Here is a 56,998-nt window from a genome sequence, read left to right on the forward strand (position 1 = left end):
TGCCCACGGAAGATCCTGACTGCGTCCAACGGTTACAGACTTGCCTCGAAGTGGCGGGGGTAACGCTCCAGTTTGGGATCATCCCAGACCTTTTTAACCAGGAAAATAAAGCCGTCATTTGGGCCAAAGAGCGCCGGGGTTTAACGACGCAACTGAATTTGCCCCCCGATTTTTGTCAGCCGCCCCAGATGTGGCTACGGGTTGATCCTGAGCTTAGAACTCACCGCAGCAATATTTATGGGGTCGGGCCAGTGCTTGGTGGTTATGCTTTGCCGGAATTGGCGATCGCCGAAGCGACAACCCTCGTGAACAATATGGCCCAGCGCCGGAAAATGCCCTGTGTCTACGGCGAAATCCCCTATCGTCTGTTTGAACCTCTACCCTTTGATCACATCGGTTTTCAAGGCGCCAATCTTCCCGCCGACACAAAAATCCTGAGTAAAACTCTGATGATCGATCGCGTTGATCAACTGCAATTTTCCCAAGACTTAACGCTCAAATTGTGGCTCGATGGCCAGGATCAACTGTTGGGGGCCACCATCCTCGGCGATCGCTCCGGCAAACTGATTTACCATTGCCGTGATTTGATTCAAAACCAAAAACCTTTCCAGACATGGGACAATCTCCTAGAAAATGCGGGCCTTTTGGCGGAGATGGTGTGGTGATGCAGCGTGAAACCCAAGCAAAATTTATCGTTTTTGAAGGGGTTGACGGTTCCGGTAGTTCAACCCAAGCCGAGCTTTTGTATCAACATTTTCAGCGACAAAAGATCCCCGCCGTCCTCAGTCCCGAACCCTCCAACGGCATTATCGGCAACCTCGTTCGCGAGACCCTACGGCAACGGCTGCGCTTTACCACTGATCCAGTCCAACTAAATCGGCAACTGGCCTATCTCTTCGCTGGCGATCGCCATGATCATCTTTACAACGAAATTGATGGCGTCTTCAAACAACTTGCCGCTGGGATCCAGGTGATTACGACCCGCTATTATTTTTCTTCCCTCGCCTACAACGCCAACAATGCCGCCGAATACGAATTTATTTACCGTCTCAACCAAGATTTTCCCAATCCCGATCTGGTGTTTTATTGCGATCTTCCCGTGGAGGTGGCCCTAGAGCGCGTCCAAAGGCGATCGCACCAAGAAATCTACGAAACCAAAACCAAACTTACCCAAGTGCGCCAAAACTATCAACAAATTTTTCAAACCTATCCAGGGAATTGGCAACAACTCGACGCCACCCAACCCCCTGAAACCATCCACCAGCAAATTCTTCAGACTATTGCTGATTATTTTGTAACTGCTCCTGAATCTGGGTCGGACTAGGCGGCGTCCCGAACTCCTCTAGGGGCTGCAACTCCAAATCAAACCCATTCCCATTGGGCGGTGGTAGCGGCGTGCCACTATCGAGGGGCTCAAGCTGAAAATCATTATTCGGATTGACTCCCGGCACCTGGGGAATTGTCGGCGCACCTGGATTCAAGCCCGGAGTTTGTTGGCCCTCAAAGAAAGAATCAAGGGCCTGTTCCCCCTGGGTGCCTGCGCCCGTTCCCAAGGCGACCCGTTCGCCACCAATGGATTTGAGCCAATCTAAAACCTGAATCACTTCCTGATAGGGCCGCTTTTCCGACGCATTGAGCACAACGACACCATTAGGATTGCGCCCTAAATAATCCTCAACAATTTGTGAAAATTGGGCCTGGGTCTCAATCAGTTGTTTTTCCACATAGATTTGCCCAAAGTCCGTCAAACTTACAATGACCATATCGGGCATTTGGGTCGTTGCGCTCTCCGCCACAGGTAAGTTTAAGTTAATTGCTTGCTGTCGCGATAAATTCACTGCCGCCAGGATAAAAAAGGTCAGCACACAAAAAATTACATCGATCAGCGGAATAATTTCGATGCGCAGATCCGGCGCAGAATTTTCTTGCCAGAGTTGGAACGGCCTTAAACCCAAAGTTTCTGGCTTAATTGGCTCACGCTTCATTTTGGTCTCCTTCAATGAGCATTGCATCTACATTGTCAACAGAAGCAGGTAATCCTTCGAGATAATTTTGGCGATAGAGCATTTCTAGTTCACTGCCCGCTTGACGGAAAAGGCGCACCTGATTGCTCGAAAGCGCTTGGAACAAACGGTAAAAAGCTAGGGCCACAATCGCGACGATCAAACCCATCGCCGTCGAAAAGAGCGACTCACTGATCCCCAAGGTTACCCCCGTGGTCGAATCTGTACCTAAATCACTCAATTGGATTGATCCTAAGGAGTTGATTAAGCCCAAAACAGTTCCCAGGAGACCTAACAAAGGCGAGAGGGCAATGACTGCTTCTAAGACCTTTTCACCGCGACGCATATTCGCCAATTCTTCATCTGCCGCCGCTTCGAGGGCCAAGTGAAAAATTTCTGGGTCGGTGGCCTGTTGCTTCAAAGGAGCATAGAGGAAGCGACCAAGGGGATGTTTTTGGCAGGTGCGGGCAATTTCGCTCACCGCTTGCCATTGGTAATGGGCAGCATCCAAAATTTTGTCCTGGACCCGCTGGCTTTGTTGGATCACTTTCCACCAAAACCACAGCCGCTCAATAATCGTACTCAGAGCCATAATCGACAAGAGTACTAGGGGCCACATCGCTGGCCCCCCACGGTTTAGGATATCTAGAACATTCACCGAGGCACCTCACTCCGGTCACACCAAAAAAAAGACTGCTCCAATTCTAAGGTTTTTAATGGTGTTTTATTCGTCTGTTGGAGGGCAGAAATTTTTAGGGAAATTTCTGGATTTTTTGATTATTGGATCGGATTGTGGATCGTTACCAGTTTTGTCCCGTCGGGAAAAGTCGCTTCTACCTGTACTTCATCCACCATTTCGGCGACCCCGGCCATGACATCATCACGGGTCAGCCAAGTCTGTCCTTCGCTCATCAGTTCGGCGACCAGTTTACCTTCCCGTGCTCCTTCCAGGATTAAGCCTGAAATGTAGGCCACCGCTTCAGGATAGTTGAGCTTAAGTCCTTTATTTTTCCGGCGTTCCGCCACTAGAAAGGCCGTAAAAATGAGCAGCTTGTCTTTTTCCTGGGGCGAGAGTTGCATGGTTTGGACTGATATGCGGATGAATGTGATTTTAGTCTACCTTGACTCCCCTAAATTCAAACCCACTACCCCAGTAATCAGGTCGAGAACTTTTTATTTTTTCTGAGCTAATCAGTAAAGTAATATGGATAAAAATATGTAAAGCTATATGTACTCATCGTTTGAGTGGCATCATCAACGGAATATTAGTAACAAAGCAAAACATGGTATTGATTTTGAAACGGCCCAATATGCTTTCTTCGATCCCCATCGTTTAATTGTCCATGATGCTCAGCATAGCGAGGTGGAAGAGCGATGGTTCTGCATTGGTAAAGTAGAAGAGCGTATTTTGACGGAGCGGTTTACCTATCGCCATCAGGTTATTCGTATTTTTGGTGCTGCTGAATGGCGTAATATGGAGAAAATTTTATGAGCAATATCACGCCGGATCCCGCTAAACCGATTGGTGAAGTTACTGTGGTGAGAGATTTTTTACCGGCACCGGAGGAATTGATTCCCAAGAAAAACCATGTGCGGGTGACGATGGAATTTACCCAGGAAAGCATTGAATTTTTTAAACAAGAAGCAAAACGCCACAACGCTTCCTACCAAGCGATGATTCGTAATCTTGTGGATGCCTATGCGAGACAACACCAGTAAGGTTTTGAAACTATTGCGCCACGACAAAGGGGGCCAGTAACCCGATCGCCATTCCACCCAAGACCAGCCAGAGAGAATTGATTTTGTATTTGATCAAGAGGAATAAAGCGGCGATCGCCACCCCAATGGTCAGAGGATCAACTAGAGACGATTGCGCCAGAAACACGGTGACAACGGTCATGAGACTCAGCGCACCAATATTCACCCCATCGAGAAAGGCCCGGAATGATTTGGCCTGGAGCAGTTTCGGCAAAATTGGATTGAGAATCGCCACAAACAAAAACGAAGGCAAAAACATCCCCAAGGTGGCAACCCCGGCCCCCGGTACTCCGCCGAGCAAATAGCCGATAAACGTCGCCGTCGAAGATAAAGGCCCTGGGGTGATTTGACCGATGGCGATCGCATCGAGGAGTTGTTGATCCGTCAGCCAACCGAGGCGCTCCACAAAATCTGCCCGCAAAAAAGCCACGAGGACGTAGCCACTGCCATAGAGTACCGCCCCCACCTTAAGAAACATTAAAAAAAGCCAGCCTAAACTGAAATTTGCAGGGGTGCCATTCAATAACAACAGAAACGGAGCGGGAACAATGCTACGGGTTTGTTTTGTTTTTAGCCATTGGCTCCCTAGTTTTTTCCCTAGGCCAATGAAGCCACTCAGAAACAACAACCACAGTTCATGGAGACCGACCAGGGATAGCACCACATTAAATACCGCTAAACCGATCCCAAATCTATCTTTAATTGCCTTTTTCCCGAGCTTCCATAGGGCCTGGGCAATAATGGCGATCGCCACTGGTTTGACCCCATAGAGCAGCCATGTCCCCTGGGGTGTTGTGCCAAACTGCTGATAGGTGATCGCACAGAGCAGCATTAAACCCACCGCCGGAGCCGTAAAACTAAGGCCCCCCATGAGCAAACCCCACCAACCGGCGCGCTTAAAACTGAGGTGGATTGCCATTTCCGTAGAATTGGGGCCAGGAATTAAATTTGTTGCGCCGAGAATGTCGAGAAATTCCTGTTCCGTGAGCCAGTGGCGTTTTTTTACCACCTCGTCGTGCATCATCGCAATGTGAGCCACAGGGCCGCCAAACGCCGTAAAACCTAATCGCAAAAATAATCGAGAAATCTCCCGCAGTTCAGACCATTGCGCCATGATGAATGTTATCGAAATGTTTAATCATTTCCCCCTCTGCCTAGGCCACAACCCCTAATAAATTCGTGCCACAATAAGTGAAAGATGACTATTGCATCACAGTGTAGGAGGGTTACCTATGGTTGCTACGCCAATTAAAACCGAAAAGCGGTTAACGATCCAGACAGAAAAGGTTAACGACAATACCACAACGATTCGTTCACTGGACTGGGACCGCGATCGCTTTGACATCGAGTTCGGTTTGCAAAATGGCACCACCTACAATTCCTACATCATCCGAGGCGAAAAAGTTGCCCTTGTGGATACCTCCCACGCGAAGTTTCGGCAGCGATACCTCGATGCGCTCACTGGCGAAATTGACCCGAAAACCATTGATTACCTGATCATTAGCCACACGGAACCAGATCACAGTGGCCTCGTTAAAGATGTTTTGAAAATTGCCCCCCAAGCAGTGGTGGTCGGCGCGAAAATTGCGATTAAGTTCCTTAAGGATTTAGTCCATGATCCCTTTGAATTTATCGAAGTGAAAAGTGGCGATCGCCTCGATTTAGGCAACGGTCACAACCTTGAATTTGTCAGTGCGCCGAACCTCCATTGGCCCGACACGATTTTTACCTACGATCCGGCAAGCGAAATTCTGTTTACCTGCGATGCCTTCGGGATGCACTATTGTTCTGATGCCACCTACGACGAGGATCTCCAGGCGATCACACCGGATTACCGTTTTTATTACGAATGTTTGATGGCTCCCAACGCCCGCTCGGTACTGAGTGCAATGAAGCGGGTGGACAAGCTCGACGGGGAAATCACCTTAGTTGCCAATGGCCATGGCCCGCTGCTGAAGCACAACACCAAGGAAATGATGGAGTGGTATCGCCAGTGGAGCGAGGCCCAAACCAAGGGCGATAAAATGGCGGCGGTATTTTACGTCTCTGATTATGGCTACAGTGACCGTATTTCCCAGGCGATCGCCAAAGGGATTACCAAAGCCGGGGTTGACGTAGAAATGGTCGATCTCAAAGTCGCAGATCCCCAGGATGTCCACGAAATTGTTGGTCGTGCCGCAGGGCTAGTGATTGGCATGCCCCCCATCGACAGCGCCTACAACGCCGAATTGAGCAAAGCCGTGGGCACCATTCTCGCCGCATCAAAGGACAAACAAGTTGTGGGACTATTCGAATCCTACGGCGGCAACGACGAACCCATTGATCCGTTGCTGATGCGCTTCCGGGATGCTGGCCTGACCAAAGCTTTTGATTCGATTCGTGTCAAGGATGAACCCAGCGAAGGTCTTTATCAGCTCTGCGAAGAATCTGGCACTGACCTCGGCCAATTGCTTACCCAAAAAGAAAAGCTCAAACAACGGAAAAATATCGATACTGAACTCGATAAAGCGATGGGACGCATTAGTGGCGGCCTATACATCATCACCGCCCAGAAAGGCGACATGAAAGGGGCGATGGTCGCCTCCTGGGTGACCCAAGCCAGTTTTGAACCCCCCGGTTTTACCGTCGCGGTGGCAAAAGACCGAGCGATTGAATCCCTGATGCAAGTGGGCGATCGCTTTGTGTTGAATATCCTCGAGGAAGGGAAATACCAACCTTTGATGAAACATTTCCTCAAGCGTTTTCCCCCCGGCGCAGACCGCTTTGAAGGGGTAAAAGTGCAAACCGCGAAAAATGGTTCCCCGATTTTAAATGATGCCCTGGCCTACCTCGAATGCGAAGTGGTCAGTCGGATGGAATGTAGCGATCACTGGATTGTGTATAGCAAAGTCGCTGCGGGTCGCGTCTCCAACCCCGATGGTTTAACTGCTGTTCACCACCGCAAAGTGGGGAATTACTACTAACTAAATAACTTGAATTTTTAGCTTTCACAGGGGAGTATTCATTATTGAGTACTTCTTTTTTTCTTGGATTAAAATAAAACAGTAAACATTGCAGGCGATCGCCATGGTTCATCCCGCTCTTAGTGCTATTCTTGAACGACTGCGAGACTCTCTCAAAAGAATCTATGGGCCAGAACTCAAAGACTTAATCCTATTCGGATCACAGGCGAAAAATACGGCAAAAGAAGACTCAGACATTGACATTGCCATTATTTTAAAACACAATTTTGATTTGGATCAAGAATTAGAAAAAACCAGCGCTATAATTGCTGATATCTGCTTGGAATATGATATTTTAATCAACCGCATTTTTATGGACAATGAATATTTTGAAAAACATCGGAGTGCTCTCATTCGGAATATTCAGCGAGAAGGTACTTATTTGTGAATTGCCAGCAGCAAAACTTAATGAGTAAGGCAACTGAAAGTTTAGAAGCAGCCAAATTATTACGAGACAATCAATACTTTGATTATTCGGTTTCGCGAGCTTACTACACAATGTTTTACTTAGCCGAAGCTTTTTTAGAAGGAGAAGCAAAAACTTTTTCGAGTCATGCTGCTGTAATTTCTGCTTTTGGTCGAGATTTTGCTAAATTAGGTAAAGTGCCGCGGGAATTCCATCGTTTCCTTATTGATGCCCAGTCTCTTCGACAGACAGGTGACTATGGAAAATTTCAGGCAATTTCTGAATATCAAGCGAATCAACAAATTGAAAATGCTACAAAATTTCTTACTTTTGCTAGGGATTATTTCAAAGAATTTTTCAAAGAATTTTAAGAATTATGTTGCCTAGAAAGCGATCGCCAAAGGGACTTTTACACTGCAACTATCGTCTTTTAACAAAAGTGAGTTCCGTTCGCTGTGAAACCCCATCATTTTCTTTCTTCATTCCTGCTTTGTAGCTGTTTTTCTGTCTCCCCAGCGGCCCTAGCTGAATCAGAATCCAAAAATCAATATACCCAAACCGTCACTCGCACTGTTCTAGCTGAAGGGTTGCCGGAAGCGGCCCCCAATCAAATTTTGGAGTTGGTGCGTTATGAAATTCCCCCCTTTGCGACCCTGCCACCCCACATCCATCCTGGTTTGCAAATCGCCCGGGTGGAATTTGGCTTGTTGACCTATGCAGTGATCGAAGGAACAGCGCTTATTACCCGCACGGATGGCACAAAAGAAACCTTAACTGCGGGACAAAAAACCCTCCTCAAACCTGGGGATGCGGTAACAGAATCCGAAGGAATGGTACATTTTGGCCAAAATGAAACCCCTGACCCAGTTATTGTGCTCGCCACTTCTCTGTTGACCGTCGGGGAACCGAAAGCAATCCTCATGGAAGAATAGTTAATTGAGAGGATAGTGGATTTCTAAATAAGCTAAAGCAGAGGGGCGATCGCCAATATTTTGGTCGAGGGTTTGTTTGAGAAGATCTGATAAAATATCGCGAAATTGTGGCCCCGGTTTATAGCCTAATTCTTTTAAATCAAAACCATCAAGGGGAGCCTGGATATGCTGCCAATGACGAAGATAATGCCATAAATCATGGCGTAGTTTTTTCGGACTGATGGCGGCTAGCAAGATAATTTCTGGCAAGGATAAATGCTTAAGGGCAAAGACTTTTTCACTCAGCTTTGTGGCCTGGAAAAGTTTGGGCAAAATTTGCGTTTCATGCTGGGAAATTGTCTCTAACCGTTGCAAACTATCCTTCGGTAATTGCAGGCGATCGCCCACTTTTAAGCGTTCTGCTGTGGTCAAATTTAACAACAAAGCTTCCAGGCGAAGACGCCAATGTTCCAATTCATAATCGGGGTCATGATAGCGTAACCAACGATCCACACAGCGAATTTGCCACCAAACCGCATCTGTTAAAGCCAGATTTTTATGGATACATTTCAACGCGCCCAGATCGTCCAACAATTGTAATGCGGGCTTCCAATATTTTGCCGTTAAAAGATATTTTAATTCTGCCCGTAATCGCGTCGTTAAAGCAGGGGCCTGGGGTTTTTCGTGGTGCAATTTGTCGTAAATGCCAGAGGCGATCGCATAGCGAATATATTCCTCCGTCTGCACTTCTAGCTGAAAATTTAACCGCACCGCAAACCGCACCGCCCGATAGATGCGCGTCGGGTCTTCGATGAAACTGTTGGCATGGAGCACCCGAATTTGCCGTTTTTTGAGATCCCAAAGCCCCCCAAAAAAGTCCAGCAATTCCCCCGACCGGGGTTCCGTCAGGCGCAAACAGAGGGCATTGATCGAAAAATCGCGCCGATACAAATCCTGTCGAATCGAACTCGCTTCCACCTCCGGATTCGCCGCTGGATAGGGATAAAATTCCGTTCGGGCCGTGGCAATGTCCAGCCACAGGGAACCCAACACCGGGTCTTTGTGCCACAAAATCGCCGCCGTTTGGAATTCCCCATGCACCGACAACCGCGCGTTCGGTTGGCGATCGCAAATGTAATTCGCCAAAGTCACCCCTGCTCCCACATCCGCCGCCGTATGGAAACCATCTACCACCAGATCAATATCCTGGAGTAGTAATTCTTCGTCGGAATCTGACAGCAACACATCCCGCACCGCCCCACCGACGAGATACAAATGCCAGCCCCGTTTTTCGGCTTCCGTTGCCACCCCCTGCAATAACTGCCACAGGGAAGGGGCCAGCCGTTCCGCAAAAATTTCCCGCAAAGGATAGCGATTTTTGTCATCCTTGGGAGTGGGTAACAGATCAAGAGGCTGCTCGTCCTGGTGATGTTGTCGCAAAACATCCGTCCGCGTCACAATGCCCAAAAGTTGATCGCCCTCGATCACCGGTAATCGCCCCACATCGTCCGTCACCATAATCGTTTCAATGTCGCGCATGGTCGTGTCCGGCTGGATCGTGCGCACTTCTCGACTCATATAACCCTTAACGGGGGCATGGTGAAAGCCATGGTGAATCGCCAAATCTAGATCCCGCCGCGAAATGACCCCAACCAGTTGTTGCTGATCATCCACCACTACTAATCCGGAATGGCCGTAGCGAAACAACACCCGCTGGGCTTCCTCGATGGAAGTTTGGGGCAAAATTGTGCGCACAGGGGCCGTCATTAAATCTCGGGCGGTTAGGGCAGGGGGCACCTGGGCAATGAATTCAGCATAGATTTTGTGTAACATTGCCTCTGGTTCGTTGAGACGCAAGCTCAAGGATGCGGCTTGATCGTGACCACCGCCACCATAGGGGGCAAACAGTCGATTGAGGCTTGTCCCCACAATCCGCGATCGCCCGATGATCACCATTTTCCCTTCCGCATCGGTCTGATGATAAAAATGCCCCAGTAACAGCGCATCGAGGTCGGTCATTTGCATCATCTGCTCGACGAGATTCGACAGTCCGGGCACAAAATTCGCTGTTTTTAACAAGACTCGCGCTACCCGATGGCCATCAACATTTTCCCGCTCCAGGTTGGCGATCGCCTCCGAAAATAAATGTTGCACCAAAGGCGAAAAACCGGGTTCAGCATACTCCGCAATAATTTTCACCATGGCACCCTGACCCATTAGCCACGTCAAAGCCTGGGCATCCCGTACCGTTGTTTGGTCAAAGGTGAGTGACCCGGTATCCACATGAATCCCCAAGGCCATCACCGTCGCCGTATAGGGATCGAGTTCTACCCCCCGCGCCTGCAATTTTTCGGCAATGATCGTCGTTGTCGCCCCCACGTCTTCAATTTCCACGTAGGTCGCCGGAATGTCTCGCTCCTGATCAAGGTGATGATCATAAACTTCGATCTGCTTCACCTGGGGTCGATCTAGCCATTCCTGGGCCTTACCCAGCCGTTGTCGCTGCTGATTGTCCACCACCATAATGGTTCGCAACTGCTCCGGATGGACTGAGCGCATCTCAATAAACGGAAACTCCCCCCGATAGAGAGCGAGAAACCGCTTTACCCCTGGATGTGCGCCGCCAGTCAGCACGACCCGCGCCCCAACCCGCAAATATGCCAAGCCGATCGCCGCCCCCAGGGCATCAAAATCAACGGTTTGGTGACAGAGAATTACATCCATAAAATTGCAGGGAAAGGAATATTTTAGGTAGGCTATACTGTGATTAAAATAACATTATGAGTCATGTTTCTTACTTAAGCTATGGCCAAAGAAACCCGATCTCAAAATCTTGATCATCCTCAATATTTGCCATTTTTAGAGGCGATTTGCTGGCAAACAGAAGATGTTTATCGATTCACGCCCCAACAAATGCTGTCACGGTATGAACGAGGTTGGCGTTATAAAGATATTTTTCAGCCTCCTCAAGGAGAAGAGTTGGAGTTTGTCCAACGTCTTGCAAAACAATATCATTCCTGGCTCCAGGCTCAGCTGTGAAGTTTAAAATCCCCCACCATAATTACATTTTAGAAATTCTCAAATCCCTTGATCCAAAATTATTACTCGATTGTCAGGCTTATTTTGGTGGTGGAACACTTCTCGCTTTAGATATGAAAGAATATCGCTGGAGTAAAGACATTGATCTTATCTGCTCTGTTACTTCCCAAGGTTACAAAAAACTGCGTACCCATTTATATCAGGCAGGGGATCAAGGTTTATTTTTAAATAAAAATTCTTCATTAACAATTAGACGAGCAACCACTGATCAGTATGGCGTGCGATTGTTGGTAGAAATCAATCAAGTGCCGATTAAATTAGAAATCATTGCTGAAGTCCGTTTTGAACTGGATGAGCCGCGCTTCCCTCTGTGGTCTCCTGTCCCTTGTCTGAGTTTGAACGACTGTTTAACCAGTAAATTATTAGCAAATGCTGATCGCTACACGGATAGAAGCGTTGAATCCCGCGATCTAATCGATTTGGCTGTTTTACGGTTACACACAGGGCTTTCCCGCGAGGCGATCGCCAAAGCAGAAAATGCCTATGAAGTGCTCCGTCCCCTGGGTGATGCGATTAAATCCTTTCAAACAAACCCTGATTATCGCCAGCAATGTTTTGAAAGTCTTCAAATAAAACGAGACTTTTGGCCCGATGTGATTGATGGCCTGGATTTGCTCAGTGCTGATCTAGAACTTGCCCCTACCACCAGAACATATTGGGAAGAGCGATCGCCTTTTTGATCGTCACTGCTCCCTCAAGAAACGTTGCATTTACTAGGGAGTGGGAACAGAGCCGCTATAATGTCTCACCATAAATCAAGGCTAATAAGCAAAAAACGAATCTATCGTGGCATCCCAGCGGATTTTAGCAGTTGTAAATGGTAAAGGGGGCGTTGGTAAAACAACAACCGCCGTTAACCTTGCGGCCATTTTTGCCGAAAAACAGCAGGTTCTCTTGGTGGATAGCGACCCCCAGGGATCGGCCTCTTGGTGGGTAGACCGTAACCCTGATGAATGGCAACTGGATGTCAGTAGAGAACATCAACCAGATTTACTTCAAAATCTCCGACAGATTAAAGGCTATGACTTGATCGTGGTTGATACCCCTCCGGCCTTGCGATCGCAGGCCCTCAAGACCGTCCTCCGGATTGCGGATTATGTGATCTTGCCGACACCACCAGCGCCGATGGACTTAAGCGCCTTAATTGAAACGGTGCAAACGGCCATTAATCCCGTTGAAATTAGTCACCGAGTGCTCCTGACAAAAGTCGATAGTCGCAGCCTCCGGGAGAGCATTGATGCCCAAAATACCTTGATTGAGTTAGGGATTCCGGTGTGCCATGCCTTTGTGCGCAGTTATAAAGCCCACGAGCAAGCTGTCCTCGCAGGCGTTCCCATGACCCAAATGCGTGGTAAAAAGGCTAAGGATGCGGAAACGGATTATCGTCGTGTCGCGGATGAACTGCAACGAGATTGGACTTAACGGTTATGGCTAGCAGCAAACAAAATTTATCGGACTTGTTACGGCAGGAGGCAAAGCAGGACAAAACCAAGGCTGCTGCCCCCGAAACAGTGGTTAATGATACACCGGAGAAACCTTCACCAACGGCCCTTTCCCGGATGACGAAGGCGCAATTACTGGCCCACATTGAAACCCTCTACGCCCAACAGGAAACGGTCGCGACAGATTCTGTTGATCAAACACTGCTCACGGAGAAGGAAACCTTGGCGAGGGAAGTAAAAGCCCTGGAAGAAAAAATTGCCGCCCAACAAAAGGCGATCGCCAATGCGGAGAAAACCATTAAGACCCTCGAAGCGGATTCTTCTGAAAAGACAAAGCTCGAACAAGCATTAGACGCACAACGGGGCCTCGTCGAAAAGTTATACGGTCAAATCCAAAGCCTCGAAGCCCAACAAACGGAAAAAGAAGCCGCCATAGAACGCACCGTTGAGGAAGACCGCGCCCTTGTACTGGCCCGCATTGCCAGTTACCAAGCAAATTTGCAATTTCCCGATCAGCCCCCCTCCAGCATCCCCGATGAGGAAATCGGTTGGTTTGATTAGGGGAAAAACCGCCAATGCTCGGAATTCTGGGGCTTGATAGAATAGATCTCAGGATTTTTACGCAGCACATTTAACAACTCAATCATGATTAAACGGTTTTTTTATGGGGCGATCGCCATTGTCTTGGCCTTTACCCTGATCTTTACCCCAGCGGATAATGCTTGGGCGGCCCGCAGTGGAGGACGCATTGGCGGTGGTTCCTTCCGCAGTGCCCCTAGTCGCAGTTTTTCCCCTGGCCCAGCACGACGGGCTCCCGTTGGGGGTGGCTATGGCTACGGATTTGGGGGTGGTTTTGGGTTCCCCTTCCTGTTGCCTTTCTTCGGATTCGGTGGTTTTAGCGGCATTTTCGGTCTTTTCATTATGTTGGCGATCGCCGGCTTCCTTGTCCGCACCTTCCAGAACGTGATGGGGGGTGGCATGAATGAGGGCGACAGTCTCGGTTACTCTGCCCCCAGTAGCAAAATTTCTGTGGCAAAGGTACAGGTGGGGCTGTTGGCCCAAGCACGGGATCTCCAGCAGGATCTAAATCGCCTGGCGAGCACCGCTGATACCGGAACCCCCGCCGGACGCGCCAAGGTTCTTCAAGAATCAACCCTTGCCCTGTTGCGCCACCCAGAATATTGGGTCTATGGCGCGAGCGAATCCCTTGAAGCTGGGGTTGATGCTGCCGAAGCTAAGTTTAATCAATTGGCTCTGAACGAACGGAGTAAATTTACTGCCGAGACCCTTAGTAACGTTGACAACGAACGGGATGTGGCTGGGAAGAGTGCAAGTGCTGATTTAGTCAAAAGTGACGGCACACCAAACGAATACATCATGGTAACGATTATCGCTGGGGCCATGGGAAAAGTGGATTTACCGAAAGTGACCGATTCCCAATCCCTCGAACAAGCGATTCGTCAAATTGGTGCCCTCGGTGGCGATCGCCTTTTGGCCCTCGAAGTTTTATGGACGCCCCAAGCGATTGGTGACACCCTCAGCACCGACGATATTTTGACCTATTACCCCGACATTAATCTCGTATAACTGGGCCAAAATTTAAAGCAATTCAACGCAAATCATGGCGATTTAAAGAATCCCCTCAATACAGGGGATTTTTTTTGATTTTTATAGAAATTTGCCCTAGCAATCTCCTCCTGAGTGAATTGGTTTTGTTAAGCTTTACAGGCTTCGATGACGCAAATTTCTTCGGTGGTTCTAACAATGCGCGTCAATTTTAAGTCTGCCGCCGCCAACAGGGTTTCAAACTCAGCGGCGGTGCGTTCTTTGCCACCGGGACACATCACCAGCATATTGATATCGAGCATTTTTGCACCACTAGGTTGGTTTCCCTCTGGAACCACCGCTTCACAGATCAAGATTTTGCCGTCATCCGGCAGCACAGCGCGACAATTTTGCAAAATGGCGATCGCCTGGTCATCACCCCAATCGTGAATAATGTGTTTGAGCAGATAGGCATCGCCCCCAGCAGGAATTTTGTTAAAGAAACTGCCGCCAATTCGTTGACAGCGATCGCCGACCCCATGGCGGTTTAACGTTGGTGCCGCATTATCCACTACATAATCTTCATCGAACAAAATACCTTGTAATTGGGGATATTTCGCCAAAATGCTGCCGAGCAATTCCCCGTAGCCCCCACCCACATCAACGATGGTTGAGAAAGCCGAAAAATCATAATGGGCCAAAATTTCCGGCTCTTCATTCCTGGAGAAACTGTTCATCGCCTCTTCAAAAATCGCCGCCGCTTCTGGATGATTCCCGAAATATTCAAATACCCCCTGGCCATAGCGATGGTCAAAGGCAGGTTCACCGGTTTTAACGCTGTGGAGAATATTACTCCAGGCTTCGTAATGCTCTGGTTCCCCCAACATCACCACAGAACCTCGCATGGATCGGGGATGATCACTGCGGAGAAAATCGGCAAGGGGCGTCAGGGCAAAGGTTTGGGGGGCCGTTTCTTGGAAAATGCCCACACTGGCCAAGGCCCGGAGAATGCGATACAAAGCTGTTTCGTCTGTTTCGGTGAGATGGGCTAACGCACGGCAAGGTTGTTCTCCGGCTTTGAGGTGATCGGCGATCGCCAATTTTGCCGCCACATAAATGCACTGGGAAAGCCAATAACCGGAGGCCATTTGGAGCAATTGGGTATGGAGAGGGAGGGTTGGCGGTTCCATAGCGTGAAAAATCCTGATTTAAGTAAGGAAATCACTGCAATTTTAGAAATTCTGCCCCTGTCCCTAGCCACCCTGTAGGATTTATTCACGAAACGGGATCTTGCCAAAAAATTCGCCCCCGGCACTACAGACCAGGGACGAAAATTTCAGTGTGAAGTTTAGAAAGTTACTCGTTCTAGGCGTTTTGGAACACCGCAGCAGCCGCTTTCACCCCAGCCCCAGATTCAAAATCACCGTGACCCAACCCTTGGAGAGTTGCTTCGAGGGCGGCGATCGCCGTAATCACATCTCGGTCATGGACAAAGCCTAGGTGACCAATGCGGAAGATTTTTCCTTTGTAATCATCCTGGCCACCCGCGAGGGCAATATCAAAGTTTGTGCGCATCGCCTTGCGGATATCTTCTGCGCCAATGGGGGCAGGATCAACGGCAGTCACCGCTGTACTGGCATTCCCATCGGGGGCAAAGGTCTTTAGGCCCAAAGCCTTGACTGCGGCCCGGGTGGCATCGGTTAAGCGTTGGTGGCGGGCAAAAATATTCTCTAAGCCTTCCCGTTGCATCATTCCCAGGGCTGCCTGGAGCGCAAAGATCAGATTCACCGGGGGTGTAAAGGGGGTGGTGTTTTTCGCTAAATTCTTTTTCGCAGCCTTGAGATCAAAGTAGAAACGGGGAATTTTTGCGTTTTCGTAGGCCGCCCAAGCTTTATCGCTGACGGAAACAAAGCCCAAGCCCGGCGGAATCATAAAGCCTTTCTGGGAACCGGAGGCGACCACATCAAGGCCCCATGCATCGGTGGGGACATTGCAGGCCCCTAGGCTAGTCACCGCATCGACAATCATCAAGGCCCCGTGGGCTTTGACGTAACGGCTGATGGTTTCGAGGTCGTTAAGGACGCCAGTAGAAGTTTCTGAGTGGGTGACGACAACGGCTTTGATTTCTTTGGCGGTGTCGGCTTCGAGTTTGGCACGGAAAACTTCAGGATCGAGGGCTTCACCCCAGGGGGCTTTGACCCGTTCTACGTCCATGCCGTAGGTTTCACAGACGATCGCCCAACGTTCACCAAATTTACCGTTATCGCCGACGAGGACTTTATCGCCCGCATTAATGAAGTTGATCAAACCCGCTTCCATCGCGCCGGTACCGCTAGCGGCGAGGCAGTACACATCGTTCTGAGTTTGGAAGAGCCATTTGAGTTGCGCAGTGACCTCGGCCATGATTTCGCTAAACTGGGCGCTCCGGTGACCGATGGGGTGTTTGGCCATTGCTAGCAAAACCTGCTCCGGCACAGGGGTCGGGCCGGGAATCATCAGCATATGTTTGTCTTCCATGGTGTGTTTGTCCTTCGCTTAGACCGTGATTGAAAATGCCGTTAATCCCCAAAAGTCTAGGGACGTTCCGCAAAAGCTAAATCCTATCCTATGCGATCGCCCAGATCAAGCCACTGAGATGCTGTCTATTTGTTCACGAAAAGCAAAGGTTTCGCAGAGCAGCAACGGAAAACGTTAAGGATGATTGAGAAGCGTCACAAAGTCCAAAAAAACGAGGCTCAAGTTATATCCTGAAAGCACCTTAATTCACCGATTAACCGAAAGCTTTCCCTCAGCTGAGGTGGATAGAAAGGCAATGTTTTGTACTGTTCCAAAGCCAATGAGTGACCAATTTGTTGAACAAAAAACAACGGGGTATTTTCAGCGCCTCGGCAATTCGCTTGTGGGGATTTTTCTCGGCGTCGTTCTCTTTTTAGCGTCCTTTGGGGTGCTCTACTGGAATGAAGGCCGGGTAGACCTCTCGAAAATTGCGGCCACAGCCACGGAAATTCCCGCCACCGGCACCGCCACGGTAAAAGCCAATAGTTTTGTATCAATTACGGGTAACCTAAGCAGCCCGGAAACCCTCGGCGATCGCCCCTATTTAGAACCGGGGGAATACATCGCCCTCCGGCGCAAAACAGAAATGTATGCCTGGGAAGAAAATAGCCGCACAACCACCCAGAAAAATGCCGGGGGTTCAGAAACGAAAACAACGACCTATACCTACGCCAAGGAGTGGGCCGAAAATCCCGATGATTCCTCTCGTTTTAAGAATCCAACGGGCCATAATAATCCAGCCAAAAGCATCGAAAGTCAAGAACTGCGGGTTTCCCAGGCCCAGGTGGGTGATTATCAACTGGATGTAAATCAATTGCAGTTTCCCATCAACCAACCCGTTAATTTAACGGCGGCCCAGATCCCGGCAGAATCAAAAAACAAACTCAACGGCAGTTATTTATTTTTTGGGACAGGTAGCCTCGGCAGTCCAGAAATTGGCGATCTGCGCCTCAGTTATCAAGCCCTAAACAAAAATATTCAAGCGACGGTCTTCGGTGATTTGGGCAGCAGTAACCAACTCACGCCCCACCAAGGCCGGAAAAATGTGACTTTTTATCGACTCTTTCCCGGTACCCGTGACCAGGCGATCGCCAACTTGGCAAACCAACACAAGCTGATCACTTGGGGCCTACGATTCGGGGGCTTTTTGCTGATGTGGATTGGTCTGAATCTGGTGGTAGAACCTCTTGGTGTTGTTCTAGATGTCATTCCGTTTTTAGGAGATTTAACCCGCACCGCTACAGGGTTTGCCACGTTTATTGTGGCGGCGATTTTGTCTGGGTTAACGATTATTATGTCGATTATTCTTCACAGCCCGGTTATGATTTTTCTGGCCCTCGGTCTCTGTGGCTTTATTGTCTACCGCTGGACAAAACGTAAAAAGACCAAGGATCAACTGGCTTAGGTTCTCCCTGGTCAAGCAAGAATTTAAAAAGATTTGGGGACGGTTTTCGTTCCTTTTTTTGTGCCAATTAACCTAAACGACGTTTGAGGAGCGGTTGAATGGTCGCCAAGGCGATCGCCCCAAAGCCCGTCAAAATTCCGAGCACAGCCCCAAAGTTTAAATTTCCCCAGGGGGCACTGAAGACCACACTCTGGAATGTCCAATCACTGTGCATATAGAGATAACGGATCGGCTCGATTGCATAGGTCAAAGGGTTTAAGCTCGCGACAAGCTGCAACCAGTTCGCCATAAAATCCAAGGGCGCTAAAGCGGTACTGGCAAATAGCAGGGGTAAATTCACCACAAAAATCACCGCAATCAGTTCAATGTGGCCCGGCAGCGCAAAGGCCAAGCCCAAACTGAGGGCTGTTACCGCCAAGACGATTAAAAACACCACTAAGGCGATCGCCCCCAGACCCAAGGCACTGGGTAAACCGGCCCCCAATAAAGCACTAGCCCCGACAATCACCGCCGTTTGAATCAAGGTCAGGCCCATGATGTAAATCGTCGAAGCCGCCACGATGGAATAGCGCGTCGCTAAAGGGGCCACCAAAAGCCGGTTTAAAAAGCCAAATTCCCGGTCAAACATCACGGGTAAACCTGCATTCAATGCCCCGGAAAAGGCCGTAAACACGATAATCCCTGGGGCGAGAAATTGGGCATAGTTGATGTCGTTGCCAAACAGTCCCTGGGGCGCTTTATAAAACAAGGCCCCAAACAAAATCAGCCACATAAACGGTTGAATAATGCCCGCAATCAGGGTGGTTGGTCGCCGCTGGAGCTGAATTACTAGGCGTTGGGTGAGGGCCACCGTTTCCTGAAAAAAATCCTGCCAGCCATTGCTCTCAGAGACGTTGACCTTAGCGGTGGGGGACAGAATCGAGTTGGGTGTAAAGATAGATTGACTCATAACGGTTGTTTCGCGTCACCAAATAGGCGCAGATTTTGGCTCTTTTCTCAGGACTAGATTAACGTATTTCACCCCAAATCATGGCTTTCATCGCCGTTAGGACGCGCCTTGTCGGGTGGGAAAATTCCCTCTAAAATCAGTGGGGCTTAACGAAAGCTAAACCTTTACTCCCTGTCGTTTTTAAACGCGATCGCCTTTATGACCAGCTTGACCGACATTTCAACGGCAGACCTTGCCGCCGCCTTGACCACTGACGTTGACTTTAACTTGGAGCTGCCCGATCCAGAGGATGATCAACTCCACGACGCGGAATTTGATACCCAGATCGAGCGGGTCTGGCAAATTTGCGATCGCTTTGATTTGCAAACAGACATTTGGCGGGGCCGGATTATGCGGGCCGTGCGAGATCGGGAGAAACGTGGCGGTGATGGGCGCGGGACAGGCTTTTTAAACTGGCTCAAACAGCGGGAAATTAGCAAGAGTCAAGCCTACGGCCTCATCGAACTGGCCAACAGTGCTGATACTCTCCTCGCCGAGGGGCAACTAGACCCCAACAGTATTAATAATTTCAGTAAAAATGCTTTCGTCGAAACGGCGAAATCGGCCCCCGAAATTCAAAAACTCGTCGCCGATGCCGCCCAAAAAGGCGATCGCATTACTCGACGGGAAGTAAAACAACTGGCCGACGAATGGACGAGCATGAGTTCGGAGCTGCTCCCCGATGAAGTAAAAGAACAGGCCGCCAGCGGTGCCCTCCCCAGTCGGTTTCTCTCGCCTTTGGTAAAAGAATTAGAAAAGCTGCCAGAAACCCACGTCACAGCGATCCAAGAAGAAATCCGCGAAGCCCCCAACACCGACACCGTCAAAGCGATGACCCGTGAAGCGAAGAGTTTAGCGAAATATATCGATGCCGCCGCCCAGGTGCAGACCCTCCGTAAGGCGAATATTGACCTGGAAATGGCCCTAGAAGAAGCCCTACGGTTGGATTGTCTGGGTACTGCCGCTGATCTGGTGAAACAGGCTACCCAGATGGAGCAATGTGTGGTGAAGCTCTTTACCACCTGGAAGCGCCTAGGAAAATTAGCCGATCGCCTTTATGTGGATACGGGGGCGAGCAATCCCTATTTACGGTCGATGTTGGGCACCCTAGAAGCCCTGAGTAGCGAGGTTTTGGAAGTCGATTTAGATGATTCCGGCGAGAGTAGTGTGCGGATTCGGATTTTGGGAGAAGAGTAAAATAGCGGGTAACAGTTTCAGTTAGGAGTAAAGGATCCGATGGGTAGATGGTTCGGGGCGATCGCCTTGGTACTGGCTTTAGTTTTCGGTTTGGGACAAGGGCCGAGTTTTGCTGAAGGTACAACAGATGAGCCTGTGGTGGAATGGCTGACCTTTGACGTGCCCCAGGCCGACCAAGCAAAATTTATCGAAACAGAACTAGAAATCTGGAATCCCATCGATCGGCGATCGCCTGCCTTTGTGCGCAAAGAAATCTGGCAAGATGCCGACCACCCGGATCAGCTCACCGTTGTTGTTTCCTGGTCAAGCCAAGCCCTACGGAAAGTCGTTTCCCCAGAAGAAGTTGAAGCAGCTGAGAAAGCCTTTGATGAAGCCATGGGCAAAAGTTACCCGATCCTCGAAAAGAAAGAATTCCACAATCTTTCTACGACTAATTGACATTGAAAGAAACAGAGGCGATCGCCTCACTAAATTTTTGTCACATTAATATTCATAAAAAACATGATTCTAAGCACCACCAACACCATCGAAGGAGCAACCATCACCAGTTATCAGGGGGTCGTCACCGCTGAAGTGGTCTATGGCACCAACGCCCTCCGGGATTTTTTTGCGGGCATCCGAGACATGATCGGCGGTCGCACCGCTAGTTACGAGCGAATCTTTGAAAAAGGCCACCAGGAAGCGCTGCGGGAACTAGAAAGCAATGCTAAAAAACGCGGCGCTGATGCCGTAATTGGCATTAGCATGGACACAGGCACAATCAATATCGACGATAAAGGCGTTCTGTTGCTGATCACTGCCACCGGAACCGCCGTAAAACTGGGATAAGAATTTGCTCATATTAGGCGATCGCCCCAATACCCAGACAGGACTACCTAAATCTCTATGAATTCGTGATTCAAAAGCCGTAGAGTTTGCGGATTATTTTAATTCAGTGAATTTAACTGGGGTGCCAGGATTCGAACCTGGGAATGTCGGAACCAAAATCCGATGCCTTACCGCTTGGCGACACCCCATTGCGTTTAAGCCTTTAGAAATATAACACCAATTTTTCGGAAGCGTCAACAGTCTCACCAAATCTTTTTTGGGTGGCCCTGGATAATTGTCAAAAACCCAAAAATCCAGTAAACCTTAACCGTTGCCCTTAAACCTCATTATTTTTTGATGTCAGATTTGATTAAACAACTCCAGTCCAGTTTTGGCGACAGTGAGTGGCATGACCTCGCGCCCCATGCGGCCCGTGATGCGCTGATTGTGGTACACCCTTCCCTGGATTTATTGCAGGTAGGAGAGGCGATCGCCACAGATAATGCGGCCCTAGTGGGCAAATGGATGAGCGGTGGCCTAGTGCGTAAGCCCACAAAAGAAGAACTAGAACGCTGGAACCAAGCAACCCAGACCCTCGTATTTGCGACATTAATTGTGCAGCCCTTTGTGTTGATCAGTGGCGACCGCCCAGAAATTTAAGGGGCGATCGCCCGGAATTTTTTCGCTGGGACGACGGGTCTTGTGGGGTAAACTGATTGAGAACAATCCATTGCCCTGGTGTGAGACCCCTAATCATCGCGTATGATCGGGTTTGAGCCTCATTGATGGTCTGGCGATAGATAGCAATCATCTCCCGTCGTGGGTTTGCAGCGAACCAAGCTTGTTTTTCTGAGAGTATGAATGATTCTGTGAGCGTAATGCCCAATCCTAGTTCCCCATCGGTATCCCCAGGACAACCCTACCTGTTGCAAAATCTGCCGGATCTGTTGCCGGAGGGAAAAGTGTTCCCGCGCCGGGCACAACAGCAAATTGACCTGCTCCTCTTGGCCCTAGAAGCGTTGGAGTTGGGCGGCTCAGAACTGATGCTGCGCTCTGCCCAAAAACTAGAATTGACAGAAATTATCCCGAATCGGGTCGTCCTCTGGCGATTGCGGCGCACCAACCCCTGGCGACGTTTCCACACCCACGGCCACCTGACCCCCACAGAAGCAAAGGCGTTGGTATTGATCATTGGCGATCGCGCCAAGAATTTACTGGCTTTATTGCGACAACTTTTACCCGCCGCCCAGCACCTCCGGGAACGCAATCTCCCCTTAGATAGTCATTTCCGCCTTTCGGAATACCTAGAGCGGTTTCGCGCCCACTTCCGGAGTCGGATGAACCCCCGGCGCGTCCGTGTCACCCTCTACAACCAGTCAAAACAAGATTTAAACGAACTGGCGATCGCCCTCCTCGAAAAACTGCTGTTTTGCACGGGCACCGTTGGCACCCAACGGCTATGGGTCAGCCTCTTTGATGGAGAAGTGAGCTAAACAATCACCATGAATATTCGTCGCCAATACAACCTCCCCAACTGCACCCTCACCCTCGAAGGATTCGATGATGGGAGCGGCAAACTCCTCGACACCCTGACCATTCTTTCCAATGTGGAATGTCGTTTTACTACCTCCCAGAAAGTGCTCAGCGGTGGGAAAATTTTCTTTGATCACCTCGTCCAAGCCGTGAGTGAATATGCCCAGGGTATTTTAAGCGGTCTCCAACGCCCCCCCGAAATCCTCGATGCAAGAGGCCAAGTTCGCTTAGAAACAGCAACAGCAACCTATACCCATCATCTCCATTGGCAACAACCCGATGGCAGCGCCGCCGAAACCCTCGAATTAACCACGGCGGAGTTGTTTGATTTAACCGAAGCCATTGATCAATTCCTTGCCGATGGTTTGACCCTCCCGGATTTTGTTTTGCCCCTAACGCCCCTGAGTCGTCGCCATTGCGTACCAGAAGAATCCTTTGTGGATCGGGCAGTGCCGCCCCTAGTCGGTGTTAGTGGGTTAGCCTTAACGGCCTTTGCATTATTCTTTGTCCCAGCACCGGAAACAACACGTACCGACAGTGAACAAGTTAGCTCTGGGGAAGAAACGGAACAACTCGCCAGCGCAACTTTACCGGATACGGCCCTCTGGACGGAAGCTGATTTTGATCGCCTTGGTGAAACCTTGCCCACCATTGCCACAGACCGCGATCTTCAGTTAATGCAAGCTTATCTCTATGGCACTTTGGACTCGGCCTGGACGGAGCGCGATACCACAGAAAATGCTTCCTATCGCTTGGCCCTGGGAACCGATGGTCGTCTTTTGGGGGTGCACCCCTTAGATAGTGCTGCGGTGACAACGGGAACAACGGCCTTGGGTGAGTTGGGTCATACTCCAGAAGTGGCGGCGATCGCCAACGAACAAGCCATGGCTCAATTTCGGGTCAATTTTGCAGGAAATGTCCTGGAAGTAAGCCCCTGGGATGGCTTTCAAAGTTCTAGCGAATTGGATTTTGACTCCCGCGAAGTAGAAGGAGAAACGCTCCGACAATTGATCCAACAGGTCAAAGACACCATCGCCGCTGAGTTTGACCGAGAAAATGCCACCATCCCCCAAACCCTGGCCTATACCCTAGGGGTAACCAACGACGGGGCGATCGCCATTGTCGTCGCCGATAATAACGCTGCGAAAACAGCCCTTGGTCAGACCCCCCTCCCGGCCTTAATCGAACCAGCGGCGGCGGGCATTGTCCCTGGCGAAACCATCTTGCCCACGGAACCGCTGACCCAGGTGAATGTGGTCTTCCAACCCAACGGTGTGATCGAAGTGAGTCCCTGGGCAGGTTATCGTTAGAAGAAAGCGACCACCTGAAAGCCATGGTCTACAGCACCCAAGATTTAATTGAAATCCTCAACCAAGAGTTAAAGGCAACCCTCCGGGGCGATCGCCTTTTGCTCTCCCCCGATGCGCGGGTGGGGGTACCGATCGTGACCATGGCCCTCGATCAAGACCAACTGGGAAAAGTGTTTGCCTGTCAGGACTTTACCCAACAAATTCATCAATACCAACGGGAAAATTATGTTTCCGGCATCGTTTGGCGGGAAATCAGCGTCGGCGATCGCCAACTGCGCCTGCCGGAAATTCACCAACAACTCATTGCCATCGACAGCGACAAAGCGATTCTCCGGGCGGCCAAACAAAATGTCCTCGACTTTTGGCACCACATCACCACTGGCTTAAACCTCTGGCAGTTAGTCGATCATCAACTTTCTCCCTTGACTTTTACGGAGCTAGAGCGGGCCAGTCGACTCGCTGAATGGGCGGAATTAGACGTGGGCCACGGTGAATTTTACCTCGCCCTCTGCTGGGGCAACCCGAAGGAATGTCACTATCGCTGGGCCGCTCCCAAATCTGGGTGCGATCGCCTCATTGCCGCCGCCGAACAACCCCAACATCTCAACATCTTCTAGCTCCTAAACATTTTTTCTGATCCCTCGCCCCTGCGCTAAAATTGTGAAATAGACGTACTAATTTCTTCCCGCTTCATTAAGTCTTTTTATGGCGATCGCCCCGAGTTTATTTTTTGCTTAATTTCCGTATATTTTTTTGGGCCGCAAAATCTCCGCTCCACCCCCTCGGTAAATCTTGCTGCAAATTCAGCCCACTCCTCCCAGAAGCCTTTTATGGTATAATTTTTGCCTGATTTAACCCAAAAACAGGCTACAGAGTTTTTACGCCCAAAATTCGGAGTTCGTCCATGACCAGTAATTACAGTGCCCAGCAGATCCAGGTTCTCGAAGGATTAGAACCTGTCCGCAAACGTCCCGGAATGTACATCGGCACCACTGGTCCCCGTGGCTTACATCACCTCGTTTATGAAGTGGTTGATAACTCCGTCGATGAAGCCCTTGCCGGATACTGCACAGAAATTAACGTTGAAATTAATGTTGATGGCTCCGTTACTGTTACCGACAATGGCCGCGGCATTCCCGTTGATGTGCACCCCAGTACCGGAAAATCAGCCCTCGAAACCGTGATGACCGTGCTCCATGCGGGCGGAAAATTTGGCGCAGGTGGCTATAAAGTCTCCGGTGGTCTACACGGGGTCGGCGTTTCTGTGGTTAATGCCCTCTCCGAATGGGTCGAAGTTACCGTTTGGCGCGACGAAACCACCTACAAACAACGGTACGAACGGGGCGTCCCCCAAGGCGAACTCACCGAAGCCCCGGCCCCGCAGCATTTATCGGGAACATCCGTTTGTTTTTTGCCCGATGCGAAAATTTTCACTGAAACTACTGTTTTTGATTACAATACCCTCGCCGGACGCTTGCGGGAACTGGCATATCTAAATGCTGGCGTCAGAATTGTCTTTACGGATCATCGCTCCGAAAAACAGGCCAGCAATACTTATTTTTATGAAGGAGGCATCAAAGAATATGTCGCCTACATGAACCGCGAAAAATCGCCCCTCCACGAAGAAATCATTTACGTGACGGGCGAAAAGAACGGTGTCCAGCTAGAAGTAGCCTTGCAATGGTGTACCGATGCCTATAGCGATAACCTGCTGGGCTTTGCCAACAATATTCGCACCGTTGATGGCGGGACACACCTTGAAGGTTTAAAAAGTGTCCTTACCCGCACGATGAATACCGTTGCCCGCAAACGAAATAAACTCAAGGATAATGACTCAAATTTGGCAGGGGAAAATATTCGCGAAGGGTTAACGGCGGTAATTTCGGTTAAAGTGCCCGATCCAGAATTTGAAGGGCAAACGAAAACGAAGCTCGGCAACTCCGAAGTGCGGGGGATTGTTGATTCCTTTGTGGGCGAGGTGTTAACGGAATATTTTGAATTTAATTTAAATGTCGTTGATGCGATTTTAGAAAAGGCAATCCAAGCCTTTAAAGCGGCAGAGGCCGCCCGACGGGCGCGGGAATTGGTGCGCCGTAAATCCGTTTTAGAGTCTTCTTTGCTCCCTGGTAAATTAGCTGATTGCAGTGAGCGGGATCCGGCGAAGACAGAAATTTATTTAGTGGAAGGGGATTCTGCGGGCGGTAGTGCGAAACAGGGCCGCGATCGCGCCTTCCAAGCCATCTTGCCGCTGCGGGGGAAAATCCTCAATATTGAGAAAACCGACGACGCCAAAATCTATAAAAATAATGAAATTCAGTCTCTGATCACGGCATTGGGCTTAGGGATTAAAGGAGAAGAATTTAACCCGGAAAAACTCCGTTACCATCGGGTGGTGATCATGACCGACGCAGACGTGGATGGGGCGCACATTCGGACACTCCTATTAACCTTCTTCTATCGGTATCAGCGGGAATTGGTTGATCAGGGTTACATTTACATTGCCTGCCCGCCCCTCTATAAGCTGGAACGGGGTAAAAATCACGCCTACTGTTACAGCGATCGCGAACTGCAAGATCAAATTAATCAACTGCCCGATAATGCGAAATATAATATCCAACGTTTTAAGGGTCTGGGGGAAATGATGCCCCAACAGCTTTGGGACACCACCATGAATCCAGAAACTCGCACCCTCAAGCGGGTAGAAATTGAGGACGCCGCCGAAGCTGACCGAATCTTTACAGTTTTAATGGGCGATCGCGTTGCCCCCCGACGAGAATTTATCGAGATGAATGCCCCCAAACTCAACATGGACGATCTCGATATTTAATTGACATTTTCAAAACCAGACAAAAAGCCTCCTCATCATTACGAAAAGGAGGTTTTGTTTTTTCTTAAAAAATTAGTAATTCAGCAATTAATCATGCATCGCTTTCGCAAGTTCAGCCGCAACGAGGGGACGGGAAAACTGTGGCGGCGGTAATTCCCCACGACGGAGCATTTCCCGAACCTTCGTGCCAGAGAGGTGGATCCGATCTTCGGGGCCACTAGGACTGGTTTTCGAGGTCGCCATCTGTTCTGTTTTCTTACAGAAAAAGGCGTGCTCAAATTTCATCGGGGTGATGCCAAGGGCTTGGGGATCAAACTCATCAAAGATCTTTTGAGCGTCATAGGTGCCGTAGTAATCGCCAACACCGGCATGGTCACGACCAACGATGAAGTGGGTACAGCCATAATTCTTCCGGATCAGGGCGTGGAAAATGGCTTCACGGGGGCCAGCATAACGCATCGCTGAAGGATTAATCGCCAGAATCACGCGCTCTTGGGGGAAGTAATTTTCCAGCATGATTTCGTAGCAACGCATCCGCACATCAGCGGGAATATCATCGCTCTTGGTTGCGCCAACGAGGGGATGGAGGAATAAACCATCGACGGTTTCGAGGGCACATTTGATGATGTATTCGTGGGCGCGGTGGATCGGGTTCCGGGTTTGGAAGCCCACTACGGTCTTCCAGCCGCGCTCTTGGAAAGCGGCCCGGGAGGCGGCGGGATCAATTTGATATTTGGGGAAAAGGGGATGGTCATCCCGTTCGAGTAACCAGACGGGGCCAGCGAGATTTACAGCACCCTGTTCGTAGACCACTTTGACGCCAGGATGTTTTTCTTCGTCGGTGCGATAGACGTTGATCGCTTCGTGGGCTTTATTGTAGTGGTATTTTTCGGTTAGTTCGAGGACACCAATAAAGCGACCATTAGCATCGTCGAGGCGTACCCAATTGCCTTCTTTGAGGGGATCAGCAATTTCTTCGGAAACGGAGAGAGTGACAGGCACAGACCAGGGCAGGCCATTGCTGAGGTGCATTTCTTCAACTACGAGTTCGTAGTCTTTTTGCTCCATAAAACCCTTGAGGGGACTGAAGCCACCGATGGCAATCATTTCGAGGTCGGATTGGGCGCGGGCATCGAGGGTGATGCGGGGGAGGCGATCGCCTTGGGCGAGGAATTCTTGCTTCTCGGCGTCGGAGGCGATGCGGTTAATTAATTGGCCACCGTGGGGCGCAATTAGACCGGATGGGGTACTCATAAAATTTAGGATATAAAAGCATGGCTATCTGCAAGCTCTCATGGTATCAGTTTCTGTTCTTTCCATTGTGGGAATGGGGCGAGTTATGTTTCGTAGTGGAGGATCTCCAGGTGGGAAAATTGCCGTTCCTGGGCGATCGCCTTCAGTTTGCGGTCGGCCTGTTCAAATTCCCGTAGGTAATAGGCAAAATCCGGGTGCTGGGGGTCAAGGCCTTGCCATTTCTCTTGACAATAACGGCGATGCTGGGTCCAGTTGACGTGTTCGAGGGTGGCGATCGCCGCATGGATATTCAAAGTTGCCCGGCGCACGTCGATTTCGGTGGTTTCGGTGAGGTAGAGCAAAGAACCAAGGCTATGCATCCGTTCGGGGTGGTGGGTCAAAATATCGAGCAACCGGCCCAACAATTGGTTATGGACATGATTTTGTTTGATGTCTAAGGGCGTTTCAAGGATTTGTTGCCAGAGCCAACGGTGGTGGGACAGGCTAAACATCACTTCCTTTTCGGCGAGGCGCGCCTCGATGGGGTGACGCTGGGCTGGACTGTGGAGATAGATCCGTAGCAGCAATTCTTCGGCCTGGGCGAGGGCAATGGTTTGGGAGGAAAGGGCGATCGCCTCTGGTTGCACCTCCGGGGTCGCCGTCGGATTCCGGGCTTGGGCTTTGCGGAAACGGTTTACCTGGGTCAAAAGGGTCGCTTCCAATTGTTTTTTGTAGTGGGAGTCTTCGTGATTAATGAGTTCACTGGCTTTAGCGATGTAGTGGCTCCGAAAACTCGGATGATCAATTTTGGCGATCAGGCGAATCATTTGTTTAATCACCCCTTGGAATTGGTCGGCTTGGGTGACATCTTGGCCCAGCAAAATTTGCTCCAGTTGCCAATCGAGCCAGAGGGGCGCCGTTGTAAGGGCCGTTTGATAATGCGCCGGGCCTTGGTCTGTTTGCAAAAACTCGTCCGCATCCTTCCCTCCAGGGAGATTGAGGATCCGCACCTGGGCCTGGCCACTGTAAATTAGGGGTTCAATTTCGGTGAGGGTACGTTGGGTGGCTTTGATCCCCGCCTTATCTGCGTCAAAGTTAAAAATAATTTGCTTGGAATCGGTGTAGCGCAGCAGTTGTTTAATCTGCCCCTGGGTAAAGGCAGTACCGAGGGAAGCTACCGCATTTTCAAAACCCGCTGCGTGGAGGGCGATCGCATCAAAATAGCCTTCGACGACCACAGCAGCATCCTGTTTGGCGATCGCTCCCTTCGCTTGGTCGAGGGCAAATAAAGTCCGGCTCTTATCAAATAAGGGCGTTTCTGGGGAGTTAAGATATTTCGGTTCTTCGTTCGTGAGGGTGCGGCTGCCAAAGGCGATCGCCCGACCCTGGACATCGTAGATCGGGATCATCAGGCGATCGCGGAACTGATCATAATGGCCGTTCCCCGACTGGCGTGGTTTAATTAAGCCTGCTTTTTCGACCAACTCGATGGGATAGCGTTTTTGTTCCACAAGGTAGTGATAGAGGGTATCCCAGCCCCCCGGCGCATAGCCCAGGCCGAAGTTTTGAATCGTTGCTTCCGTTAATCGCCGTTGCTCGCGGACATAAGCTAAGGCCGTTTGCCCTTCCGGTTGCCGTAGGGAATATTGATAAAAATCATTGGCGATCGCCACAATTTCGTAGAGCTGCTCCTTGAGGGACAGTTCCCGCTGGATCTCTTGGTGCCGTTCTGGTTCGAGGGTTTTGACCGGGACTTGATACCGTTGGGCCAAGTCCAGCACCACCTGGGCAAAGGGAGACTTATTGATCTCCATCAAAAACTTGATCGCATTGCCCCCTGCCCCACAGCCAAAACAGTGATAGAACTGCTTCGTCGGACTCACCGTAAAACTGGGGGTCTTCTCATCATGGAATGGACAAAGCCCCAGTAAATCCTTGCCCCGCTTTTTGAGCACCACATAATCAGATACCACCTCCGTAATATCAACCTTGGCGCGAATTTCTTCGATGGTGTCAGGATGAATCGAGGGGTAGGCCATAGATTACGTCGCAAAAATCTAAACAGAATGCATCCTTAAAAGATAAAAGAAAATCTCCGGGGACGCCGCTACAAACAATAAATTGATCTGTCTTTGGCTTTCTCCCCACAAAAAAAGCCCACAAACTGTGAGCTTAGAGAATGTGCAGTTGATAAACGAATGTGTAACAGAGAGTTCATGACAAAAACAAGAATCCAGTCCGAATACTCAAGCTTGTTCTTCCGAATCTATTTCAGAAAATCTTGGAGCTGCCAAAGAACTAGCCTTGATCAAACTCCCCTGTTCAGCACTCTGGAAAATAGCGAATGTTCGTGAGGATTATTGCTTTTGGATATGGATGGACAGACGTAGTTTGGAACAGCGTTTTCACCTCTTTTTTCTATTGTTTAGATTAAGCTGTTTAATCTGCCAGGAGAAGCGCTTTGCTTCTTGTCTCTAACGATATCACCCAATCTAGGAGATCTGGGGGAACGTGATTTTTCTTTGGGCCACTAAAAGTAGGCACTTACAAAAGATTAAAAAACATAAAAATTCAGCCATAGATCCAGGGCCAAGAGGGTCAACCCCAAAAGCAGACTGAGATAAAAATAGGCCCGCCAGCGGACAACATTAATCAACAAAATTAGGGTGATGCCATTGAAGAAAGTTCCAGTTAGAAGGAAGCCAAGGGCAACACCAGGGCTATTATTCCCTAAGATCAGATCGGCGATCGCCGCCATTTGTGTCGGTTGAACAGCGTACAAGATCCCCGCGCCAAATAGACCCGTCATACCGTGGCTGAGTAATGTTTCTAGGGGGAAAAGGACTTGGCCACAAGCCATCACACCACAGGCGATCAGGAGCCAAACCGACCATTCCAGCAGTTCTTGCATAAGGTTTTGGCTCGCCATGAGGGATCGAAATCGGCGAGAAGTGGGCAGAATGGTTAATTTACTTGGTGGTGCCAGGGTTTCTGGTTGGGTATTGGGAACTCGGTGGGAACTGGGACGGGCGATCGCCGGATACAAAAAAGTGTCTAGATCTCCCTGTTGGTAACTGCGCTGTTGACGCGCCCCCACAAAAATACTGGCAATTAAAAGCAAAATCCCTAGGCTCAGGCTGCCATAGAACAACAGGAGTCCCCCCCGACTAGGTAGCTGCTGCCAAAATTTAGCGAGCACAAAGGGACTCAGGGAAACAGTTCCCAGCCAAAAGGCGATCGCCCCCGCCGAGGAGCCGGATTGCCATAGGAGCCGTCGCAGGAGGGGCAGTCCGCCCACTTGACCCACAGGTAAGATAAAGCCGAGGCCAAGACCAGCCAGTAATTGTAACCAGGCGCTTTGGGGAAGAACTTTTTCCCACCAGGGACGGGGCGTAAAAATTAAAGCCACCGTCGAGAGACATACCCCCACAAAAAGCCAGGGCCAAAGGATCAGCCATTGGGCGATCATCAGGGTAAACCACTGTTGCAAAGCGACCATTACCACACCTAAATTCCAGAAAAATTGCTCCATTTACCCTAACCGATCCCTGGTCTTTTGCTCGATTTTGAGCGGCGATCGCCCCGGTCAGACACCCCCCTGGGGATCTTCTTGCAACCCTTGGAAAAAGGAGCTTAATGGGTTATTAGTATAGAATTGAAAAACTTTGTTTATCATCATTTTTTAACTGAGAGGAATCAAACCATGGATTGGCGAGTTGTTGTTGTTTTAGCTCCCGTAATCATCGCTGGCTCTTGGGCAATCTTTAACATTGCTGCGGCTGCCCTGAACCAACTCCGCAATATGCAAACGAAGAAATAAGTCTTTATCTCTACTGCTTTTCGCGTAAATTACCCTTTGTTTTTGACAGGAGCAGCCCCTAGGGGTTGCTTTTTCATCCCCAGCAAATCTATGACTGTGCAAATCCGTCGTCTCCACCCCAGCCGTCCCGTTAACGTCAGCATCTTGCAGTACCAAGTGGCGGTGCCCGATGCCAAACCCCAGCATATTCTGGAAGAAATTGTTTGGCATAAAGAAAAAGAAGTGGAGCAGCTGCGCGATAAAGTTTCTCTGCTAGAGCTACGCCAGCGAGTCACAACGGTGCCGCCCGCAAAAGATTTTCTGGGGGCCTTAGTCCACGGCAAGACCCAGCCAGCACTCATCGCCGAAGTAAAAAAAGCCTCGCCTAGTAAGGGGATAATTCGGGAAGATTTTGACCCTGTGGCGATCGCCAAAAGTTATGCCGCCGGGGGAGCCAGTTGCCTCTCAGTCCTCACCGATAACAAGTTTTTCCAGGGCAGCTTCGAAAACCTGAGCCTCGTGCGCGATGCCGTCGATCTGCCCCTGCTCTGCAAAGAATTTATTATTTATCCCTATCAAATCTTTAAGGCCCGCAGCCATGGTGCCGATGCGGTTCTCTTGATCGCCGCGATCCTCAGTGACCAAGACCTCGCCTATTTCGTCAAAATTATCCGCAGCTTAGGGATGACCGCCCTGGTGGAAGTCCATACCCTCGCGGAACTTGATCGCGTCCTCGCCATCGAGGGGGTGAGCCTCGTGGGGATCAATAACCGTAACCTCGAAGATTTTTCTGTAAATTTGGAGACGACTACCATGTTGATGGAAAGTCGCCGCGCCGAACTCCAGGCGAAGGGTGTCCGCGTTGTCAGTGAATCGGGCTTACATACCCCCCTCGATCTCCGGTTTGTCCAAGAAGCCGGAGCAAAGGCAGTGTTAATCGGCGAATCTCTCGTGAAACAGCCGGATCCTAGGAAGGCGATCGCCGACTTGTTTCAGTTTTAGATTGGGCTAAACCTGGAGGGGCACTGCTGCCGTTTGGAAATGTTTTTCGATGGTGGTCTTGGGGATCGCCGTATTCAAATGCTGCCAGGGTAAGACCTGAGTTGTCGCCCAATCCTGATGCACATAGAAATCTAGGGGGGGAATTTTGCCTTTCAGTTCCTTAAAGGCCCGCCTGTAGCTGCCGAGGGTATCACCGTAATCCCTGGTTAATTCTAAAAGGCTAGAGAGGCGGCGATCGCCCCTGGAAAGCAACCCTTGAATCACTGACCAGTTATAGCTTTCTGGCCGGAACTCCATGCCCTGGGAGCGGAGATGCTTTTGGAGGAATTGCAGCCGTTTTTTGGCCGCTGGGTTTACTCCAAACCACTGGAAAGGCGTATGGGCTTTAGGGACAAAGGTGCTACAACCGAGGGTTAAACGCAAGCCTGGGGCCGCTTTTTTCACAGTCTGCATCATCGCAATGGTTGCTTCCACATCGGCCATCTCTTCCCCTGGAATGCCCACCATGCCATAGAATTTAATCCCCTTGAGGCCCCCGGCTTTTGCGTTCACTGCTGCGGTAATAATTTCGTCGTTGGTGAGCTTTTTATTGACAATCTCCCGGAGCCGTTCCGAACCACTTTCTACGGCGATTGTGATCGAACGGGTATCCCGTGCCGCAAGAGTTTGAGCCAGTTTTTCTGTGACGGTATTCGTCCGTACCGAGGCAATACTCAAACGCACATCGGCATACTGGGGTTGAGAAAGGTAGTCTAATAGTTGTTCAAATTCCGGGTGTTGGGTCACGGAAGCACCGAGCAAACCAAGGCGATCCGTAACTTTAAGGCCCCGCTCAATGGCCGGGATCAAGGACTGCTCTAAATTGGCCGTCCGGAAGGGCAAGGTGACATAGCTAGCGAGGCAAAAGCGGCACATCTCTGGGCAACTACGTACCACTTCTACCATGTAGATATTTTCCCAGGCGGCTTTTTCCGTCACCACCGTCGAGGCCGAGAGAGTGTTACCCCGGTAAGTTTGTTTTTCAACACTTTCAGGAATATCAGGATATTTGGGACGAATGGTTTCGATTTCCCCCGTCGGCTCCCGGTAAGTTACTTCGTACAGACTAGGCACATAGATCCCCGGTGTTTGGGCGAGGTGACGTAATTTGCTTTGGCGATCGCCTTGGCGCAGTTTTTGATACTGATCGATAAATTCATCCAGGAGATTTTCCCCGTCTCCCAGGAGAATCACGTCAAAAAAGTCCGCAAAGGGTTCAGGGTTGGCACTCAACACCGACCCCCCCCCAAACACAAGGGGATGCTGTTCGTCACGCTCGGCTGCCCGCAGCGGAATTTTTAGTTTTTCTAACAAGCTAAAGAGATTTGTGTAATCCAGTTCCCAAGAAAAAGAAAAGCCGACAATTTCTGGCTGAGACGACAGTTTTTCCTCTAAATCTGTGAATAAACGACGCACATCCACATCGGGCCGTTGGCTAAATTTTGCCCATACCAATTGGTAGCCCAAGCTCGTAATCCCCACGGTGTAGGTATTGGGAAAGGCAAAAATCAAGGGGATCGCGTTGGCCGTCGGTGTTACAGGATCAAAGAGGAGGCGTTCTTGGTCAAACAAAGTCGTCAGGTCAGAAAAAGTTTTGTACCCTTGCCATTGTAAGGGAGTCCCCTCAGCGATTGGCGATCGCCGCAAAGAGGACAGAAAATGGCGGATCTTCTCCTAACGTTTCCTAGCGCAGATACCCTAAATTGACTGAAAATTTCTGTAAAAAAATTATTTGTTTCCCAAGCTTATCTAGTGTTAGTATATGCAGGCTTCCTGTTTTTCACCATAAATATGGTGCTATCTCTGAACAGGATTTTTTTGTCACTTCACCCCATTAGTCCCGTCTGCCCTATGGATCTCCGTCAAGATACTGCCCTCTCCAGAAGCACCCCCAGCGCTACGGCTACCTACTCTGCTTCCAGGGCGGTAACACCGACGAAACCCCAGACCTATGTGATCAAACGGAGTGGCAAACGGGCTCCCCTCGATGTCACCAGAATTCGCAACGTGGTGCAGTGGGCCTGTCAAGATTTAGAAGCCAACACCATTGAACTGGAAGCCGGGCTGAAAACGCGCCTCAAAGATGGGGTTACCACCCGCGAAATTCAAGAAAATTTAATTCAATGTGCCCTGGAGATGTGCAGTCCCGAAGAACCGGACTGGCGTTATGTGGCTGGGCGTCTCCACATCTGGAGCCTCTGGAAAGATACCCTCGTGGCGCGTGGTTATCAGTATGGTCAATATCCCCAGCTCGTGGCGGATAAAGTAGCCGCAAAAGCCTACGACGAGCGGCTATTGCAATACAGTGCGGCGGAGCTAGAAATTGCCAATGGCTGGATCAATCCCGATTGGGATATGGACTATGACTATGCCGGAGCGGTGCTGCTCACCAAGCGTTATCTGCTGGATGATGAATTGCCCCAGGAAGCCTTTTTAACTTGCGCCCTTCTCCTTGCTCTCCCGGAAAAACCAGAAAATCGGCTCAAGTGGGCGAAAAAATTCTACGAGGCGATCGCCCAGCGGCAGATTTCCTTAGCAACGCCGATCCTCGCCAACCTGCGGATTCCCAACGGTTCCCTCTCTTCCTGCTTCATCATTGGCATGGAAGACAACCTCGAAAGTATTTTCCGCGAAATCACCAATGCGGCACGCATTTCTAAAAATGGTGGCGGGGTTGGCTGTAATGTTAGTCGGATCCGCGCCACAGGGAGCCGCGTGATGGGCAAGGCCAATGCCTCCGGGGGCGTTATCCCTTGGATCAAACTCCTCAACGATACGGCGATCGCCGTGAACCAGGGGGGGCGCAGAGCTGGGGCAATCACCGTTTCCCTCGATGTGTGGCATTTAGATGTGCCAGAATTCCTCGAAATGCAGACCGAAAACGGGGATCAGCGGCGCAAGGCCTACGATGTCTTTCCCCAACTGGTAGTCACCGATGAATTTATGCGGCGAGTACAAAACAAAGAAGCCTGGACATTGGTCGATCCCTACGAAGTTAAAGAAAACCTCGGCATTGATCTCGCGGCCCTCTGGGGCGAAAAATTCGACGCGGCCTACCGTCAAATCGAAGCAAGCCTAGACCAAGACATTAAGCTCTACAAAAAAGTCGATGCCCGGCACCTGTTTAAGGAAATTATGCGATCGCAGATCGAAACTGGGATGCCCTACATCGCCTTTAAAGACACCATCAACCGTGCTAACCCGAACCAACACGAGGGCTACATTCCTGGGGTCAATTTGTGTGTTGAATCATTCTCCAATGTGGTGCCGGGTCAGCTCGCCCACACCTGTAACCTCGACTCTTTAAACTTGGCGAACATTGAAGCTGATGAATTAGCCGATGCCTGCGAAGTGGCGGTGCGCATCCTTGATAACACCATCGAAATTACCAACACTCCCTTTGAAGACAGCAGCATCCACAACCAGCGTTACCGCACCATTGGCGTAGGGGCGATGGGTTTGGCAGATTGGCTCGCGAAAAATAAGCTTTCCTACAAAAATATTGAGGCCATCGATCGCCTCTTTGAAGACATTGGCTACTACTGCACCCGCACCTCTGTAAACCTCGCCCAAGAACGGGGCGCTTACCCTGGGTTTCCGGGTAGTGAGTGGAGTAAGGGACATCTGATTGGCGCGAAACCGATTACTTGGTATCGAGAAAATGCCCACGCAGTAGACCGCTGGGAACGCCTCAGTGAAGACGTACAAAAGTACGGGATCCGCAATAGCCACATCACAGCGATCGCCCCCAATACTTCCTCTTCCCTAGTGCAAGGTTGTAGCGCGAGTATTTTGCCGACCTACAGCAAATTTTTCTATGACAAATGGGCAAAAGGCACCGTTCCCATTGCCCCACCGTTTATCGGTAAATCTTTCTGGTTCTACCAAGAAAACAAAAGCATGGATCAGCGCCTTGTGGTCAAAGCCGTCGCGACGATGCAAAAGTGGATCGATACAGGCATCTCGATGGAATTGATTTTCAATCTCAACCAAGGCATTTATTTCCCGAACGAACCAGAACGGGCCTTAAAAGCAAAGGATATTTTTGAAATCTTGATGCTGGCTTGGGCTGAAGGTTGCAAGGCAATTTACTACATCCGCACCGTACAAAAAGATGATTTTAAAGAGGGATCAGAAGGGTGTGTTGCCTGCGCGAATTAAAAAACCTGTATCGACAACGATGGGCTGATCGGGCACTTTTGCTGACCATTGCGGTTCATTAAGCGCCTGGTGGGAAAGGGATCAGGGGTTTCGGGGAATTTGTTAGGATTAGAGATTACATATTTCTTGTTCCGCAGTTGTTCAAAACCCTATGGCAGACACCAAAAAACCGATCAAAATCATTAGTGATAATCGTAAAGCCCGTTTCCAGTATGAAATCCTCGAAACCTTAGAGGCCGGGATTCAGCTCCAGGGAACGGAGGTTAAATCGGTGCGGGCGGGCAAGGTAAACCTAGGGGACGGTTATGTGTTGATTCGCAACAACGAGGCTTGGCTGCTCAATGTGCATATTTCGCCATATACTGCCAGTGGCCAGTACTTTAACCATGAACCCAAGCGCGATCGCAAATTGCTGTTGCACCGTAAAGAAATTCGCCGCTTGATCGGTCAACTAGAACAAAAGGGATTGACGCTGATTCCTTTAAAAATGTATCTCAAGGGCAGCTTAGTAAAAGTCAGTCTGGGGCTTGGCCGTGGGAAAAAGCTCCACGATAAACGCGAAACGATTAAACGTCGCCAGGATAGCCGGGAAATGGCGCGGGCCTTGAAACGTTATTAAGGCAAATTGAACCATTGAAAGTTTTCCCAAAGAAAACTCTATGTCGCATCAAATGGGACAGTGAATTGTCGGGCGATCGCCCTGGGAAATACCAATATTTTTCGGTCATCCTTTTGCATAATTAGTGGGGTTAAACCCAGTGATAAGAAATCCCAAACAATAAAGGCGATCGCCAAAACTCAACAAAAGCATTCGTCAAAAGGGTGAATGTATCTTAAGATTGTCAGATAAGAGAATTAATTTTCTTGACAAAATCACGAATAAAATAAGCAAGTAAGATAGGAGGACATCTATGGCTCTCGTCCCAATGCGTTTGCTCTTAGATCACGCTGCAGAAAATAGTTATGGCATTCCTGCGTTTAACGTCAACAACATGGAACAGATTCTGTCCATCATGCAGGCTGCTGATGAGACCGATAGCCCCGTAATTCTCCAAGCGTCCCGTGGTGCCCGTAGTTATGCCGGGGAAAACTTCCTCCGTCACCTCGTGCTTGCCGCCGTGGAAACCTACCCCCATATTCCCGTTGCGATGCACCAGGATCACGGCAACAGCCCTGCCACCTGTTATTCTGCGATCCGTAACGGTTTCACCTCTGTGATGATGGACGGTTCCCTCGAAGCCGATGCCAAAACCCCCGCGAGCTTTGACTACAACGTCAGTGTGACTGCTGAAGTTGTGAAAGTGGCCCACTCCGTTGGTGCTTCCGTCGAAGGGGAACTCGGCTGCCTTGGCTCCCTCGAAACAGGGATGGGTGAAGCAGAAGACGGCCACGGTTTTGAAGGCGCTCTCAGCAAAGAACAACTTCTAACTGATCCCGACGAAGCTGTCGAATTCGTTGAGCGTACCCAAGTAGATGCCCTTGCTGTAGCGATCGGGACCAGCCACGGTGCTTACAAATTTACCCGGAAGCCCACTGGTGAAATCCTCGCCATTAGCCGGATCGCTGAAATCCACGCGAAACTCCCCAACACCCACTTGGTAATGCACGGTTCTTCCTCTGTACCCCAAGAATGGCTCGACATGATTAACGAGTACGGTGGTGCCATTCCTGAAACCTATGGTGTACCCGTAGAAGAAATTCAAAAGGGTATTAAGAGCGGTGTGCGTAAAGTCAACATCGACACCGACAACCGTCTGGCGATCACTGCGGCAATTCGTGAAGCAGCGATGAAGGATCCGAAGAACTTCGATCCCCGTCACTTCCTCAAGCCTTCGATCAAGTACATGAAGCAGGTTTGTAGCGATCGCTATCAGCAATTCTGGTGTGCTGGTAACGCTAGCAAGATCAAGCAAATCCCCTTAGATGAGTTTGCGAAGAAATATGCCAGCGGTGAACTCGCAGCAAAAACTGCAGTTAACGCCTAAGTTGTAACTCCCGCCAGTCTTAGGGTTTATTCCCTAAGCTAGCTTGAATTTGAGTCCGGTTCCAGTAGGGATAGGGCTCACTTTTTTTTGCTTAATTCAGGCAGGGAGCTTATTAATTACCCCACAGTTACTCAATAACCCTCCCCTAGCCCCTCTACCCCTCTAGTGGAAGAGCGTTAAAAGATTTGAGGGAGGTGCTGAAGGCGGAGGGTATTATCTTCGGTGAAAGAGTAACCTTGGGGGAAGAAATAATTTAGTTAAGGGTGCGCACATCGGTGACTTGACCCGTCACAGCGGCAGCAACAACCATCGCCGGACTCATGAGTAGGGTGCGTCCCGTCGCAGAACCCTGCCGTCCTTTAAAGTTGCGGTTGGAAGAAGAAGCGCTGATCTGGTTGCCTTCGAGCTTATCGGGGTTCATGGCGAGACACATGGAGCAGCCGGGTTCCCGCCATTCAAAGCCTGCTTCGGTAAAAATCTGATCGAGTCCCTCTGCCTCAGCCTGTTGTTTCACTTGTTCAGAACCGGGCACGACAAAGGCTTTTACTCCCGGAGCAACGTGATGGCCTTTGGCATATTTAGCGGCTTCCTGGAGATCGCTCAAGCGACCATTGGTGCAACTACCGATAAAACAGACATCAATTTTGGTGCCTTGGATCGCTTGGCCTGGTTGAAGCTGCATATATTTGTAAGCCTCAGCGGCGATCGCCTGTTCATCTTCGGCCATCATTTCTGGGGTCGGCACTGATTCATCAACGCCAATGCCCTGACCCGGTGTGATCCCCCAAGTGACGGTGGGGGCAATGTCTGCCGCGTCAAAGGTGACCACATCGTCATATTCGGCGTCGGCTTCACTGCGGAGACTATCCCACCAGGCGATCGCCTTTTCCCAGGCTTCTCCCTTGGGCGCAAAGGGACGGCCTTGCAAATAGTCATAGGTTACTGAATCGGGGTTGACGTAGCCGCAGCGGGCACCCCCTTCGATGGACATATTACAAACCGTCATCCGCTCTTCCATGGACATTTTTTCAAAGGTTGTCCCGGCATATTCATAGGCGTAGCCGACGCCCCCTTTAACGCCCAGCTTGCGGATAATGTGTAGAATGACGTCTTTGGCATAAACTCCGGGCTGGAGATCACCATTTACCTCGATTTTACGAACTTTCAATTTTGCCAGAGCTAGGGTTTGGGAGGCGAGCACATCCCGCACTTGGGAAGTCCCAATGCCAAAGGCGATCGCCCCAAAAGCGCCGTGGGTAGAAGTGTGGGAATCACCACAGGCAACGGTCATCCCCGGCTGTGTTAATCCCTGTTCTGGGGCAATCACATGGACAATCCCCTGGCCCCCGGAGCCGACATTATAAAAACGAATTTTGTTGGTAGCCGTATTTTTTTCCAGTTCTTGCATCATCGCTTCGGCGAGGGGATCCGCAAAGGGTCGCGCTTGATTTTCCGTCGGGACAATGTGATCCACCGTAGCGACCGTGCGTTCTGGATACATGACCTGGAGATTGCGGTCTCTGAGCATGGCAAAGGCCTGGGGACTGGTCACTTCATGGATCAGGTGCAGTCCGATAAATAGTTGCGTTTGGCCAGAGGGTAAAACTTTAACGGTGTGTAAGTCCCAAACCTTATCAAAAAGAGTGCCTTTGCTCATAGAACTGAATTGCTTAAGTACGCCAATAATATTCTGTGCAGAGCTTCAATCATACAACTTTTTTTTCCTCGCTTTGGGCAGGGGTTTGGGAGAGGGGCAAGGTGATTGTAAAGGTACTACCTTCCTGGAGACGGGAGGTGAGACTAATCTGACCTTGGTGGGCTTCGAGGATCAGTTTTGAAAGGTGTAGCCCCAGACCGCTGCCCCCGTTGTAATGCTTGCCTTGGCGGAATCGCTCAAAGATTTCTAATTGATCTTCCGGGCTAATGCCGCTCCCCGTATCGATTACTTGAATTTGCACTTGCTCTTGATCGACTGGGGTCAATTTAACAGTGACGTGGCCTTGATCGGTAAATTTAATGGCGTTGCTCACCAGGTTCACTAAGATGCGATGCACGGCCAGGCGATCGCCTTCGAGCCACACGGGGACTTCGGGGAGTTCCCCCTGGAGTTGCAGTTGTTTTTCCTGGGCGAGGGGACGTAATTCCCCAAGCACATTGGTAATCACAGTCTTGAGATCCACTCGACTAAAATAGAACGTTTTCCGCTCGGATTCGTAGCGATAAACCTCCAAAATATTGTTCACCATCTCCAATAGATTGGCATTACTGCGGGACATAGTGCGTAAAACCTCTTGCATTGCTTCCGACAGTTCCCCCAAAGCCCCCTGCAAAAGGAGATTGAGCATCCGATCCGCCGCAATCAAGGGAGTACGCATATCGTGGGTTAACCGGGAGGCGAAGTCTTCCCGTTGCCGGACAATCATATTTTTCTCATCAACGGTATGTTTAAACCGCAGCAGCGATCGCACCCGGGCAATCAGTTCATCAATCTCCACGGGTTTACGGATAAAATCATCAGCACCAATATCCAAACCTAGGGCAACACTCGGTTGGGCATGGGCAGTGATCAACAGGATGGGAATGTAAGGGATGTCGGGGTCGTTACGAATGTGCCGTGTGATCTCAAAGCCATCCATGTGGGGCATCATCACATCGAGCAAGATCAGGTGAAAAGGCTGCTGTGCCACAAGCTCCAGGGCTTTTTGGCCGTTATTAACCGTCACCAGGTCTAAATCTTCATCTTCTAAAATGCTCTGGATCAACAATAAATTATCCGGCGAATCATCCACGACCAGAACGCGATCACGGTTGCTCAGCGAAAACATGGCACATCACCCCAGGTTAATTTCGACTCAACTGCTGGTTGAACAGCGGAATCCCCTATTTTAAACGTTGAACCCGATGGCGGTTACGGCATTGCTTCTTTAGCTTCATTATACCCAGGTCATTGCAGGGAAATGGGGCAATTAATAAGTTTAAATACTCAATTTCTTTGATAGGGCGATCGCCCCTTTTGGCTCAAGCCCACCAATTATTTAGAAATGATTTTATCTAGTTGATATTGGCGCTCCTCAGTAGTTTAAATTATTTCAGTCTGCATTATCCCCTCAAAAAAGAGTCCCCTAGAAAAGCTGTAATCTTAGGCCGATCAATCCTTGATTCTTCCGAGAAAACAAAGGAAATTTGGTAGGATAGAAAGGCTGCTTCTATCTCAGGTTAAGGGTCTACCTCTAGAAAACGGCGATGGGATCAAATTTCTCCCCTAGGCAACTGCTAACAGCCAGTACGGAGAAGTCCTCTTTTTGTTGCTTCATTTTTAGCTCTTCTCGCACGTGCCCCCCATAAACAACATCAGAGCAGATTGTGTAACAAAAACAGAAGGAACGTTGGATTAGGAATAGAGACTTTATGGTTAATGAATCGTCAGATCAAGGGGGGCAACCACCGAGGGGAATCGGCAGTTTTGCGTGGTTAATTGAGGCCTATGGTCAGGCGATCGCCCTGTTAGAAAATCAAGCGGCCCAGATCGAAACTTTAGAACGTGAAAAAGATCATCTCGCCAACCAATATCGAGAGGCGCTCCAGCAATACCATCAGCTCAAGGAGCAATACGATCACCAATACAGTCAACAGTACCAAGAATATTTTTCGTTGCCCCTTCCCTGCTACCGTTGGCAAGCCATTGAGGGAGAGCTTTATTTATCGGACTTTAATCCGGCGGCGGCACGGTTCAATAGCCAAGCACTCCAGCAGCCTTCTTTGAATCTTGGGCAACGCCCCCAGAAAATTTTTGCTGCGTTACCCACCCTCTACCACCACCTAGAAAATTGCCTCAAACGGGAGGTCTCGAACAGTCAGCGATTGCAATTTATTCGCTTAAATTTGTACCTCCGGGTGGAGTATGTGTTTATTGCTCCGGATCAAATCTTAATGTGTATTCTCGACGAGAGCGAGCAACTCCTCACGGAACAACAACTCCGCCAACAGGTGCGCCAACAGTCGGCGATCGCCAAATTAGGGAGCATCAGCCTCAACACATCAGATCTAGCGAAATTATTTCGTCAAGCGGTAATTTTTGTGGCCCGCACCCTGGACGTTCCCTATAGCTGCCTCTATCTGAAACAAAAAAAGACCTCTATTTGCACCCTAGAAGCAGGTTATGGTTGGCCTGTCGATCTCATCGGTGCGGTCACAGTGAGCACGACTCCAGATAGCCACGTTGGCTATACCCTGACCCAACAACAGGCGATCAGCATCGAGGATTTGCGCGTTGAAAGTCGCTTTCGGGGCGAAACGTTACTGCACAATTATCAAGTAGTCAGTGGGATTAGTATGCCCATTGGCCCAGTGGATAACCCCTGGGGAGTACTGGCGGTTTATAGTACCGAAGAACGTCATTTCAGTGGGGATGAGACTTATTTTCTCCAGGCGATCGCCCATGTTCTGTCTAGTAGTATCGAACGCGATCGCCAGGCAGCGGACATGAACCTTTTACACCGCTCGATCAATGTGATCCGCCAGGGAGTGGTAATCACCGATGCCCGGGAAGAGAATAATCCAATTATTTATGTCAACCAAGGTTTTGAAAAAATTACTGGCTACACCGCAGATGAAATCCTTGGTCGTAACTGCAATTTTCTCCAGGGCCGCGATCGCCGACAGCCTCCCCTCACAGAATTGCGGGCTGCGATCCTCAAGGGCCAAGAATGTAACGTCACCCTCCGCAACTACCGCAAAAATGGCGAACCCTTTTGGAATGCCCTCCACATTTTTCCGGTACGAGATCCCGCTGGTTATCTGACCCACTTTATTGGGATCCAAACGGATATTAGCCACGAAAAGGCCGCCGCTGCTAACCTCCAAAAAACCGAAGCGCAATTTCACCAAACCTTCCAACTCGCCCCCATTGGCATGGCGATCACCACCTTAGGGGGCCACTATGAACGGGTCAACCAAGCCTGGTGTCGGATCACTGGCTACGATCAAGAGACCCTCTTGGAAAAAACCTATCTAGAGTTAACCCATCCCGATGATCAAGCTGAAGATGAACGCCTCAATGAGCTCCTGCAGCAAGGCGATCGCCAGGAATTTCAGCGGGAAAAACGCTACATCGCCCAAGATGGCCAAAAAATTCACATCCTAGAACAAGTCGCCCTCGTGCGCGATGCCGAAGGCAAACCCCTCCATGTAATTCGGCAAATGGTAGACATTGGCGATCGCAAACAAATAGAACAGCGCCTTGTCCAAGAAGCCTTCTATGATCACCTCACCGGCCTCCCCAATCGCTCCCTCCTAGAAGAGCGCCTCGAGCAAGTCATTAAACAACAACAACGCTATCCCCAACACCACAATGCTCTTTTATTCCTTGACTTAGATTATTTCAAAGCGATTAATGACCGCCTCGGCCACCTCGTTGGTGACCAGCTCCTACAAGACTTTGCCAAACGCATTTGTCATTGTCTCCGGGATGTGGATACCCTGGCCCGTTTGGGGGGAGACGAATTTGTCGTGCTCCTCACAGAAATAACCGAGCCCCAGACCGCCTTTGAAGTTAGTCAGCGGATCCATAAAGCCCTACAAACCCCCTTTGAACTCGCAGGCCAGTCCCTATTTGTAAAGGTGAGCATTGGTGTCTTACCTAAACTTGATCGCTATCTGACGGCGACGGGCATTTTACGCGACGCAGACCTAGCGATGTACCATGCCAAAGCCAAGGGACGCGCCCGTTCAGAAGTCTTTGAATTACCTTGAATTTAGCCCACTTCAGCTAGCCTGAGAGATCACAACTAAAAAAATCTCCCCCAAACTGGGGGCAGGGGGGCTGTGTCAATAAGCTCTGAGGCACAGTTTAAATCCCACGCATAAAAAAAGAGACTTTTCCCCAATTATTTAGAGAAAAAGTCCCCTTGAAAAAAAGCAGGGAAAAAGCGCGCAGGTTAACTGTCGCAGCAACTACAGAGAAGCCTTCGCTGGATTAGCCGACACATCTTCCTGAAGAGCGGCATATAAACGATTCAAGGCGCTGATGTACGCCCGGGCCGACGCTACCACAATATCTGTATTTGCAGCATGGCCAGAATAAATCCGTCCCTCGTGCCGCAAACGAATTGTGACTTCACCAATGGCATCAATGCCCGCCGTTACCGACTGCACGGAATATTCAATTAATTCATTGGGCACCTGAACCACCCGGTTAATCGCCTTATAAATGGCATCTACAGGCCCGGTACCAATGGCTGCATCGGTTAATTCTTTCCCTCCGGGAGTACGGATCGTAATGGTGGCTGTGGGTTGGGCATGGTCACCACAGGAAACCTGCACCAGCTCCAGACGGAATAATTCCGGCGGTTGCTGGGTTTCATCCTTAACGATCGCTTCCAGATCCCAGTCGGTAATTTCTTTTTTCTTATCGGCTAGATCTTTAAAGCGCAGAAAAGCTTTGTTGAGATCGTTATCAGACAAATCGAACCCTAATTCTGCTAGGCGGGTACGGAAAGCATTCCGACCAGAATGTTTACCCAAGATAATTTGATTATCAGTTAAGCCAATGGACTGGGCATCCATGATCTCGTAGGTGAGCTTATTTTTCAGGACGCCATCCTGGTGAATGCCTGACTCGTGGGCAAAGGCATTCAAACCCACAATCGCTTTATTGGCCTGGACAGAAAGCCCTGTCAAGTTAGATACCAAACGAGATGTTTTGTAGATCTCTTTGGTATTGATGTTGGTCAAAGGTGCTTCTGAGTCAGCAGGCCGACCGAGGAAAGGATTGTAATACTGGCGGCGCACATGGAGGGCCATCACCAATTCTTCGAGGGCGGCATTCCCGGCCCGTTCGCCAATGCCGTTAATGGTGCATTCTAATTGTCGCGCGCCATTTTTTACGGCTTCGAGGAAATTGGCCACCGCTAGGCCCAAATCGTTGTGGCCATGGACAGAGATAATTGCGCGGTCAATATTGGGGACGTTTTCTCTGATGCCTTTGATTAGAGCGCCAAATTCGGCGGGGGTTGTGTAGCCGACGGTGTCAGGGATATTGACGGTGGTTGCCCCGGCATCAATGACGGCTTCGAGGATTTGATAAAGGAATTCAGGATCCGAGCGGCCTGCGTCTTCGGGGGAAAATTCCACATCGTTGGTAAAGGTTTTGGCGTAGGCAACCATTTCTGGGGCGATCGCCAACACATCCTTGCGGCTTTTGCGGAGTTTGTATTCGAGGTGAATATCGGAGGTGGCGATAAAGGTGTGGATTCGATTTTTGAAAGCTGGCTTCAGGGCATTGCCTGCCGCTTCAATGTCACCCTTGGTGGCCCGGGCTAGACCACAGATCGTTGGCCCATTTTCTGTGCCGACTTCGGCGGCGATACGTTGCACAGCATCAAAATCACCCCGACTCGCCCTGGGGAAACCCGCTTCAATGACATCTACACCAAGTCGCGCCAGGGCACGGGCGATCGCCAGCTTTTCGTCTCCATTTAGGGTTGCCCCCGGAGATTGTTCACCATCCCGTAATGTTGTGTCGAAAATAATAATGCGATCGTCTTGGTTGTTCATCATTTCCCGCTCCCTTAGCGTGAAAATAGTCTAAATAAAAACTCTATGTTGATTGGAATAAAAGTACTGGCTATGCTCCACTTTAAAAGAGTCCATAGCTATCTCCCTAGGATAAACCAATTCCTTAGGAATTAGATATTCTGCCGTAAAAAAGGATGGGTGGCGTTTATCCAAGCATGACCCATGGTCAGAGGTAATGGCTTACTGCCCCTATAGGTAGCTAAAAAAAGTCGGAATATCGGGCAAGAGTTATGGTTGCCAGTCATCCAGAGCATTTGCGATTGAGGGTACCCACGTTATTGGAACACAACACTAAATCTTTGGCCTTAATTCAGTCAAAAATATTGGCGTCATTCAAGGCATTTTTAAAGCATTTATGGCTACTGTGATTGCTTAAGGTTCTGTTTTTTCAATTTCGGCCCGCAGATTATTTAGATCAATGTAACAATCCGTGGCATTTCTCAGTTCCCTGGCGATCATTCCTTCCGTCGAAACAACGGTAATGTGGGTATTTTTTGAGCGCAAAAGTTCGATCGCTCGTTCAAAATCACCATCGCCACTAAACAAGATAACTTGATCATATTGATCGACTGTATTAAACATATCGACCACAATTTCAATGTCTAAATTTGCTTTCTGGGAGTAGCGACCGGAGACATCGTCATAGTATTCTTTGAGGATTTTTGTGCGTACTGTATAACCCAGACTGATCAAGGCATCGCGGAAACCCCGCTGATCTTGGGAATCCTTTAGGCCTGTGTACCAAAAGGCATTAATCAGGCGCACGGTGGGATCGCAAGTGAAATAATCTAAAACACGACGGGGGTCAAAAAACCAATTATTTTTTTGTTGTGCATAAAACATATTATTCCCATCTACAAAAATAGACAGGCGACGCTGATAAAAGTTCATAGCAAAATTGGCCCTAAAATAATAGGGTGATTTTTTTAAATATAGGGTTTTAGTTTGGGTTTAAATAAAGGGAAGGAAGTTGTTCCCTCGCAATAAAAATAAAAGAGAAATATAGTGTAGGTTAGCAGATGGACTAGGCCAGGCATTCCTACGGAATAAAGCATAAAAATAAGTCTATCGGCCTATTGTAAAGGCTAAGGGATCTTTTCGGCAATGCTAAAAAATAGAGGCGATCGCCTGTAGAGTAAACAAGATTGAGGCCCGCAAAAGACCATGAATTTTCTCCGGAAAAAGCAACTACAGCAACGTCTACGCCAGGATCCTTACTACCGCCTTCGTTCCCTCGAAGAAGTTGCCCTCGCTGCGGCCATGGGGATCAAGATCGATGTCAACCAAGCCACCGTCGATGATTGGCTCCGTCTACCAGGTATTTCCATCCACCAGGGGCGATCGCTCGTGCAGCTCACCAGCCAGGGGGTGCAATTCTATAGCCTCGACGATGTGGCAGCGGCCCTAGGAGTTCCCAGTCAACGTCTCCAGCCCTTGGCCGCGATCCTCAGTTTTGCCTACTATGCACCAGAGTTAGCCCCAGTACAAATTAACCTAAACCGCGCTGACCTTGGGGCGCTAGTCGATTTTGGCGTTGAGGCTCCCCTGGCCCAACGGATCATTACAGAGCGGCAACGGGGACAGTATCGTGATTTTGCAGATTTACAAAGTCGGTTGCAGCTTTCTGGGGCACAGATCATGCAGTGGTTGCACTTGTTTCGCTTTTCGTGAATGCAGTCGTCCCATTGATCGCGAAACTTGTTAACGTGGGAAGGAATATTACAACTAACTTTTCGCCGAATCCATGACCCACCAGCGCGATCCCGAAGCCCAGGCTGTTGCCCAGGAACTAAAGCAGCAAATCATGATTTTGGGTTTGTTTCTTGCGAGTTTTTGGGGCCTAGAAATTAGTGATCAGTTTGTTTTTCAAAATCTTTGGCGGGGTGGCCTAGATGTATTCGGCATTCTGCCCCGACAACTGCTGGGACTCAGGGGAATCTTCTTTGCGCCCTTTCTCCATGGTGGTTTTCAGCACCTCGTCACCAACTCAATCCCCTTTGCGCTGTTGGGCTGGCTCGTGATGCTAGACCGCATCCGTGATTTTTTTACGGTCACCTTGATCACAATGCTTGTCGGTGGCCTGGGGGTATGGCTCATTGGTGCCCAAAATTCTGTGCATATTGGGGCCAGTATTTTAATTTTTGGGTATTTGGGATTTCTATTGTTTCGGGGCTACTTTCGGCGAGATATCCCATCCATTGCCGTTTCACTCTTGGTATTTTTTCTCTATGGTGGGGTGCTTTGGAGTGTTCTGCCGACGACCCCAGGGGTGTCTTGGGAGGGGCATTTATTCGGACTTATCGGCGGGGCGATCGCCGCAAAATATCTCAACCCCCGTTCCCTTCGCCGCTAATGGATTGCACCAGTTTGTGCTTGCCCTAGTACCGTTATTCTGGGTCATTTTCTCCAAGCACCTGTTCCGTAACGGTTGCTGATTCTGTCATCTCCAAGGGGGCGTTGGTGTTTTGCCACAGGGCAAAGGCAGAGACGGCCATCAAAACCACCGAGGCGATCGCCAAACTGCCCGCCGCCAAGTGGTGCTCCCAAGACCACGCTTGCCAAAATTTCCGGGGGAGGGGAGCCATTTGTACGCCCGGTTGCTCTTCTGGGGCGATCGCCAATGTCCCGCCATCGTTGAGATAAATCAGGCGCAATTGCATCAACCGCAGCAGAGCTTGATCAATATCCTCGCCACTGGCCTTTTCCGTAAGAAATTCTGCGGTCCAGACTTGAAAATACTGTAAATTCAGCTCCTCTGGCTTCGTTTGGTTTTGGTGAAAATGGAGCCAACGGTAGAGGAGGGTTTCGCAGGTAGTAAGGCGTTCTTTGATCATAGGTTTGGACTGATGCACAAATCGAAATTTATTCGGTAACATTCGCTACAAATATTCTAGAAAAAAAAGCTCCCTTTGGGGAACCTAATTCACGTTTATTGACGTTTTGTGCCGCGAAATGTAATGAATCCTAGACAATACCGCCCTTTAGCCGCCAATTTGCGACATGGTGCGGCCATATTGACCCGTGGTGGTTCCCATATCGCGCATTTTGAAATTAATCTCCGGTTTTTGGTCGAGGAGTGCTTTGACCTCCGCCCGAATTTCCCTAGGGGGAACCCCAGTCCGGAGTAATGTTTTGAGATCCATTTGTGCTGCTTCATTCAATAGACAAGGCCGGAGCCAACCATCTGCTGAGAGGCGCATCCGGTTACAGCGATCGCAAAAACATTCAGACATCTGGGAAATAAACCCAAGCGTCCCCTTCGCCCCGGGAATCTTAAAAATATCTGCGGGGCCATTGCCCTGAACGACTGCCGTTTCTAAGCCCCATTTTGCCCGGATCCGTTGGCGTAATTCTTCCGAAGGAATCCAGGCCCGTTCATTAAATAATCTGTCGTTGCCAATGGGCATAAACTCAATAAAGCGCACGTGCCAATGGCGATCGCCTGTCAACGCGGCTAAATCTAATACCTCTCGATCATTGACCCCAGGGATCACCACGACATTGAGCTTGAGGGGGTCAAAACCAACCCGATGGGCCACTTGAATGCCCTCCCAAGTTTGCTGCCAGCGACTCTTTCCCCGATTGCCAATGATTTGATCAAAGGTCTCAGGATTCAAAGAGTCTAGGCTGATATTGAGACGATTCAGACCCGCATCATACAAATCCTGAGCCAGATCCGCTAGTAAATAAGCATTTGTGGTCATCGATAAATCTTCTACCCCCGGCAAATGGGCGATCGCCCGGACGAGGGGGACTAACTGGGGGCGTAGGAGAGGCTCTCCCCCCGTGAGGCGAAATTTACGGAATCCCAAGGGAATAAACACCTGTTCAAGGAGCGTGACAATTTCCCCATTGCTCAACTGCTCTGAGGTCAGCAAATATTGGAGGCTCGCTTCATCTGGGACGCAGTAATGGCAACGAAAATTACATCGATCAATCAAGCTAATGCGGAGATAATCTACCGGATTCATGCTTACTGCTACCACGACAAATAAAGGACAAGCTTCCTTTGAGGATACAGAAGATGACGATCCTCTGTCTGGTTCAGATCAGACTTTAAAAAAATATCGATCTGTGTTATTTTGTTCGGAATATTTATTTGCTCTATAAAATACCGTTTTTAATCTCTCTTCAGCATTCACAATTTTCCCCAATCTCCACAGCAACCTGGCGATCGCTGGTGCTGGGAAATATGAGGCCTTGGATTTTTCCCTGGCTTGTTTTATCTGTTAACTTCCACTAGGGATTTTTTGCTGAACGTGACTACGACTCCACTCCAAAAACCGATTGACGCCACCAATACAGGCAATAGTCTTCAACGCCAAATCATCGTTATCTTAGATTTTGGCTCCCAATACTCTGAACTGATTGCCAGAAGAATTCGCGAAACGGAAGTTTACTCTGAGGTCATTTCCTATCGCACCAGCGCCGAACAATTGCGGCAACTTAATCCCAGCGGCATCATCCTCTCCGGTGGCCCCAGTTCTGTCTATGACGACTATGCCCCGGCCTGTGACCCTGAAATTTGGAATCTTGGGATTCCTGTCCTTGGGGTCTGCTACGGGATGCAGCTAATGGTGAAACAACTCGGCGGTACCGTCGAGCGCGCCAAGCACGCAGAGTATGGCAAAGCATCAATCTTTATCGATGATCCCACCGATCTGCTGACCAATGTGGAGGAAGGCTCCACCATGTGGATGAGCCACGGGGATTCCTGTGTGCACCTGCCCGAAGGGTTTGAAATTTTAGCCCATACGGACAATACTCCTTGTGCGGCGATCGCCCACCATGGCCGCCAACTTTACGGGGTGCAGTTCCACCCAGAAGTGGTTCATTCCCAGGACGGTATGGCCCTGATCCGCAACTTTGTTTATCACATTTGTAAATGTGAACCCACCTGGACCACAGAAGCCTTCGTTGAAGAAGCAATTCGTGAGATCCGGGCCCGGGTCGGCGATCAACGGGTACTCCTCGCCCTTTCTGGAGGCGTTGATTCTTCTACCTTGGCCTTTTTGCTCCACCAAGCGATCGGCGATCAACTGACCTGTATGTTCATCGACCAAGGCTTTATGCGGAAAGGGGAACCGGAACGCCTTGTGGAAATTTTTGATGAGCAATTCCACATTCCCGTCGCCTATATCAACGCCCGCGATCGCTTTATCGACAAGCTCAAAGGGGTTACCGATCCCGAAGAAAAGCGACGCCTTATTGGCCACGAATTTATCGCCGTCTTCGAGGAAGAATCAAAACGCCTTGGCCCCTTTGATTACCTCGCCCAGGGGACTCTATATCCCGATGTAATCGAATCGGCGGATACCAACGTTGACCCCAAAACGGGAGAACGGGTCGCGGTCAAAATTAAAAGTCACCACAACGTCGGCGGTTTACCAGAAGATCTGCGCTTTAAATTGGTTGAACCCCTCCGCAAACTCTTCAAAGATGAAGTGCGTAAGGTAGCAGCCAGCATTGGTTTGCCCGAAGAAATTATTCGCCGTCACCCCTTCCCTGGCCCTGGCCTCGCGATTCGGATCATTGGCGAAGTCACCGCAGAACGGTTAAATATTCTCCGGGATGCAGACTGGGTTGTGCGGGATGAAATCAAAAAGCAAGGGGTTTACAGTGATTTTTGGCAAGCCTTTGCGGTCTTACTACCGATTCGTAGTGTGGGTGTGATGGGCGATAAGCGCACCTATGCTCACCCCGTCGTACTGCGGATGATTACCAGTGAAGATGGGATGACAGCGGATTGGGCTCGCCCTCCCTATGAGCTTTTGGAAACCATTTCTAATCGCATGGTGAATGAGGTGAAAGGGGTTAATCGCGTGGTCTATGACATCACTTCTAAGCCTCCTGGCACCATCGAGTGGGAGTAACTACACTTCCTTAGCTCCCCTTCAGGAACACCCATCTAGCTCCCCTCAAGGGGAGATTGAGAGTCCCGCAGGTTAAAACTGTTGGGGCTTTTTTCTTTGGGAGCAACTGATCTTGCTTAGGCGGCTCGTGGTAAAAAAACGGAAAATGTTGTGCCTTGATCTTTGCTTTCGACGGTGATTTTGCCTTTATGGTTTTTGGCGATCGCCGCCGCAATGGCGAGACCAAGACCTGAACCAGTACTACTTTCCCCAGGATCCGTCCGGGCGGGATCAAGACGATAAAAACGGTCGAAAATATTGGTCAAATTTTCGGCAGGAATACCGATGCCATTATCTTTAACCGTCACTTGGAGGGTTTCTCCGGTTGTTCGCCCTGTTTTCTCCTTGAGGGCCATGGTGACGGTAATTTGCTTGGGTTTGTCGCCCCAGTCCCCTGGAAAAGCATAGGCGATCGCATTGCCGATCAGATTTGTAAAGAGGCGCGCCATCTGATCCCAGTCTCCCAAGATGAGATAGGCTTCTTCGGTGGCATCTCCTTGAATATCCAACTGCAACTCAATTTTTTCCTGACGGCAGATGGCCCGTTGTTCTTCAATGACCTCCAGCAATAGAGCATCCAGGGGTAATTGTTCAAATTCCGCCTGAAGCACCCCACTATCACTGCGGGCGAGAAATAAGAGGTCATTTACTAAACGGCCCAACCGTTGGGTGAGTCGCTCGATCACCTTGAGATTTTGTTGGCGTTGGTCGGGATCTGGGTAGGCGATCGCCATTTGTACATTGGTTTGGATCATCGCAATGGGATTACGCAACTCGTGGGACGCATCCGCCGTAAATTGCCGCAATTGTTGATAGGAATCCTTTACCGGTTCGATGGCAATGCCAGACAGTAACCAGCCAATCACCGCCCCACAGGTAATCATGATTACGATCCCCAGACTGAGATCAAGGACTAATTTGCGAATTGGTCGCGTCACCTCAAACCAAGGATGGCTCACCCGTAGATACCCTAAAACATAGCGATCCACTTCGAGGCGATCGGTGATTTGTCGCAGAAGATAATCATCACCCAGACGTACCGTTTCCCCCCGGGGGTGCCACTCTAGGGGCAAGACTAATGGTTCAGAAAAAGTAGACCAGAGCAATTCTCCGGCGGGGTTAAAAAATTCGAGGTCAATGCGGTCATCCTCGACGGTGGGGGACTGTTGCCGAAAGCTGGCTTCTAAATTGATGTGATAGCCCACAGGATCATCTGGCTCAATGATCAGCGATCGCTCTACCACTTCCACCACGTGCTTTAGGGTGTCATCGATGCGTTCAATCAGGGTATAGCGCACATAAAAATAAACCCCCGTCGCGAAAACCAAAAGCAACACTGCGGTGATCGCCGTGTACCAGAGGGCCAGACGATTACGGGTGGTTTGAAACATTACTGCTGCGCCGCTTGGATCAACTCTGCTCCCACAGGAGTCCCAACAAAACCAAGGAAAGCTTCAACCTGGGGGGAAGCGGGTTCTTGGTAGGCGTAATAAAGGGTGCGGGTGTAGGGATAGAGGTCTGATTCTGGGGTAACCCCATCAATGGGCACTGTTCTGACGGTTTGCTGATTGGCGATCTGACTGTAGGTGGCATAACTGATTCCATCTGCGCCCAGGGCCTGCAAAATCGGCGTGGTGGCATCCTGTTCCATATTCATAAAATTAGGGCCATTTCCGAAGTTTGAGCCGTTGAGTACCGTTTCTTGGAAAGTTTGGTAAGTGCCACTCACTGGAGGGCGATTAATAACCCGAATTGTTCCCATCGCTTTATCGGTAATCGCTGACCAATCGGTGAGATTCCCTTGGAAAATGCCCTGTACCTGTTCCCCAGTCAGCCCTGTACTAAAGGGATTTTCCTTGGCGACTACAATGGCAACGGCATCGGTGGTAACGGCGATCGCCTTGAGACCCTGTTGCATTTCCTCCGGCTGGAGGGGGCGGGAGATCGCCGCGAGGTCAATATTTCCCGCCAGCAGATCTTCAAGCCCCTTACTCGAACCATTAGCAGTTGTTTCGACACGGGTCTGGGGATATTGCAACTCGAACCGATTTTTTAGGGCGGTGTTAATCTGCACCATACTGGTAGAGCCAGAAATTTTTACCACCGTCCCTGGGGCCACTGTTGCCGGTGGACTGAAGGGATTATCTGTGGCTTGGGAACCTGGGGCGATCGCCCCATCATTAGTTCCCGTTTCTGCGCCATTTGGGGCCAAACCCTGAAAGCCAGAACGATTTAAAAACCACCAACCACCGCCCCCCAGAATGCCTAGGGTAACGATGAGGGCCATCATTAGAGGCAACGTATCATTTTTTTGGGCCATGGTTGCTCTTGTTGCGTGCATGGAATTTGCCTTCAGGATACCGTAATCACCCCGAAGGCGCACCGCACAGCAGCTAATCAATTTTCCTAGAAACGCAGTTAATTATTATTCGGCACGGGGCGGAACGGATAAAGGAAATTCAACAGGGGGAAAAGATTCCGCGATTGTACCCAGAGCTTACCCTTGCCACTGAAACGACAAACTAAGCCTTCTCCGCCGAGAATCCCTGTGCGCAGGCTCCGGAAAGATAAGCCCCCAATCATTTCCACGTTGTATTGCAGCGTATCCTCAAAGGCGACAATGTAGCCCGTATCCACCACATAATCCCCCTCTACAGGAATTTCAATGATCGCCCCGTAGGAACTAAACCAAAAATCCCCTTGGCCCGATGCCCGCAGGAAAAAGATCGATTCCCCCGTAAAGAAACCCTTCAGCCCCTGGAATTTGGTGTCAAGATCCACCGAGGGACTAGAAGCCACAAAGCCCGAAGACTGCACCATTAAACTTTTAGAGCCGTCCAAATGGTAGTAGGTCACATCCCCCGGCACCCCCGGCGAGATATAGAGTTCCCCGGCAGTATTTCTAGCAGTAAATTCACTGATAAATAGGGATTCTCCACTGAACATCCGCCCGATGCCCTTCATCAAGCCCCCCCGCATCTTCGACTTCATCTCAATGTTGGCATCCATTGCCGCCATCGCCCCCGCCTCTACGAGCAGGGTTTGGTTGGGCGGTAAGGTCACAATGAGCGAGGCATAGGAGGGATTATTTTCAACGCGAAATTCAAACTGAGACATAATTTTTAAGCACTTTCAGCACTGGCTTCAAAGGACAACTTAACGGGGTGGTAATTGGGAACCAACCAGGGAACCAAAGGCTCCGGGATTGTGGGTTTGGCAGTACAGTTTGCCCTTGCCTCGGAAGCGACAGACTAACCCTTCTCCGCCGAGGAATGCCCCAATCCAAGAGGGATTGGCTTTACCCACGGTGAAGCTCAGGCTCTTTTCAAAGGCAACGATATGGCCTGTATCCACGACGTATTCGCCATCCACATCCACTTCGTAAATGGCCCCAAAGGACGTCACCAGCAAAGGCCCTTGGCCACTGATGCTGAGCCAAAAGATAGATTCACCTGAAAAGAAGGATTTAAAGCCCTGCCAACCGAGATCAATGTCCACATTGGGGCCAGAGGCAAGGTAGGAAGAGGCTTGGACAACAAATTCATCGCCCCGCATTTCGTACAGGAGGAGATCCCCCATCAGCTTGGGGGCAAACCAAATTTCACTGTTGGGTAAGGGTGCTCGAAAAACGCTCAGAAAGAGGGATTCTCCGGCAAGCATCCGTTTTAGCCCTCCCATGATGCCGCCCCCTTTGCCTTTGCGGAGGGTCGTGCTGGCATTGATATTGCCGCTCATGGCAACCATGGCACCGGCTTGGGCAATGATTTCTTCCCCAGCGTCGAGGGTGACATGGGCGATCGCATTATCTGGTTGATGTAAGAGTTTAATTTCCATAGCTACCCCCTAACGACATTTTGGACGTAAAAAGCCCACAAGACCTGACACACTCCGCGATTGGAGGTAGATTCGGCCACGGCCTTTGAGTTTATTCACCAGGCCTTCGCCGGAGGTGAGGGAACCAAATAAGCCTCCAGACATCCGAATATTCATGGTGATGCCTGGATCGTAGGCAACGAGGTGGCTGTTATCGACGATAAATTCACCCTTGATGTGTCTTTCGATGATGCCGCCATAGCACCCGTAAAAGACCCGGCCACTACCTGTGAATTGCAGTTTGAAGAGGCCTTCCCCCGCAAACCAACTGGCAAAACCAGCCCAACGGATTCCCATTTTTGCGCCGGGGGTATGGGCAATGTAAGCACCGGGCTGAAAACAGATCGGCCCCTGGGACAAATCAATGCGGTGGATATCACCCACCATTGACTGGGTTAAAATGACGGTCTGGGGCCGCTGACTTGTGTTGCGATAAACATTCACAAACAGGGATTCTCCCCCAAATAACCGACGGAGAATCGCCGGGAAAAATCCCCCCGAAAATTCAGTTTTCATTGAGATTCCAGCATCCATGCTGACCATTGCACCGGATTCGGCTGTGACCTGTTCGCCGGGTTCGAGGGTGACAAATAGACAAGCAAAGGCGGGTTTATAGCGGATTTCGTATTT

Annotated in this window: 54 protein-coding genes and 1 tRNA gene (2 of these 55 only partly in view); 31 read left to right on the plus strand and 24 right to left on the minus strand. The window is 49.8% G+C overall.

Annotation, left to right across the window (positions count from 1 at the left end):
- Together AACT35_RS14680 and tmk are read left to right on the plus strand one after the other, a co-directional pair.
- Window positions 1-665: the 3' portion of an FAD-dependent oxidoreductase gene (locus tag AACT35_RS14680; protein WP_099237547.1), read on the plus strand. Its footprint begins 553 nt before the window's first position; the window shows 665 of its 1,218 coding nt (coding positions 554-1,218); its start codon lies beyond the left edge, outside the window; the stop codon is at window positions 663-665.
- Window positions 665-1,324: a dTMP kinase gene (tmk, locus tag AACT35_RS14685; protein ID WP_099237549.1), complete on the plus strand. Its 660-nt coding sequence runs from the start codon at window positions 665-667 to the stop codon at window positions 1,322-1,324. Before AACT35_RS14680 ends, tmk begins: the two co-directional genes overlap by 1 nt.
- On the opposite strand, the gene AACT35_RS14690 is transcribed toward tmk, so the two are convergent.
- From AACT35_RS14690 to ureA, 3 genes are all read right to left on the minus strand, one after another.
- Window positions 1,278-1,985 carry an ExbD/TolR family protein gene (locus tag AACT35_RS14690; protein ID WP_099237551.1) on the minus strand — a complete coding sequence of 236 codons (708 nt, stop codon included), beginning with the start codon at window positions 1,983-1,985 and terminating at the stop codon, window positions 1,278-1,280. The genes tmk and AACT35_RS14690 overlap by 47 nt on opposite strands.
- The gene (locus AACT35_RS14695) at window positions 1,975-2,622 is read right to left on the minus strand and encodes a MotA/TolQ/ExbB proton channel family protein (protein WP_012306938.1); all 648 of its coding nucleotides are present in this window, start codon (window positions 2,620-2,622) and stop codon (window positions 1,975-1,977) included. Before AACT35_RS14695 ends, AACT35_RS14690 begins: the two co-directional genes overlap by 11 nt.
- A gap of 158 nt (window positions 2,623-2,780) precedes the next feature.
- A complete protein-coding gene (gene ureA / locus AACT35_RS14700; protein ID WP_012306939.1) occupies window positions 2,781-3,083 on the minus strand; it encodes an urease subunit gamma in 303 nt (100 codons plus the stop codon).
- Window positions 3,084-3,231: 148 nt separating this feature from the next.
- On the opposite strand from ureA, the gene AACT35_RS14705 reads away from it, so the two are divergent.
- Window positions 3,232-3,495 carry a BrnT family toxin gene (locus tag AACT35_RS14705; protein ID WP_173867207.1) on the plus strand — a complete coding sequence of 88 codons (264 nt, stop codon included), beginning with the start codon at window positions 3,232-3,234 and terminating at the stop codon, window positions 3,493-3,495.
- Complete coding sequence (locus tag AACT35_RS14710) at window positions 3,492-3,722, plus strand: hypothetical protein (protein ID WP_065711658.1); 231 nt, start codon at window positions 3,492-3,494, stop codon at window positions 3,720-3,722. Before AACT35_RS14705 ends, AACT35_RS14710 begins: the two co-directional genes overlap by 4 nt.
- A gap of 10 nt (window positions 3,723-3,732) precedes the next feature.
- On the opposite strand, the gene chrA is transcribed toward AACT35_RS14710, so the two are convergent.
- Window positions 3,733-4,875 carry a chromate efflux transporter gene (chrA, locus tag AACT35_RS14715; RefSeq protein ID WP_099237553.1) on the minus strand — a complete coding sequence of 381 codons (1,143 nt, stop codon included), beginning with the start codon at window positions 4,873-4,875 and terminating at the stop codon, window positions 3,733-3,735.
- Between the two features lie 118 nt (window positions 4,876-4,993).
- Between chrA and AACT35_RS14720 the strand changes: the two genes are divergently transcribed.
- The 4 genes from AACT35_RS14720 (at window position 4,994) to AACT35_RS14735 (ending at window position 8,101) form a co-directional block, all read left to right on the plus strand.
- Entirely contained in the window at window positions 4,994-6,724 is a 1,731-nt protein-coding gene (locus AACT35_RS14720) for a diflavin flavoprotein (RefSeq protein WP_099237555.1), read from the plus strand.
- Window positions 6,725-6,827: 103 nt separating this feature from the next.
- Window positions 6,828-7,151 (plus strand): nucleotidyltransferase domain-containing protein, encoded by a 324-nt coding sequence (locus AACT35_RS14725; protein ID WP_099237557.1) that lies wholly within the window; start codon window positions 6,828-6,830, stop codon window positions 7,149-7,151.
- 20 nt (window positions 7,152-7,171) lie between these two features.
- Window positions 7,172-7,540 carry a HEPN domain-containing protein gene (locus tag AACT35_RS14730; RefSeq protein ID WP_339374626.1) on the plus strand — a complete coding sequence of 123 codons (369 nt, stop codon included), beginning with the start codon at window positions 7,172-7,174 and terminating at the stop codon, window positions 7,538-7,540.
- Window positions 7,541-7,624: 84 nt separating this feature from the next.
- Window positions 7,625-8,101 carry a cupin domain-containing protein gene (locus tag AACT35_RS14735; protein ID WP_099237561.1) on the plus strand — a complete coding sequence of 159 codons (477 nt, stop codon included), beginning with the start codon at window positions 7,625-7,627 and terminating at the stop codon, window positions 8,099-8,101.
- On the opposite strand, the gene AACT35_RS14740 is transcribed toward AACT35_RS14735, so the two are convergent.
- A complete protein-coding gene (locus tag AACT35_RS14740; protein ID WP_099237563.1) occupies window positions 8,102-10,804 on the minus strand; it encodes a CBS domain-containing protein in 2,703 nt (900 codons plus the stop codon).
- A gap of 81 nt (window positions 10,805-10,885) precedes the next feature.
- Between AACT35_RS14740 and AACT35_RS14745 the strand changes: the two genes are divergently transcribed.
- From AACT35_RS14745 to AACT35_RS14765, 5 genes are all read left to right on the plus strand, one after another.
- Window positions 10,886-11,119, plus strand: coding sequence for a hypothetical protein (locus AACT35_RS14745; protein WP_062433740.1), 234 nt, complete (start codon window positions 10,886-10,888; stop codon window positions 11,117-11,119).
- The gene (locus AACT35_RS14750; protein WP_216820505.1) at window positions 11,116-11,859 is read left to right on the plus strand and encodes a nucleotidyl transferase AbiEii/AbiGii toxin family protein; all 744 of its coding nucleotides are present in this window, start codon (window positions 11,116-11,118) and stop codon (window positions 11,857-11,859) included. The genes AACT35_RS14745 and AACT35_RS14750 overlap by 4 nt, the downstream gene beginning before the upstream one ends.
- Window positions 11,860-11,965: 106 nt before the next feature.
- Window positions 11,966-12,601 carry a ParA family protein gene (locus AACT35_RS14755; RefSeq protein WP_012306948.1) on the plus strand — a complete coding sequence of 212 codons (636 nt, stop codon included), beginning with the start codon at window positions 11,966-11,968 and terminating at the stop codon, window positions 12,599-12,601.
- A gap of 5 nt (window positions 12,602-12,606) precedes the next feature.
- Window positions 12,607-13,182, plus strand: coding sequence for a hypothetical protein (locus tag AACT35_RS14760; protein ID WP_254047931.1), 576 nt, complete (start codon window positions 12,607-12,609; stop codon window positions 13,180-13,182).
- Window positions 13,183-13,266: 84 nt separating this feature from the next.
- On the plus strand, window positions 13,267-14,208 hold the full coding sequence (locus AACT35_RS14765) for a DUF1517 domain-containing protein (RefSeq protein WP_099237567.1): 942 nt from the start codon (window positions 13,267-13,269) through the stop codon (window positions 14,206-14,208).
- A gap of 128 nt (window positions 14,209-14,336) precedes the next feature.
- Here the strand turns inward: AACT35_RS14765 and AACT35_RS14770 are convergent, their stop codons facing one another.
- Entirely contained in the window at window positions 14,337-15,356 is a 1,020-nt protein-coding gene (locus AACT35_RS14770; RefSeq protein ID WP_099237569.1) for a methyltransferase, read from the minus strand.
- A gap of 175 nt (window positions 15,357-15,531) precedes the next feature.
- Window positions 15,532-16,683 (minus strand): pyridoxal-phosphate-dependent aminotransferase family protein, encoded by a 1,152-nt coding sequence (locus AACT35_RS14775; RefSeq protein WP_099237571.1) that lies wholly within the window; start codon window positions 16,681-16,683, stop codon window positions 15,532-15,534.
- A 319-nt stretch (window positions 16,684-17,002) separates the two neighbouring features.
- Between AACT35_RS14775 and AACT35_RS14780 the strand changes: the two genes are divergently transcribed.
- Window positions 17,003-18,127: a TMEM43 family protein gene (locus AACT35_RS14780; protein WP_254047932.1), complete on the plus strand. Its 1,125-nt coding sequence runs from the start codon at window positions 17,003-17,005 to the stop codon at window positions 18,125-18,127.
- A gap of 67 nt (window positions 18,128-18,194) precedes the next feature.
- Here the strand turns inward: AACT35_RS14780 and AACT35_RS14785 are convergent, their stop codons facing one another.
- Window positions 18,195-19,076 (minus strand): ABC transporter permease, encoded by an 882-nt coding sequence (locus AACT35_RS14785; protein ID WP_012306954.1) that lies wholly within the window; start codon window positions 19,074-19,076, stop codon window positions 18,195-18,197.
- A gap of 198 nt (window positions 19,077-19,274) precedes the next feature.
- On the opposite strand from AACT35_RS14785, the gene AACT35_RS14790 reads away from it, so the two are divergent.
- The 3 genes from AACT35_RS14790 (at window position 19,275) to AACT35_RS14800 (ending at window position 21,140) form a co-directional block, all read left to right on the plus strand.
- Entirely contained in the window at window positions 19,275-20,312 is a 1,038-nt protein-coding gene (locus tag AACT35_RS14790) for a hypothetical protein (RefSeq protein ID WP_062433759.1), read from the plus strand.
- A 39-nt stretch (window positions 20,313-20,351) separates the two neighbouring features.
- Complete coding sequence (locus AACT35_RS14795; protein ID WP_099237575.1) at window positions 20,352-20,750, plus strand: TIGR03792 family protein; 399 nt, start codon at window positions 20,352-20,354, stop codon at window positions 20,748-20,750.
- 63 nt (window positions 20,751-20,813) lie between these two features.
- Window positions 20,814-21,140 carry a YbjQ family protein gene (locus tag AACT35_RS14800; protein ID WP_062433763.1) on the plus strand — a complete coding sequence of 109 codons (327 nt, stop codon included), beginning with the start codon at window positions 20,814-20,816 and terminating at the stop codon, window positions 21,138-21,140.
- Between the two features lie 116 nt (window positions 21,141-21,256).
- On the opposite strand, the gene AACT35_RS14805 is transcribed toward AACT35_RS14800, so the two are convergent.
- Window positions 21,257-21,328: transfer RNA gene (locus tag AACT35_RS14805), tRNA-Gln, on the minus strand.
- A gap of 148 nt (window positions 21,329-21,476) precedes the next feature.
- On the opposite strand from AACT35_RS14805, the gene AACT35_RS14810 reads away from it, so the two are divergent.
- The 5 genes from AACT35_RS14810 (at window position 21,477) to gyrB (ending at window position 26,789) form a co-directional block, all read left to right on the plus strand.
- Window positions 21,477-21,779: a DUF2288 domain-containing protein gene (locus AACT35_RS14810; RefSeq protein ID WP_062436565.1), complete on the plus strand. Its 303-nt coding sequence runs from the start codon at window positions 21,477-21,479 to the stop codon at window positions 21,777-21,779.
- Between the two features lie 197 nt (window positions 21,780-21,976).
- A complete protein-coding gene (locus AACT35_RS14815) occupies window positions 21,977-22,612 on the plus strand; it encodes a DUF3038 domain-containing protein (RefSeq protein ID WP_099237577.1) in 636 nt (211 codons plus the stop codon).
- 9 nt (window positions 22,613-22,621) lie between these two features.
- Window positions 22,622-23,962 carry a DUF4335 domain-containing protein gene (locus AACT35_RS14820; RefSeq protein ID WP_099237579.1) on the plus strand — a complete coding sequence of 447 codons (1,341 nt, stop codon included), beginning with the start codon at window positions 22,622-22,624 and terminating at the stop codon, window positions 23,960-23,962.
- Window positions 23,963-23,985: 23 nt separating this feature from the next.
- The gene (locus AACT35_RS14825) at window positions 23,986-24,579 is read left to right on the plus strand and encodes a hypothetical protein (protein WP_099237581.1); all 594 of its coding nucleotides are present in this window, start codon (window positions 23,986-23,988) and stop codon (window positions 24,577-24,579) included.
- Between the two features lie 287 nt (window positions 24,580-24,866).
- Window positions 24,867-26,789, plus strand: a complete 1,923-nt coding sequence (gyrB, locus tag AACT35_RS14830; protein WP_099237583.1) for a DNA topoisomerase (ATP-hydrolyzing) subunit B — start codon at window positions 24,867-24,869, stop codon at window positions 26,787-26,789.
- A gap of 87 nt (window positions 26,790-26,876) precedes the next feature.
- Here gyrB and sat read toward each other — a convergent pair whose 3' ends face one another.
- The 3 genes from sat to AACT35_RS14845 all read right to left on the minus strand — a co-directional run bounded on the left by sat (window position 26,877) and on the right by AACT35_RS14845 (window position 31,521).
- On the minus strand, window positions 26,877-28,043 hold the full coding sequence (gene sat, locus AACT35_RS14835; protein ID WP_012306963.1) for a sulfate adenylyltransferase: 1,167 nt from the start codon (window positions 28,041-28,043) through the stop codon (window positions 26,877-26,879).
- An 83-nt stretch (window positions 28,044-28,126) separates the two neighbouring features.
- Window positions 28,127-30,061 (minus strand): DNA primase, encoded by a 1,935-nt coding sequence (dnaG, locus tag AACT35_RS14840; RefSeq protein ID WP_099237585.1) that lies wholly within the window; start codon window positions 30,059-30,061, stop codon window positions 28,127-28,129.
- A gap of 515 nt (window positions 30,062-30,576) precedes the next feature.
- Window positions 30,577-31,521, minus strand: a complete 945-nt coding sequence (locus AACT35_RS14845; RefSeq protein WP_158227945.1) for a permease — start codon at window positions 31,519-31,521, stop codon at window positions 30,577-30,579.
- A gap of 204 nt (window positions 31,522-31,725) precedes the next feature.
- On the opposite strand from AACT35_RS14845, the gene AACT35_RS14850 reads away from it, so the two are divergent.
- Both AACT35_RS14850 and trpC read left to right on the plus strand, forming a co-directional pair.
- The gene (locus AACT35_RS14850; RefSeq protein WP_012306966.1) at window positions 31,726-31,842 is read left to right on the plus strand and encodes a photosystem II protein Y; all 117 of its coding nucleotides are present in this window, start codon (window positions 31,726-31,728) and stop codon (window positions 31,840-31,842) included.
- Between the two features lie 96 nt (window positions 31,843-31,938).
- A complete protein-coding gene (gene trpC / locus AACT35_RS14855; RefSeq protein ID WP_099237647.1) occupies window positions 31,939-32,823 on the plus strand; it encodes an indole-3-glycerol phosphate synthase TrpC in 885 nt (294 codons plus the stop codon).
- Between the two features lie 6 nt (window positions 32,824-32,829).
- Here trpC and AACT35_RS14860 read toward each other — a convergent pair whose 3' ends face one another.
- The gene (locus tag AACT35_RS14860) at window positions 32,830-34,443 is read right to left on the minus strand and encodes a B12-binding domain-containing radical SAM protein (RefSeq protein ID WP_445267912.1); all 1,614 of its coding nucleotides are present in this window, start codon (window positions 34,441-34,443) and stop codon (window positions 32,830-32,832) included.
- Between the two features lie 270 nt (window positions 34,444-34,713).
- Here AACT35_RS14860 and AACT35_RS14865 point away from each other — a divergent pair, with 270 nt between their 5' ends.
- From AACT35_RS14865 to fba, 3 genes are all read left to right on the plus strand, one after another.
- On the plus strand, window positions 34,714-37,023 hold the full coding sequence (locus AACT35_RS14865; RefSeq protein ID WP_254047933.1) for a ribonucleoside-diphosphate reductase subunit alpha: 2,310 nt from the start codon (window positions 34,714-34,716) through the stop codon (window positions 37,021-37,023).
- 151 nt (window positions 37,024-37,174) lie between these two features.
- Window positions 37,175-37,642, plus strand: a complete 468-nt coding sequence (smpB, locus tag AACT35_RS14870) for an SsrA-binding protein SmpB (protein ID WP_012306970.1) — start codon at window positions 37,175-37,177, stop codon at window positions 37,640-37,642.
- A gap of 292 nt (window positions 37,643-37,934) precedes the next feature.
- A complete protein-coding gene (gene fba / locus AACT35_RS14875) occupies window positions 37,935-39,008 on the plus strand; it encodes a class II fructose-bisphosphate aldolase (protein WP_030006557.1) in 1,074 nt (357 codons plus the stop codon).
- Window positions 39,009-39,261: 253 nt separating this feature from the next.
- Here the strand turns inward: fba and leuC are convergent, their stop codons facing one another.
- Window positions 39,262-40,665, minus strand: coding sequence for a 3-isopropylmalate dehydratase large subunit (gene leuC / locus AACT35_RS14880; RefSeq protein WP_099237591.1), 1,404 nt, complete (start codon window positions 40,663-40,665; stop codon window positions 39,262-39,264).
- 49 nt (window positions 40,666-40,714) lie between these two features.
- Window positions 40,715-41,833: a sensor histidine kinase gene (locus AACT35_RS14885; protein WP_099237593.1), complete on the minus strand. Its 1,119-nt coding sequence runs from the start codon at window positions 41,831-41,833 to the stop codon at window positions 40,715-40,717.
- Window positions 41,834-42,416: 583 nt separating this feature from the next.
- Here AACT35_RS14885 and AACT35_RS14890 point away from each other — a divergent pair.
- On the plus strand, window positions 42,417-44,759 hold the full coding sequence (locus AACT35_RS14890; RefSeq protein WP_012306974.1) for a sensor domain-containing diguanylate cyclase: 2,343 nt from the start codon (window positions 42,417-42,419) through the stop codon (window positions 44,757-44,759).
- 201 nt (window positions 44,760-44,960) lie between these two features.
- Here the strand turns inward: AACT35_RS14890 and AACT35_RS14895 are convergent, their stop codons facing one another.
- Entirely contained in the window at window positions 44,961-46,562 is a 1,602-nt protein-coding gene (locus AACT35_RS14895; RefSeq protein WP_099237595.1) for a 2-isopropylmalate synthase, read from the minus strand.
- 393 nt (window positions 46,563-46,955) lie between these two features.
- A complete protein-coding gene (locus AACT35_RS14900) occupies window positions 46,956-47,474 on the minus strand; it encodes a LabA-like NYN domain-containing protein (RefSeq protein ID WP_012306976.1) in 519 nt (172 codons plus the stop codon).
- Window positions 47,475-47,747: 273 nt separating this feature from the next.
- Here AACT35_RS14900 and AACT35_RS14905 point away from each other — a divergent pair, with 273 nt between their 5' ends.
- Together AACT35_RS14905 and AACT35_RS14910 are read left to right on the plus strand one after the other, a co-directional pair.
- Window positions 47,748-48,254, plus strand: coding sequence for a DNA uptake protein (locus AACT35_RS14905; RefSeq protein WP_099237597.1), 507 nt, complete (start codon window positions 47,748-47,750; stop codon window positions 48,252-48,254).
- Window positions 48,255-48,327: 73 nt separating this feature from the next.
- Window positions 48,328-48,936, plus strand: coding sequence for a rhomboid family intramembrane serine protease (locus tag AACT35_RS14910; RefSeq protein ID WP_012306978.1), 609 nt, complete (start codon window positions 48,328-48,330; stop codon window positions 48,934-48,936).
- A 34-nt stretch (window positions 48,937-48,970) separates the two neighbouring features.
- On the opposite strand, the gene AACT35_RS14915 is transcribed toward AACT35_RS14910, so the two are convergent.
- Together AACT35_RS14915 and moaA are read right to left on the minus strand one after the other, a co-directional pair.
- The gene (locus tag AACT35_RS14915) at window positions 48,971-49,417 is read right to left on the minus strand and encodes a hypothetical protein (RefSeq protein ID WP_143596750.1); all 447 of its coding nucleotides are present in this window, start codon (window positions 49,415-49,417) and stop codon (window positions 48,971-48,973) included.
- Between the two features lie 147 nt (window positions 49,418-49,564).
- On the minus strand, window positions 49,565-50,569 hold the full coding sequence (gene moaA, locus AACT35_RS14920; protein WP_445267911.1) for a GTP 3',8-cyclase MoaA: 1,005 nt from the start codon (window positions 50,567-50,569) through the stop codon (window positions 49,565-49,567).
- A 300-nt stretch (window positions 50,570-50,869) separates the two neighbouring features.
- On the opposite strand from moaA, the gene guaA reads away from it, so the two are divergent.
- Window positions 50,870-52,456 (plus strand): glutamine-hydrolyzing GMP synthase, encoded by a 1,587-nt coding sequence (guaA, locus tag AACT35_RS14925; RefSeq protein ID WP_173867208.1) that lies wholly within the window; start codon window positions 50,870-50,872, stop codon window positions 52,454-52,456.
- Window positions 52,457-52,572: 116 nt separating this feature from the next.
- Here guaA and AACT35_RS14930 read toward each other — a convergent pair whose 3' ends face one another.
- The 5 genes from AACT35_RS14930 to AACT35_RS14950 all read right to left on the minus strand — a co-directional run.
- Window positions 52,573-53,886, minus strand: a complete 1,314-nt coding sequence (locus tag AACT35_RS14930; RefSeq protein ID WP_099237603.1) for a sensor histidine kinase — start codon at window positions 53,884-53,886, stop codon at window positions 52,573-52,575.
- Complete coding sequence (locus tag AACT35_RS14935) at window positions 53,886-54,836, minus strand: substrate-binding domain-containing protein (protein ID WP_339374627.1); 951 nt, start codon at window positions 54,834-54,836, stop codon at window positions 53,886-53,888. The genes AACT35_RS14930 and AACT35_RS14935 overlap by 1 nt, the downstream gene beginning before the upstream one ends.
- Window positions 54,837-54,913: 77 nt before the next feature.
- A complete protein-coding gene (locus tag AACT35_RS14940) occupies window positions 54,914-55,612 on the minus strand; it encodes a TIGR00266 family protein (protein ID WP_062433810.1) in 699 nt (232 codons plus the stop codon).
- A gap of 39 nt (window positions 55,613-55,651) precedes the next feature.
- A complete protein-coding gene (locus tag AACT35_RS14945; protein ID WP_012306985.1) occupies window positions 55,652-56,329 on the minus strand; it encodes a TIGR00266 family protein in 678 nt (225 codons plus the stop codon).
- Between the two features lie 9 nt (window positions 56,330-56,338).
- Window positions 56,339-56,998: the 3' portion of a TIGR00266 family protein gene (locus tag AACT35_RS14950; RefSeq protein WP_099237651.1), read on the minus strand. Its footprint extends 3 nt past the window's final position; only the last 660 of its 663 coding nucleotides appear in the window; its start codon lies off the right edge, out of view — the gene reads right to left on this strand; its stop codon occupies window positions 56,339-56,341.

It is taken from the genome of Synechococcus sp. BDU 130192 (assembly GCF_963876085.1).
Lineage (GTDB): Bacteria > Cyanobacteriota > Cyanobacteriia > Cyanobacteriales > MRBY01 > MRBY01.

What these genes read in the sequence shown, in the direction of transcription:
- AACT35_RS14775 (WP_099237571.1), bottom strand. Translation starts at nt 16,683, where the DNA reads ATGGAAGACAAACATATGCTGATGATTCCCGGCCCGACCCCTGTGCCG.
- AACT35_RS14745 (WP_062433740.1), top strand. Translation starts at nt 10,886, where the DNA reads ATGGCCAAAGAAACCCGATCTCAAAATCTTGATCATCCTCAATATTTG.
- AACT35_RS14785 (WP_012306954.1), bottom strand. Translation starts at nt 19,076, where the DNA reads ATGAGTCAATCTATCTTTACACCCAACTCGATTCTGTCCCCCACCGCT.
- AACT35_RS14760 (WP_254047931.1), top strand. Translation starts at nt 12,607, where the DNA reads ATGGCTAGCAGCAAACAAAATTTATCGGACTTGTTACGGCAGGAGGCA.
- AACT35_RS14810 (WP_062436565.1), top strand. Translation starts at nt 21,477, where the DNA reads ATGTCAGATTTGATTAAACAACTCCAGTCCAGTTTTGGCGACAGTGAG.
- AACT35_RS14780 (WP_254047932.1), top strand. Translation starts at nt 17,003, where the DNA reads ATGAGTGACCAATTTGTTGAACAAAAAACAACGGGGTATTTTCAGCGC.
- AACT35_RS14790 (WP_062433759.1), top strand. Translation starts at nt 19,275, where the DNA reads ATGACCAGCTTGACCGACATTTCAACGGCAGACCTTGCCGCCGCCTTG.
- AACT35_RS14800 (WP_062433763.1), top strand. Translation starts at nt 20,814, where the DNA reads ATGATTCTAAGCACCACCAACACCATCGAAGGAGCAACCATCACCAGT.
- AACT35_RS14770 (WP_099237569.1), bottom strand. Translation starts at nt 15,356, where the DNA reads ATGGAACCGCCAACCCTCCCTCTCCATACCCAATTGCTCCAAATGGCC.
- AACT35_RS14850 (WP_012306966.1), top strand. Translation starts at nt 31,726, where the DNA reads ATGGATTGGCGAGTTGTTGTTGTTTTAGCTCCCGTAATCATCGCTGGC.
- smpB (WP_012306970.1), top strand. Translation starts at nt 37,175, where the DNA reads ATGGCAGACACCAAAAAACCGATCAAAATCATTAGTGATAATCGTAAA.
- tmk (WP_099237549.1), top strand. Translation starts at nt 665, where the DNA reads ATGCAGCGTGAAACCCAAGCAAAATTTATCGTTTTTGAAGGGGTTGAC.
- AACT35_RS14740 (WP_099237563.1), bottom strand. Translation starts at nt 10,804, where the DNA reads ATGGATGTAATTCTCTGTCACCAAACCGTTGATTTTGATGCCCTGGGG.
- fba (WP_030006557.1), top strand. Translation starts at nt 37,935, where the DNA reads ATGGCTCTCGTCCCAATGCGTTTGCTCTTAGATCACGCTGCAGAAAAT.
- AACT35_RS14885 (WP_099237593.1), bottom strand. Translation starts at nt 41,833, where the DNA reads ATGTTTTCGCTGAGCAACCGTGATCGCGTTCTGGTCGTGGATGATTCG.
- sat (WP_012306963.1), bottom strand. Translation starts at nt 28,043, where the DNA reads ATGAGTACCCCATCCGGTCTAATTGCGCCCCACGGTGGCCAATTAATT.
- AACT35_RS14900 (WP_012306976.1), bottom strand. Translation starts at nt 47,474, where the DNA reads ATGAACTTTTATCAGCGTCGCCTGTCTATTTTTGTAGATGGGAATAAT.
- AACT35_RS14825 (WP_099237581.1), top strand. Translation starts at nt 23,986, where the DNA reads ATGGTCTACAGCACCCAAGATTTAATTGAAATCCTCAACCAAGAGTTA.
- ureA (WP_012306939.1), bottom strand. Translation starts at nt 3,083, where the DNA reads ATGCAACTCTCGCCCCAGGAAAAAGACAAGCTGCTCATTTTTACGGCC.
- gyrB (WP_099237583.1), top strand. Translation starts at nt 24,867, where the DNA reads ATGACCAGTAATTACAGTGCCCAGCAGATCCAGGTTCTCGAAGGATTA.
- AACT35_RS14730 (WP_339374626.1), top strand. Translation starts at nt 7,172, where the DNA reads ATGAGTAAGGCAACTGAAAGTTTAGAAGCAGCCAAATTATTACGAGAC.
- AACT35_RS14845 (WP_158227945.1), bottom strand. Translation starts at nt 31,521, where the DNA reads ATGGTCGCTTTGCAACAGTGGTTTACCCTGATGATCGCCCAATGGCTG.
- AACT35_RS14795 (WP_099237575.1), top strand. Translation starts at nt 20,352, where the DNA reads ATGGGTAGATGGTTCGGGGCGATCGCCTTGGTACTGGCTTTAGTTTTC.
- AACT35_RS14695 (WP_012306938.1), bottom strand. Translation starts at nt 2,622, where the DNA reads ATGTGGCCCCTAGTACTCTTGTCGATTATGGCTCTGAGTACGATTATT.
- AACT35_RS14905 (WP_099237597.1), top strand. Translation starts at nt 47,748, where the DNA reads ATGAATTTTCTCCGGAAAAAGCAACTACAGCAACGTCTACGCCAGGAT.
- leuC (WP_099237591.1), bottom strand. Translation starts at nt 40,665, where the DNA reads ATGAGCAAAGGCACTCTTTTTGATAAGGTTTGGGACTTACACACCGTT.
- dnaG (WP_099237585.1), bottom strand. Translation starts at nt 30,061, where the DNA reads ATGGCCTACCCCTCGATTCATCCTGACACCATCGAAGAAATTCGCGCC.
- AACT35_RS14765 (WP_099237567.1), top strand. Translation starts at nt 13,267, where the DNA reads ATGATTAAACGGTTTTTTTATGGGGCGATCGCCATTGTCTTGGCCTTT.
- AACT35_RS14720 (WP_099237555.1), top strand. Translation starts at nt 4,994, where the DNA reads ATGGTTGCTACGCCAATTAAAACCGAAAAGCGGTTAACGATCCAGACA.
- AACT35_RS14705 (WP_173867207.1), top strand. Translation starts at nt 3,232, where the DNA reads ATGTACTCATCGTTTGAGTGGCATCATCAACGGAATATTAGTAACAAA.
- AACT35_RS14820 (WP_099237579.1), top strand. Translation starts at nt 22,622, where the DNA reads ATGAATATTCGTCGCCAATACAACCTCCCCAACTGCACCCTCACCCTC.
- AACT35_RS14930 (WP_099237603.1), bottom strand. Translation starts at nt 53,886, where the DNA reads ATGTTTCAAACCACCCGTAATCGTCTGGCCCTCTGGTACACGGCGATC.
- AACT35_RS14710 (WP_065711658.1), top strand. Translation starts at nt 3,492, where the DNA reads ATGAGCAATATCACGCCGGATCCCGCTAAACCGATTGGTGAAGTTACT.
- AACT35_RS14725 (WP_099237557.1), top strand. Translation starts at nt 6,828, where the DNA reads ATGGTTCATCCCGCTCTTAGTGCTATTCTTGAACGACTGCGAGACTCT.
- AACT35_RS14690 (WP_099237551.1), bottom strand. Translation starts at nt 1,985, where the DNA reads ATGAAGCGTGAGCCAATTAAGCCAGAAACTTTGGGTTTAAGGCCGTTC.
- AACT35_RS14865 (WP_254047933.1), top strand. Translation starts at nt 34,714, where the DNA reads ATGGATCTCCGTCAAGATACTGCCCTCTCCAGAAGCACCCCCAGCGCT.
- AACT35_RS14945 (WP_012306985.1), bottom strand. Translation starts at nt 56,329, where the DNA reads ATGGAAATTAAACTCTTACATCAACCAGATAATGCGATCGCCCATGTC.
- AACT35_RS14815 (WP_099237577.1), top strand. Translation starts at nt 21,977, where the DNA reads ATGAATGATTCTGTGAGCGTAATGCCCAATCCTAGTTCCCCATCGGTA.
- AACT35_RS14895 (WP_099237595.1), bottom strand. Translation starts at nt 46,562, where the DNA reads ATGAACAACCAAGACGATCGCATTATTATTTTCGACACAACATTACGG.
- AACT35_RS14915 (WP_143596750.1), bottom strand. Translation starts at nt 49,417, where the DNA reads ATGATCAAAGAACGCCTTACTACCTGCGAAACCCTCCTCTACCGTTGG.
- AACT35_RS14940 (WP_062433810.1), bottom strand. Translation starts at nt 55,612, where the DNA reads ATGTCTCAGTTTGAATTTCGCGTTGAAAATAATCCCTCCTATGCCTCG.
- AACT35_RS14890 (WP_012306974.1), top strand. Translation starts at nt 42,417, where the DNA reads ATGGTTAATGAATCGTCAGATCAAGGGGGGCAACCACCGAGGGGAATC.
- chrA (WP_099237553.1), bottom strand. Translation starts at nt 4,875, where the DNA reads ATGGCGCAATGGTCTGAACTGCGGGAGATTTCTCGATTATTTTTGCGA.
- AACT35_RS14935 (WP_339374627.1), bottom strand. Translation starts at nt 54,836, where the DNA reads ATGCACGCAACAAGAGCAACCATGGCCCAAAAAAATGATACGTTGCCT.
- AACT35_RS14910 (WP_012306978.1), top strand. Translation starts at nt 48,328, where the DNA reads ATGACCCACCAGCGCGATCCCGAAGCCCAGGCTGTTGCCCAGGAACTA.